This window comes from Burkholderia arboris, assembly GCF_902499125.1.
Taxonomy (GTDB): domain Bacteria; phylum Pseudomonadota; class Gammaproteobacteria; order Burkholderiales; family Burkholderiaceae; genus Burkholderia; species Burkholderia arboris.
The window spans coordinates 1-54,505 of sequence record NZ_CABVPX010000039.1; the positions used below are offsets into that span (position 1 = coordinate 1).

At 67.6% G+C, this 54,505-nt stretch carries 56 protein-coding genes and 1 tRNA gene (1 of these 57 cut by a window edge); 27 read left to right on the top strand and 30 right to left on the bottom strand.

The window, feature by feature from the left end:
• Positions 1–102 precede the first annotated feature (102 nt).
• The 3 genes from trmB to BLA15945_RS32635 all read right to left on the bottom strand — a co-directional run bounded on the left by trmB (position 103) and on the right by BLA15945_RS32635 (position 2,834).
• The gene (trmB, locus tag BLA15945_RS32625) at positions 103–870 is read right to left on the bottom strand and encodes a tRNA (guanosine(46)-N7)-methyltransferase TrmB (protein ID WP_059235706.1); all 768 of its coding nucleotides are present in this window, start codon (positions 868–870) and stop codon (positions 103–105) included.
• 348 nt (positions 871–1,218) lie between these two features.
• On the bottom strand, positions 1,219–1,746 hold the full coding sequence (gene uraD, locus BLA15945_RS32630; protein WP_059235704.1) for a 2-oxo-4-hydroxy-4-carboxy-5-ureidoimidazoline decarboxylase: 528 nt from the start codon (positions 1,744–1,746) through the stop codon (positions 1,219–1,221).
• Between the two features lie 149 nt (positions 1,747–1,895).
• Complete coding sequence (locus tag BLA15945_RS32635; RefSeq protein WP_174994300.1) at positions 1,896–2,834, bottom strand: LysR substrate-binding domain-containing protein; 939 nt, start codon at positions 2,832–2,834, stop codon at positions 1,896–1,898.
• Between the two features lie 377 nt (positions 2,835–3,211).
• Between BLA15945_RS32635 and BLA15945_RS32640 the strand changes: the two genes are divergently transcribed.
• The 5 genes from BLA15945_RS32640 to BLA15945_RS32660 all read left to right on the top strand — a co-directional run bounded on the left by BLA15945_RS32640 (position 3,212) and on the right by BLA15945_RS32660 (position 6,648).
• The gene (locus tag BLA15945_RS32640) at positions 3,212–4,552 is read left to right on the top strand and encodes an MFS transporter (protein ID WP_174994301.1); all 1,341 of its coding nucleotides are present in this window, start codon (positions 3,212–3,214) and stop codon (positions 4,550–4,552) included.
• Between the two features lie 2 nt (positions 4,553–4,554).
• Positions 4,555–5,076: a hydroxyisourate hydrolase gene (gene uraH, locus BLA15945_RS32645; protein WP_174994302.1), complete on the top strand. Its 522-nt coding sequence runs from the start codon at positions 4,555–4,557 to the stop codon at positions 5,074–5,076.
• A gap of 46 nt (positions 5,077–5,122) precedes the next feature.
• Positions 5,123–5,458 carry a hydroxyisourate hydrolase gene (gene uraH / locus BLA15945_RS32650; RefSeq protein WP_059235698.1) on the top strand — a complete coding sequence of 112 codons (336 nt, stop codon included), beginning with the start codon at positions 5,123–5,125 and terminating at the stop codon, positions 5,456–5,458.
• A 23-nt stretch (positions 5,459–5,481) separates the two neighbouring features.
• A complete protein-coding gene (locus tag BLA15945_RS32655) occupies positions 5,482–5,949 on the top strand; it encodes a nucleoside deaminase (protein ID WP_174994303.1) in 468 nt (155 codons plus the stop codon).
• A gap of 366 nt (positions 5,950–6,315) precedes the next feature.
• A complete protein-coding gene (locus tag BLA15945_RS32660) occupies positions 6,316–6,648 on the top strand; it encodes a hypothetical protein (RefSeq protein WP_174994304.1) in 333 nt (110 codons plus the stop codon).
• Between the two features lie 243 nt (positions 6,649–6,891).
• On the opposite strand, the gene BLA15945_RS32665 is transcribed toward BLA15945_RS32660, so the two are convergent.
• Positions 6,892–6,966, bottom strand: a tRNA-Gly gene (locus BLA15945_RS32665).
• 300 nt (positions 6,967–7,266) lie between these two features.
• Between BLA15945_RS32665 and BLA15945_RS32670 the strand changes: the two genes are divergently transcribed.
• Both BLA15945_RS32670 and BLA15945_RS32675 read left to right on the top strand, forming a co-directional pair.
• Complete coding sequence (locus BLA15945_RS32670; RefSeq protein ID WP_059235692.1) at positions 7,267–7,611, top strand: cupin domain-containing protein; 345 nt, start codon at positions 7,267–7,269, stop codon at positions 7,609–7,611.
• Between the two features lie 283 nt (positions 7,612–7,894).
• Positions 7,895–9,061 carry an enolase C-terminal domain-like protein gene (locus BLA15945_RS32675; protein WP_174994305.1) on the top strand — a complete coding sequence of 389 codons (1,167 nt, stop codon included), beginning with the start codon at positions 7,895–7,897 and terminating at the stop codon, positions 9,059–9,061.
• 3 nt (positions 9,062–9,064) lie between these two features.
• Here the strand turns inward: BLA15945_RS32675 and BLA15945_RS32680 are convergent, their stop codons facing one another.
• The 3 genes from BLA15945_RS32680 to BLA15945_RS32690 all read right to left on the bottom strand — a co-directional run bounded on the left by BLA15945_RS32680 (position 9,065) and on the right by BLA15945_RS32690 (position 11,197).
• On the bottom strand, positions 9,065–9,694 hold the full coding sequence (locus tag BLA15945_RS32680; protein WP_174994306.1) for a LysE/ArgO family amino acid transporter: 630 nt from the start codon (positions 9,692–9,694) through the stop codon (positions 9,065–9,067).
• 108 nt (positions 9,695–9,802) lie between these two features.
• Entirely contained in the window at positions 9,803–10,105 is a 303-nt protein-coding gene (locus BLA15945_RS32685) for a DMT family transporter (RefSeq protein ID WP_233464345.1), read from the bottom strand.
• Positions 10,106–10,267: 162 nt separating this feature from the next.
• Positions 10,268–11,197: a LysR substrate-binding domain-containing protein gene (locus tag BLA15945_RS32690; RefSeq protein WP_059235685.1), complete on the bottom strand. Its 930-nt coding sequence runs from the start codon at positions 11,195–11,197 to the stop codon at positions 10,268–10,270.
• A 170-nt stretch (positions 11,198–11,367) separates the two neighbouring features.
• Between BLA15945_RS32690 and BLA15945_RS32695 the strand changes: the two genes are divergently transcribed.
• From BLA15945_RS32695 to scpB, 3 genes are all read left to right on the top strand, one after another.
• On the top strand, positions 11,368–12,690 hold the full coding sequence (locus tag BLA15945_RS32695; RefSeq protein WP_059235683.1) for an MFS transporter: 1,323 nt from the start codon (positions 11,368–11,370) through the stop codon (positions 12,688–12,690).
• Between the two features lie 61 nt (positions 12,691–12,751).
• A complete protein-coding gene (locus BLA15945_RS32700; protein ID WP_174994307.1) occupies positions 12,752–13,975 on the top strand; it encodes a CaiB/BaiF CoA transferase family protein in 1,224 nt (407 codons plus the stop codon).
• Positions 13,972–14,781: a methylmalonyl-CoA decarboxylase gene (gene scpB, locus BLA15945_RS32705; RefSeq protein ID WP_059235679.1), complete on the top strand. Its 810-nt coding sequence runs from the start codon at positions 13,972–13,974 to the stop codon at positions 14,779–14,781. Before BLA15945_RS32700 ends, scpB begins: the two co-directional genes overlap by 4 nt.
• A 32-nt stretch (positions 14,782–14,813) precedes the next feature.
• On the opposite strand, the gene BLA15945_RS32710 is transcribed toward scpB, so the two are convergent.
• The 3 genes from BLA15945_RS32710 to BLA15945_RS32720 form a co-directional block, all read right to left on the bottom strand.
• A complete protein-coding gene (locus BLA15945_RS32710) occupies positions 14,814–15,356 on the bottom strand; it encodes a chromate transporter (protein ID WP_174994308.1) in 543 nt (180 codons plus the stop codon).
• The gene (locus BLA15945_RS32715; RefSeq protein WP_174994309.1) at positions 15,353–15,964 is read right to left on the bottom strand and encodes a chromate transporter; all 612 of its coding nucleotides are present in this window, start codon (positions 15,962–15,964) and stop codon (positions 15,353–15,355) included. The genes BLA15945_RS32710 and BLA15945_RS32715 overlap by 4 nt, the downstream gene beginning before the upstream one ends.
• Before the next feature lie 114 nt (positions 15,965–16,078).
• Positions 16,079–16,834, bottom strand: a complete 756-nt coding sequence (locus BLA15945_RS32720) for a DeoR/GlpR family DNA-binding transcription regulator (RefSeq protein WP_059235674.1) — start codon at positions 16,832–16,834, stop codon at positions 16,079–16,081.
• An 81-nt stretch (positions 16,835–16,915) separates the two neighbouring features.
• On the opposite strand from BLA15945_RS32720, the gene BLA15945_RS32725 reads away from it, so the two are divergent.
• The 3 genes from BLA15945_RS32725 to BLA15945_RS32735 all read left to right on the top strand — a co-directional run bounded on the left by BLA15945_RS32725 (position 16,916) and on the right by BLA15945_RS32735 (position 18,983).
• Positions 16,916–17,515 (top strand): NUDIX domain-containing protein, encoded by a 600-nt coding sequence (locus tag BLA15945_RS32725; protein ID WP_174994310.1) that lies wholly within the window; start codon positions 16,916–16,918, stop codon positions 17,513–17,515.
• Positions 17,512–17,892: a hypothetical protein gene (locus BLA15945_RS32730; RefSeq protein WP_059235669.1), complete on the top strand. Its 381-nt coding sequence runs from the start codon at positions 17,512–17,514 to the stop codon at positions 17,890–17,892. Before BLA15945_RS32725 ends, BLA15945_RS32730 begins: the two co-directional genes overlap by 4 nt.
• A gap of 185 nt (positions 17,893–18,077) precedes the next feature.
• Positions 18,078–18,983 (top strand): SIR2 family NAD-dependent protein deacylase, encoded by a 906-nt coding sequence (locus BLA15945_RS32735; RefSeq protein ID WP_174994311.1) that lies wholly within the window; start codon positions 18,078–18,080, stop codon positions 18,981–18,983.
• 37 nt (positions 18,984–19,020) lie between these two features.
• Here BLA15945_RS32735 and BLA15945_RS32740 read toward each other — a convergent pair whose 3' ends face one another.
• The gene (locus BLA15945_RS32740) at positions 19,021–20,232 is read right to left on the bottom strand and encodes a S53 family peptidase (RefSeq protein ID WP_174994312.1); all 1,212 of its coding nucleotides are present in this window, start codon (positions 20,230–20,232) and stop codon (positions 19,021–19,023) included.
• Between the two features lie 401 nt (positions 20,233–20,633).
• Here BLA15945_RS32740 and crcB point away from each other — a divergent pair, with 401 nt between their 5' ends.
• Entirely contained in the window at positions 20,634–21,020 is a 387-nt protein-coding gene (gene crcB / locus BLA15945_RS32745) for a fluoride efflux transporter CrcB (RefSeq protein ID WP_059235665.1), read from the top strand.
• 23 nt (positions 21,021–21,043) lie between these two features.
• On the top strand, positions 21,044–21,394 hold the full coding sequence (locus BLA15945_RS32750; RefSeq protein WP_059236869.1) for a DUF190 domain-containing protein: 351 nt from the start codon (positions 21,044–21,046) through the stop codon (positions 21,392–21,394).
• Between the two features lie 10 nt (positions 21,395–21,404).
• Here the strand turns inward: BLA15945_RS32750 and BLA15945_RS32755 are convergent, their stop codons facing one another.
• Positions 21,405–21,968, bottom strand: coding sequence for a YggT family protein (locus tag BLA15945_RS32755; protein WP_059235663.1), 564 nt, complete (start codon positions 21,966–21,968; stop codon positions 21,405–21,407).
• Between the two features lie 75 nt (positions 21,969–22,043).
• The gene (locus BLA15945_RS32760) at positions 22,044–22,973 is read right to left on the bottom strand and encodes a Rossmann-like and DUF2520 domain-containing protein (RefSeq protein ID WP_059235661.1); all 930 of its coding nucleotides are present in this window, start codon (positions 22,971–22,973) and stop codon (positions 22,044–22,046) included.
• 514 nt (positions 22,974–23,487) lie between these two features.
• Between BLA15945_RS32760 and BLA15945_RS32765 the strand changes: the two genes are divergently transcribed.
• Positions 23,488–23,796 (top strand): hypothetical protein, encoded by a 309-nt coding sequence (locus BLA15945_RS32765; RefSeq protein ID WP_050011620.1) that lies wholly within the window; start codon positions 23,488–23,490, stop codon positions 23,794–23,796.
• 118 nt (positions 23,797–23,914) lie between these two features.
• On the opposite strand, the gene BLA15945_RS32770 is transcribed toward BLA15945_RS32765, so the two are convergent.
• Together BLA15945_RS32770 and BLA15945_RS32775 are read right to left on the bottom strand one after the other, a co-directional pair.
• On the bottom strand, positions 23,915–24,583 hold the full coding sequence (locus BLA15945_RS32770) for a LysE family translocator (RefSeq protein ID WP_174994313.1): 669 nt from the start codon (positions 24,581–24,583) through the stop codon (positions 23,915–23,917).
• A 58-nt stretch (positions 24,584–24,641) separates the two neighbouring features.
• Positions 24,642–26,198 carry a UbiD family decarboxylase gene (locus BLA15945_RS32775; RefSeq protein WP_174994314.1) on the bottom strand — a complete coding sequence of 519 codons (1,557 nt, stop codon included), beginning with the start codon at positions 26,196–26,198 and terminating at the stop codon, positions 24,642–24,644.
• A 596-nt stretch (positions 26,199–26,794) separates the two neighbouring features.
• On the opposite strand from BLA15945_RS32775, the gene BLA15945_RS32780 reads away from it, so the two are divergent.
• Positions 26,795–27,922 (top strand): transglycosylase SLT domain-containing protein, encoded by a 1,128-nt coding sequence (locus tag BLA15945_RS32780; protein WP_059235653.1) that lies wholly within the window; start codon positions 26,795–26,797, stop codon positions 27,920–27,922.
• 108 nt (positions 27,923–28,030) lie between these two features.
• On the opposite strand, the gene BLA15945_RS32785 is transcribed toward BLA15945_RS32780, so the two are convergent.
• From BLA15945_RS32785 to BLA15945_RS32805, 5 genes are all read right to left on the bottom strand, one after another.
• A complete protein-coding gene (locus BLA15945_RS32785; RefSeq protein ID WP_059235652.1) occupies positions 28,031–29,227 on the bottom strand; it encodes a pyridoxal phosphate-dependent aminotransferase in 1,197 nt (398 codons plus the stop codon).
• A gap of 70 nt (positions 29,228–29,297) precedes the next feature.
• Entirely contained in the window at positions 29,298–29,735 is a 438-nt protein-coding gene (gene nusB, locus BLA15945_RS32790; protein WP_021157083.1) for a transcription antitermination factor NusB, read from the bottom strand.
• On the bottom strand, positions 29,732–30,250 hold the full coding sequence (gene ribH, locus BLA15945_RS32795; protein ID WP_011351235.1) for a 6,7-dimethyl-8-ribityllumazine synthase: 519 nt from the start codon (positions 30,248–30,250) through the stop codon (positions 29,732–29,734). The genes nusB and ribH overlap by 4 nt, the downstream gene beginning before the upstream one ends.
• Positions 30,251–30,303: 53 nt before the next feature.
• The gene (gene ribBA, locus BLA15945_RS32800; RefSeq protein ID WP_059235650.1) at positions 30,304–31,446 is read right to left on the bottom strand and encodes a bifunctional 3,4-dihydroxy-2-butanone-4-phosphate synthase/GTP cyclohydrolase II; all 1,143 of its coding nucleotides are present in this window, start codon (positions 31,444–31,446) and stop codon (positions 30,304–30,306) included.
• Positions 31,447–31,638: 192 nt separating this feature from the next.
• Positions 31,639–32,157, bottom strand: coding sequence for a DUF1993 domain-containing protein (locus tag BLA15945_RS32805; protein ID WP_059235648.1), 519 nt, complete (start codon positions 32,155–32,157; stop codon positions 31,639–31,641).
• 272 nt (positions 32,158–32,429) lie between these two features.
• Here BLA15945_RS32805 and BLA15945_RS32810 point away from each other — a divergent pair, with 272 nt between their 5' ends.
• Both BLA15945_RS32810 and BLA15945_RS32815 read left to right on the top strand, forming a co-directional pair.
• Positions 32,430–33,032 (top strand): O-methyltransferase, encoded by a 603-nt coding sequence (locus BLA15945_RS32810; protein WP_059236867.1) that lies wholly within the window; start codon positions 32,430–32,432, stop codon positions 33,030–33,032.
• Complete coding sequence (locus BLA15945_RS32815; protein ID WP_059235646.1) at positions 33,029–33,712, top strand: GntR family transcriptional regulator; 684 nt, start codon at positions 33,029–33,031, stop codon at positions 33,710–33,712. The genes BLA15945_RS32810 and BLA15945_RS32815 overlap by 4 nt, the downstream gene beginning before the upstream one ends.
• A gap of 92 nt (positions 33,713–33,804) precedes the next feature.
• On the opposite strand, the gene BLA15945_RS32820 is transcribed toward BLA15945_RS32815, so the two are convergent.
• The 4 genes from BLA15945_RS32820 to BLA15945_RS32835 form a co-directional block, all read right to left on the bottom strand.
• Positions 33,805–34,434 (bottom strand): riboflavin synthase, encoded by a 630-nt coding sequence (locus tag BLA15945_RS32820; protein WP_059235644.1) that lies wholly within the window; start codon positions 34,432–34,434, stop codon positions 33,805–33,807.
• A 14-nt stretch (positions 34,435–34,448) separates the two neighbouring features.
• Positions 34,449–35,570, bottom strand: a complete 1,122-nt coding sequence (gene ribD / locus BLA15945_RS32825; protein WP_174994315.1) for a bifunctional diaminohydroxyphosphoribosylaminopyrimidine deaminase/5-amino-6-(5-phosphoribosylamino)uracil reductase RibD — start codon at positions 35,568–35,570, stop codon at positions 34,449–34,451.
• Positions 35,571–35,585: 15 nt separating this feature from the next.
• Positions 35,586–36,869 carry a glutamate-1-semialdehyde 2,1-aminomutase gene (gene hemL, locus BLA15945_RS32830; RefSeq protein ID WP_014897811.1) on the bottom strand — a complete coding sequence of 428 codons (1,284 nt, stop codon included), beginning with the start codon at positions 36,867–36,869 and terminating at the stop codon, positions 35,586–35,588.
• A gap of 185 nt (positions 36,870–37,054) precedes the next feature.
• On the bottom strand, positions 37,055–37,507 hold the full coding sequence (locus BLA15945_RS32835; protein WP_059235639.1) for a hypothetical protein: 453 nt from the start codon (positions 37,505–37,507) through the stop codon (positions 37,055–37,057).
• A 248-nt stretch (positions 37,508–37,755) separates the two neighbouring features.
• Between BLA15945_RS32835 and BLA15945_RS32840 the strand changes: the two genes are divergently transcribed.
• Entirely contained in the window at positions 37,756–38,973 is a 1,218-nt protein-coding gene (locus BLA15945_RS32840; protein ID WP_059235637.1) for a Bcr/CflA family multidrug efflux MFS transporter, read from the top strand.
• A 99-nt stretch (positions 38,974–39,072) separates the two neighbouring features.
• Here the strand turns inward: BLA15945_RS32840 and BLA15945_RS32845 are convergent, their stop codons facing one another.
• From BLA15945_RS32845 to zwf, 3 genes are all read right to left on the bottom strand, one after another.
• Positions 39,073–41,001: a bifunctional transcriptional regulator/glucokinase gene (locus tag BLA15945_RS32845; RefSeq protein WP_059235635.1), complete on the bottom strand. Its 1,929-nt coding sequence runs from the start codon at positions 40,999–41,001 to the stop codon at positions 39,073–39,075.
• Positions 40,979–41,659: a 6-phosphogluconolactonase gene (pgl, locus tag BLA15945_RS32850; RefSeq protein WP_059235633.1), complete on the bottom strand. Its 681-nt coding sequence runs from the start codon at positions 41,657–41,659 to the stop codon at positions 40,979–40,981. The genes BLA15945_RS32845 and pgl overlap by 23 nt, the downstream gene beginning before the upstream one ends.
• 90 nt (positions 41,660–41,749) lie before the next feature.
• Positions 41,750–43,219 (bottom strand): glucose-6-phosphate dehydrogenase, encoded by a 1,470-nt coding sequence (gene zwf, locus BLA15945_RS32855; protein WP_059235631.1) that lies wholly within the window; start codon positions 43,217–43,219, stop codon positions 41,750–41,752.
• A 430-nt stretch (positions 43,220–43,649) separates the two neighbouring features.
• Here zwf and BLA15945_RS32860 point away from each other — a divergent pair, with 430 nt between their 5' ends.
• The 4 genes from BLA15945_RS32860 to BLA15945_RS32875 all read left to right on the top strand — a co-directional run bounded on the left by BLA15945_RS32860 (position 43,650) and on the right by BLA15945_RS32875 (position 48,052).
• Positions 43,650–44,897, top strand: coding sequence for an ABC transporter substrate-binding protein (locus tag BLA15945_RS32860; protein ID WP_059235629.1), 1,248 nt, complete (start codon positions 43,650–43,652; stop codon positions 44,895–44,897).
• 138 nt (positions 44,898–45,035) lie between these two features.
• On the top strand, positions 45,036–45,974 hold the full coding sequence (locus BLA15945_RS32865) for a carbohydrate ABC transporter permease (protein WP_174994316.1): 939 nt from the start codon (positions 45,036–45,038) through the stop codon (positions 45,972–45,974).
• The gene (locus tag BLA15945_RS32870; protein WP_043181722.1) at positions 45,964–46,821 is read left to right on the top strand and encodes a carbohydrate ABC transporter permease; all 858 of its coding nucleotides are present in this window, start codon (positions 45,964–45,966) and stop codon (positions 46,819–46,821) included. Before BLA15945_RS32865 ends, BLA15945_RS32870 begins: the two co-directional genes overlap by 11 nt.
• 112 nt (positions 46,822–46,933) lie before the next feature.
• Positions 46,934–48,052 (top strand): ABC transporter ATP-binding protein, encoded by a 1,119-nt coding sequence (locus BLA15945_RS32875; protein ID WP_059235625.1) that lies wholly within the window; start codon positions 46,934–46,936, stop codon positions 48,050–48,052.
• Positions 48,053–48,147: 95 nt separating this feature from the next.
• Here the strand turns inward: BLA15945_RS32875 and BLA15945_RS32880 are convergent, their stop codons facing one another.
• The 3 genes from BLA15945_RS32880 to trxB form a co-directional block, all read right to left on the bottom strand.
• A complete protein-coding gene (locus BLA15945_RS32880) occupies positions 48,148–48,798 on the bottom strand; it encodes a trimeric intracellular cation channel family protein (protein WP_049030589.1) in 651 nt (216 codons plus the stop codon).
• Positions 48,758–49,537, bottom strand: coding sequence for a Smr/MutS family protein (locus tag BLA15945_RS32885; protein ID WP_059235621.1), 780 nt, complete (start codon positions 49,535–49,537; stop codon positions 48,758–48,760). Before BLA15945_RS32885 ends, BLA15945_RS32880 begins: the two co-directional genes overlap by 41 nt.
• A 135-nt stretch (positions 49,538–49,672) precedes the next feature.
• Positions 49,673–50,635, bottom strand: a complete 963-nt coding sequence (gene trxB, locus BLA15945_RS32890; RefSeq protein ID WP_059235619.1) for a thioredoxin-disulfide reductase — start codon at positions 50,633–50,635, stop codon at positions 49,673–49,675.
• A 439-nt stretch (positions 50,636–51,074) separates the two neighbouring features.
• On the opposite strand from trxB, the gene BLA15945_RS32895 reads away from it, so the two are divergent.
• The 3 genes from BLA15945_RS32895 to BLA15945_RS32905 form a co-directional block, all read left to right on the top strand.
• Complete coding sequence (locus BLA15945_RS32895; RefSeq protein ID WP_059235616.1) at positions 51,075–53,384, top strand: DNA translocase FtsK; 2,310 nt, start codon at positions 51,075–51,077, stop codon at positions 53,382–53,384.
• A gap of 46 nt (positions 53,385–53,430) precedes the next feature.
• A complete protein-coding gene (lolA, locus tag BLA15945_RS32900; protein ID WP_174994317.1) occupies positions 53,431–54,120 on the top strand; it encodes an outer membrane lipoprotein chaperone LolA in 690 nt (229 codons plus the stop codon).
• Positions 54,121–54,296: 176 nt separating this feature from the next.
• A protein-coding gene (locus tag BLA15945_RS32905; RefSeq protein WP_174994318.1) for a replication-associated recombination protein A crosses the window boundary here: on the top strand, positions 54,297–54,505 show its 5' portion. It continues 1,102 nt past the right edge of the window; the window shows 209 of its 1,311 coding nt (coding positions 1–209); the start codon lies at positions 54,297–54,299; its stop codon lies beyond the right edge, outside the window.

The window sequence follows — 54,505 nt, forward strand, 5'->3', positions numbered from 1 at the left end:
CTACGGGTACCGCGACGAGGAATATTTCTTCCTCAAGATCCGCGCCGCGTTCCCCGGTAATCCTCGATGAACCTTTTTTTATCCCGCGCGGGGCGGTGCGATTCAGCCTGCGCGCTTGCGGAACACCAGGTCCCACACACCGTGGCCGAGCCGCAGCCCGCGCCGTTCGAACTTCGTCACCGGACGGTAGTCGGGGCGCGGCGCATAGTCGGCAGCCGTGTTCTCGAGCGTCGGTTCAGCGCCGAGCACTTCCAGCATCTGCTCCGCATAGTTCTGCCAGTCGGTCGCGCAATGCAGGTAGGCGCCCGGCTTCAGGCGCGATGCGAGATGCGCGACGAGCGGCGGCTGGATCAGCCGGCGCTTGTGGTGGCGCGCCTTGTGCCACGGATCGGGGAAGAAGATGTGCACGCCGTCGAGGCTTTCCGGCGCGAGCATGTGCTCGAGCACCTCGACCGCGTCGTGCTGGATGATGCGGATGTTCGGCAGATCCTGCTCGCCGATCAGCTTCAGCAGCGCGCCGACGCCCGGCTCATGCACTTCGACGCCGAGGAAATCGTCGCCCGGACGATGCGCGGCGATTTCCGCGGTCGATGCGCCCATCCCGAAACCGATCTCGAGAATGCGCGGTGCCTTGCGGCCGAATACGGCATCCCAGTCGGGCATCTCCGGCGCATACGGGACGACGAAGCGCGGGCCAAGGTCGTCAAGCGCACGGCGCTGGCCGGTCGACACGCGGCCGGCGCGCGTCACGAAACTGCGGATGCGGCGGTGGTGCAGCGGGTTGACTGCGTCGGCGCCTTCGGCGGCTTCGTCGGGAATGGCGTCGTCGTGCGGCGGCAGGCCGGCTTCGTTCGGATCGTCGTGCATCATCGGTACAGAGAAAGGCTCGGTTGCGGGCGAGGGCATCGGGCGCGCGGGACGCGCCTGCGCGGTACAAAAAAGCCGCCTTCGACGAGGCGGCTGGGCGCGCGGTTGCGGAACGTGGCGACGGGAGCGGCGATACGCCGTCAAGCCGTTGATCCTGAAGGATTTCCCGTTCAGCCAACCGGAAAGAGCCGGATTATGGACTGGTTTGATCCGACTGGCAAGGTTGCGGCGGGCGGCGGCCGCGCTGCCGCTGGCCCCGGGGCCGACGCGCTCCGGGTTGGGGCCATATGGCGAGAGGGCCGACGCGCATGCCGCTTCGGCCCTCGTTTCAGCGAACGGATGCGTTGCGCGTCACGCGACGCGCGCGTCGAGCCGGCGACGCGTGATCGCCTTGATCTGGTTCAGCGCGTAGTCGAGTTCGAATGCGGTTTCGCGCGACACGCGGCTCTCCAGTTCGAAGAAGATGCCGGCCTTCGTGTAGTGGCGCACGCAGATGATGAACGGGAAGCCGTGCTGCTCGCGATACGCGCGGTTCATCCGCTGCAGGCGGATTTCCTCGTCGTCGGTCAGTGCATCGAGGCCGGCGCTCGTTTGTTCGCTGACCGATGCATGCGTCAGCCCGCCGCCGCGCACCGCCTGTGCAGACAGTTCGGGGTGGCGATCGAAGAACGCCTTTTTCGCGTCGATGCCGCGCGCGCGGATGCTGGCCATCATCGCGTCGTGCAGCGCGTCGACCGAAGCGAACGGGCGCGCGGCCCATGCGTCTTCGGCGACGTCCGGCGAGTGCTCGAAGATGTCGCCGAGGGCTTGAACGAACTGATCCTTCGCCATCGCGTTGATCGCGGCGAGCCGGGTGGTGTCGAGTGGAGTCGAGGACATCGTCTGTAGGAACCTTCGAGCGGGAATGGAGGTTCCGAGTATAGGAATCGCACCGGTGCGACCAGAAGTGGGCAAGTCCTATTGGCCGTATACCAGCCGGGGCATCGGCCCCGCACGTCGGCGGTTCCGGGCCCGCGTCGCCGCGCGCGTCATGCGGCGCCGGCAACCGACGTCAGCCGCTCGCCGCTGTCCGACAACAACCCGCGCAGCCACGCATGCGCCTTCGAGCGATGCTTGTTCGGATGCCAAAGCACATAGAAGCGCATCAGCGGAAAGTTGAACGGCGCCGGGCGGATCAGCAGCGGCAGGCGGCGCGCGTAGTACGCCGCGAAATGCCGCGCGGTCGTCAGGATCAGGTCGGACTCGCTGACGAGGTACGGCGCGAGACTGAAGTAAGGGCAGGACATCTGTCGGCCGCGGCTCAGGCGCAATGTCGCGAGCGAACTCTCGACGACGCCGCGCTGCGAGCTCGAGTAGGGCAGCGGCACCAGGTGCGACGCATCGATATAGCTTTCCGCGGTGAGCCTGCCGGGCTTCGCGAGCCGATTGTCCTTCGACATCAGGCACACGATTTCGTCCTCGAGCAGCACGTTCATGTGCAGGTGCTCGGGTGGCGTCGGCCAGTTGCCGATCACGACGTCGACCTGTCCTTCGGCGAGCGCCTTCTCGTAGTCGTATTCGGTGCCCATCGGCAGCGTGACGAGCTTCGAGTTCGGCGCGTGCTGGCGGAACCGCCGCGCCAGGTCGGCAAAGAACGGCGGCGCGAGGTAGTCGGGCATCGCGATCGTGAACGTGCGGTCGGAGCGCTGCGGATCGAAGGCGTCGTCGGCGCTGAACATCTTGTCGAGCGCATTGAGCGCGACCCGCGCGTCCTGCGCGAGCTGCAGCGCGCGTTCGGTCGGCACCATCTCGTTCTTCTCGCGCGTGAGCAGCGGATCGTCGAACAGCTTCCGCAAGCGTTTCAGTGCGCTGCTGAGCGCGGGCTGCGACTGGTTCAGCCGGATCGCCGTGCGCGACACGCTGCGTTCCTCGACGAGCGTACACAGCACGCGAAGCAGGTAGGTGTCCAGCGGATCGTCGTGGCGCATGGTGATTCCGGGTTCGTTGAGCGGCTCCACTTTGCCGTCGAGTGCCGAACGGCGTCAACGGGGCGCGGCGGGGGCGGAGCGTCCGCGCGGCCGTCGCGCGACGGGCGGGCGCGCCGCCGATGCCGCTGAAACGGCCGCCACGCTTGACGGGCGACGCCCCGCGAAGCGATACGGGGCGGCCTGCAGCGCGGTTTGCTATGGGGCCTATAACAACCCGAGCCTGTCTGCTGCCGGACCCCTGCGATATGGTCGGGCTTCACAACAAGATCACGGCCTGGCAAGCCGCCGACGCACGACCGGATTGCTGCGCAGCGTGGCGGCGACACGGGCGGTCGCGTCGCCGGCCCAGGACGGTCGAGTCATTACAGGAGACAACTGTGTCCGTCACGGAACAGCATTCGTCAGTCTATTCGTCGGCCGAGCCGACGCTTGAAGAGCGCGTCTATCGCAAGGTGTCTTGGCGTCTTCTGCCGTTTCTCTGCGCACTGTGGGTGCTCGCGTGGCTGGATCGCGTGAACATCGGTTTCGCGAAGCTGCAGATGCTCGATACGCTCAAGTTCAGCGAGGCCGTCTACGGGCTCGGCGCCGGCATCTTCTTTCTCGGCTACTTCTTCTTCGAAGTGCCGTCGAACGCGCTGTTGCAGAAGATCGGCGCGAAGAAGACCATCATGCGCATCACGATCGGCTGGGGGATCATCTGCATCCTGCAGTCGTTCGTGAAGACGCCGACGCAGTTCTACCTGCTGCGCTTCCTGCTCGGCGCATTCGAAGCCGGCTTCTATCCCGGCATCATCCTGTACTTGACCTACTGGTATCCGAGTTCGCGGCGCGCAAAGGCGTTCGGCACGTTCATGTCGGCGTCGGCGATTGCCGGCGTGCTCGGCGGCCCGCTCGCCGGTAGCATCATGACGTCGCTCGACGGCTCGCACGGCTTCCACGGCTGGCAATGGCTGTTCGTCATCGAGGGCATCCCGTCGGTGCTGGCCGGGGTCGTTGCGTACTTCTACATGACCGACCGGCCCGAGCAGGCGAAGTGGCTGTCCGTCGCCGAGCAGCAGGTCGTGCGCAACGTGCTGGACACGGACAAGCGCGAGCTCGGCGAGCGCGGCCACGACTGGCGCACGCTGTTCCGCAACCCGAAGGTGTGGCTGATGATCGCGATCTTCTTCTGCCTGCTGTGCGCGAATTCGGCGCTGACGTTCTGGATTCCGACGATCATCCGCGACTCGGGTTTCGGTGCCACCGTGGTGATCGGCTGGATCGCCGCGCTGGCCTACGTGTTCGGTGCTGCCGGGATGATCCTGAACGGCGCGCGTTCCGACCGGAGCAAGGAAGTGCGCTGGCACTTCGCGATACCGTCCGGCTGCGGCGCGCTGGCAATGGCAGCGATGGCCGTGCTGCTCGGGATGCCGGGCGTGGCGCCCGCGTTCACGATTGCCGCGATGATCATCGCGCTGGCCGGCACGATGAGCGCGATTCCCGTGTTCTGGCAGTTGCCGAACCTGTATCTGGCCGGCAGCGCCGCGGCGATCGGCGTCGCGCTGATCAATTCGGTGTCGAACCTGGCCGGCTTCGGTGCGCCGTATGTGCTCGGGCTCGTCAAGAGCGCAACCGGCAGCCTTGCACCGGGCCTTTACCTCGTCGCGGCGATCGAGCTGATGGCCGCCGTGCTGGTCGTGACCGGCATCGCGCATGCCCGCAAGTCGAAGGAGTCCTGATCATGAGCGAATTCATCAAGCGAGAGCGCCGGCAGTTCGTGATGGCGTCGATGGCCGCCGCCGGCGGCATGCTGCTGGCCGGCCGCGCACAGGCTGCGACGCCGCTGGCGGCGCAGGGCGATGCGCTGAAACCCGCGCAGGCGGCCGATCCGGTCTCGCAGCATGGCGCGAGCCCGCGCCTGACCATTCACCTGCTCGATACCTACCACGGTGCACCCGCGGCCGGCATGCACGTCGAGTTTTCGCGGATCGAGAAGGGCGAGGCCGTGCCGATCCGCAAGGCCGTCATCAACCCGAACGGGCGGACCGATGAGCCGCTGCTGATCGGCGACACGTACGTGGCGGGCGATTACGAGCTGCTGATGCAGGTCGACGATTACTTCAGGATGAAGGGTGCGCGGCTGCCGTCGCCGTCGTTCCTGACGCAGGTGCCGATCCGCTTCCGCGTCACCGATGCATCGGTGCGGCTGCACCTGCCCGTGCAGTTCGGGCCGTGGAATTACACGTACTACCGCGGCAGCTGAGCGGCAGGTTCATTCCGGATCCCTCGACCCGAATTGGAGCAAGCGAATGGCAGGCATCAGCACCCATGTTCTCGACCTGACGACCGGCAAGCCGATCGGCGGCGTACCGATCGAACTGTACGACCTGGGCGTCACGCCGCCCAGGTTGCTGAACCGGACGGTCAGCAACGCGGACGGGCGCACCGACGCGCCGATGTTGCGCAGCGAAGCGGCGCGCGCCGGGCAGTTCGAGTTGCGTTTCTCGATCGGTGCGCACTTCAAGGACGCGAGCGCGCTGTCCGACGTCGTGCCGGTCCGCTTCACCGTATTCGATCCGGCACAGCACTATCACGTGCCGCTGCTCTGCTCGCCGTGGTCCTTCTCGACGTACCGCGGCAGTTGATCTCACCTGAATGGAGAAGTGCCATGTCTCAAACCGATACCTACCTCGTCGACTCGATCCGCCTCGCGATGGAGAACGTGCGCGAGCGCAAGACCTGGCCGTTCGGCGCCGTGCTCGTCCGTGACGGCAAGGTGCTCGCGCGTTCGGTCAATGAAGTGGATGCGACGTGCGATCCGAGCGCGCATGCCGAGATGCAGGCCGTGCGTGCCGCGAGCAAGGCGCTCGGCAGCACGGATCTGGGCGGCTCGGTGATGTATGCGAGCGGGTATCCGTGCTCGATGTGCCTGTCGGCGATGTATCTGGCGGGCGTCAGCGAGGTGTATTACGCGTACTCGAACGAGGACGGCGAGCCGTACGACCTGTCGGCCGCGCGCGGGTATGTGGAGATCGCGCGTCCGCTGGAAGCGCGCGAGATGAAGCTGGTCCATCACCGTGCGCGCGATGAAGGGCAGGACCTGTACGAGGCCTGGCAAGCCGTGCACGCTGGCTGAACGACGGGCTCGTACCACGCAAGGTTGATCGGTGCTGGCGCTTACGGCGCACTCCCCGGCACCGGTTTTGGGACACGCTTTCCTGGTGAGGGAGGGTGTGTCCTTTTTTCTTTGGGCGGTTCGGAAGTGTTCGGGCGATTGAGTAGAATCGCTGACGCAACCGGTATGACCGGATGCGCGAGACGCGTGCGCAACGTGATGACAATGAACAGTGCGCGTTTCGTTCGATTGCTCGCGGCCAGAATGACAAGAGGCGATGACGGCCGCCATGACGCTTCATGTTCCGCATGTGGTTGCGCTGGCAACGATGGTGAGAGATGACGCGTGGGCATGATCCACGACCAATGGCCTTTGGGGAGAAAAGCCATGAGTGAAACAACTTCCGGACGTCGCAAGATCGGTAGCGGCCCGGCGACGCTCGCGCTCGCCGAGTGTGCGATTGCCGGCATCGTCGGCATTTCGATCTTTAATAATCCGGATGCCTTTGCCGGGGCGTCGGGGTTCGGCGCGATCGGGACTGCGCTGGCTGTTGTCGTCCTGTGCTGCATCGTTTCGCTCGGCGGTCTCGTCTGGGCGATCGGTGCGCTGCTGAATGCCGATCGCGATGCCGGAGCGAGTGCGATGCTGGCGTATTGCGCGATCGTGCTTCATGGCCTGCTGTGCTTGCCCCTCCTCATCGTGATGTTGCGGGCGGCATGAGGTAGGCGTTGCGCTCATGGGCCGGCCTTCGCACGTCGTCGGACGAGGGAGGCTGGAGGTGCGTTGCGGATGGAGCAGCAGGCGCCGGACTTTCCATTGCGGGCTACCGATCCGCAAATCTTGCGACGGGCGCGCGAAGGAGATGCCCCCGTGGCACACATTCAGGATCGGATAGCGCTGGAAGAGGGGCAGTGACTGCCGGAGAACCCTGCAAGCCTTGTGTGGCGAGGGTTTGAGATGGTGTGGAGCGGGCGATGGGAATCGAACCCACGTCATCAGCTTGGGAAGCTGAGGTAATGGCCATTATACGACGCCCGCAGAACGCGTAATTCTACAGGGTTTGGCCGCGGTGTTGCAAGTGAGGCGTGTTGGCGGCTGGCAAACGGCTTCGCGCTCCCCGATGGCGCGCCATCTCGATACGCCGGCTACACGAGGAGGGCGGCACTGAAACGCGAGGCGCCATCGCGACACCCAGGCCGAACGAAACGCACCGCCGGCACGTTAGCACGCAAGCCCGTGTCGAAAATAGACGAGTCGGTGTCGGAAGCATGCAAGTCCCGGCAACGCTTTCGAACTAACGTGACAAGCCTCATTTACGATCGTTAGTCTGGAGCTGATATGTCCGATTTCATCACCGTTCTGCGCGAAACCTGCCCGACGCCGGTCCTTGATGCGACCAAGTGGAAGCGCATCGGCGGCGATCCGCACACCGTGAACCTCAACGCGTACCTCTCCAAGGACGGCAGCAAGATCATGGGCACGTGGATCTGCACGCCGGGCAAGTTCGAGGTGAACTACGAGAAATGGGAGTACTGCCACTTTCTCGATGGCTACTGCATCATCACGCCGGAAGGCGAGGCGTCGGTGCACCTGAAAGCCGGCGACGTGTTCGTCATTGAACCCGGCATGAAAGGGACGTGGGAAGTGGTGGAGACGGTGCGCAAGTACTTCGTCTTCGCGTGAGCGGGCCGGTAGAGTCGATCCACGCTTGTCTTGGTCACCCGACACCCGCCCGGTTCACGGAGCAGGGAGGCAAGCAGGGGATTCCGCCTCAGTAAAACCCGATCCGGTTCGAAAACAGCTCGCCGAGCGTGGTTGCACGCTCGGCCGGTTTCGCCCCCTCTCGCGATCGCGCCCGGTGCCTGCAAGACATCGCGCAAGCGCCTATGATGCGACGATCCGCCCGTCGCACCGGCCGTCGCGTGCATGGCCTGCGAGCACCGCATGTTTTCCCGGAACCCCGACCATGCGCATCACCGCGATCCACGAGCAAGCGATTCCCGTGTCCCGCTATGCCGATCCGGCGATTCCATCCGGGGGCCTGACGACGAGCGTCGTCGCGGTCGTCACCGACGTCGTGCGCGACGGCAGTCCGGTGACGGGTTACGGCTACGCATCGATCGGCCGCTTCGCGCAGGGCGGCCTGATCCGCGAACGGTTCGCGCCGCGCCTGCTGGCTGCGGCCGGCACGCTCGCAGACGAATCCGGCACGAACCTCGACCCGTTCCGCGCCTGGCGCGCGATGATGGCCGGAGAAAAGCCCGGTGGACATGGCGAACGCTGCGTCGCGGTCGGTACGCTCGACATGGCGATCTGGGACGCCGCCGCGAAAATCGCCGACCTGCCGCTCCATCGCTTGCTCGCCGACCGGCTCGAACGCGCCGCCGCACCGCGCGTGCGCGTGTACGCGGGCGGCGGCTACCGTTATCCGCATGACGATCTCGCGCGCCTGTCCGACGAGATGCGCCGTATCGCCGATCTCGGCTACACGCACGCGAAGATCAAGATCGGCGGCGCGGATCTCGACCAGGACCGGCGCCGCATCGAAGTTGCTGCCGCGCACCTTGCAGGGGCTTCGCATCTCGCGGTCGACGCGATGAACACGTACGACGCGATGACTGCCCGCACGGCCGCCGAGAGCCTCGCGCCCTTCGATCTCTGGTGGTTCGAGGACATCTGCGATCCGCTCGACCTGCCGCTTCAGGCGGACATCGCCACGCGATACGCTTCGCCGATCGCGGCCGGCGAAGCGCTGTTCTCGCTGGCGGAAGCAAAGCTGCTTGACCGCTACGGCGGATTGCGTAGCGACCGCGACATGCTCGTGTTCGATCCCGTGCATTGCTACGGGCTGCCGGGCTATCTGCAGATCGTCGATCACTTCGTGTCGCGCGGCTGGCGGCGCGAAGCGTTCTGGCCGCACGGTGGCCATCTGTTTGCGCTGCACGTCGTCGCGGCGCTCGGGCTCGGCGGCGCGGAAGTCAGTCCGTTCGCGTTCCATCCGTTCAGCGGACTGGCCGATGGCGAAGCCGTCGACGCGGGATATGCACGCGTGCCGCAGGCGCCTGGCATCGGTTTCGAACTGCATAGCAATGCACACGACACGTTCCGCACGATGTCGATATCCGGCCGCTGACGCCTAAAGCGCATCGATCGCGAATCGAATCGCGAAGCCGAGCATCATCACGGCAACAAAGCCGTCGAGCACCCGCCACGCGAGCGTGCGAGCGAACCACGCACGGCACGCGCGTGCGCCATAGGCGAGCATCAGGAACCATGCGAGCGACGCGGTCATCGCGCCGATCGCAAACGGCGCGCGCGTGGACGGCGTGTGACTCACGATCACGGTACCGAGCAGCAGCACGGTATCGATCCACGCATACGGATTGAGCAGCGAAACGGCTGCGGTTGCCAGCACCGTGCGTGACAGCGTGGGCTCGCCGCTGCCGGCGCGTGTACCGTCGACATGCCCGGGCTGCCGTCTCACGATCGCCGAGCGCAACGCGAGCAGGCCGTAGCCGGCGAGATACGCGATACCGGCCCACAGCGCGGCCGACACCACGGCGGGATGCCGCGACAGCAACGACGACAATCCCTGCGCGCCGAGCGCGATCAGCAGTGCGTCGCTGCCTGCGCAGACGAGGGCGATGGCGAGTAGATGGGGGCTCGAGATCGAGCGCTTGATGACGAAGGCGTCCTTGGGGCCGACCGACGTGAACAGGCCGGCGCCAAGCAGCAGGCCTTCGATGAAGGCAGAGGTGTCGAGCACGAGCGGGCCGACAACCTCTTAAGCTGAACCGGTGATGGTTACGATGGGAGCAACGTTAAGGAGCGCCGGGGGGCGTTGTCAATGCCCCGCCGGGCGCCTGCGCATCGCTCATCGCGCTGCCGCATCGCCGAGGTTGAGCGTGACGAGCGCGCAGACGGTCAGCGCGATGCCGGCGAGCTTCAGCGACGACACCGATTCGTCGAAGCAGACGATGCCGATCACGGCGGTGGCCGCCGTGCTGGCAGCGGCCCAGCTTGCATAGGCGAGCCCCATTTCGAGCCGCTTCGTCGCGAGCGCCATCAGCCACACGGCGCACGCATAGCAGACGACCGTGATCGCGGACGGCAGCGGGCGGGAAAAGCCGGCCGACAATTTCAGGCCGACGGAGCCCGAGCACTTCGGCGAGAACACTGACGCCCAGCAGAAGCCAGGCAGACTGGAGCGGGGACACGAACGGCCTCCTTCCCCCGACGCTTGTACCGAGCGGCGAAGAGAAGTGGCAGTGTCAGCGGTACCCAGGTGGAAGGAGCTTAGTACGCGCGGCGGGGCCGCACAAGGTACGGGCGGCGCCGGTCACGCGCGATCGCCATTGCCGGCCGCCCATTCGGGCCGCTGCCCGAGCGTGTCGAACAGCCGGACGATCTCGGCCTTCACTTTCTGCACCGCGTTGCTGACGAGCGCGGTGTCGTGCCAGCACAGCGACAGGTCGCGCGCGAACAGGCGGTGCGCGACCGTCGACAGCTTGAGCTTGCGCTCCTCGATCTCGACGTGCGCGGCCGTCCACGGCAGGATCGTCACGCCGAGTTGCGCCATCACGGCCGCGAACAGCAGCCCGGTCGAACTCGCCTCGAAGCTGATTTCGTACGACAGCCCGGCCTCGCGCATCGCCCAGTCGACGCGGTTGCGGATCGTGTTCGGCGCGCTCGGCAGCACGAGCGGCATTCGCGCGATCGCATCGAGCGGCACGGGATCGTCCGGCACCTGGAATCCGGGCCACGTGATCAGGTACAGCGTTTCGGTCAGCAGCCGGTGGATCGCAATGCCGCGCGTGTCGACCGCATCGACGACGATCGCGAGATCGAGCCGCGTGCGTTCGAGCAGCGTGTCGAGATCGGCGCTCGGCGCCTCGATCAGCTCCAGCATGATGCCCGGATAGCGGTCGCGCACGGCGCGGGCGAGCGGAATGGCCAGCACGCGCGCGGTGCTCGACGGCATCCCGACCGTCACGCGGCCTTGCGGCGTTTCGGCGTCGCGGCGCAGCAGCTCGCGCGTGCCGTCGGCCTGGCGCAGCAGTTCGAGCGCGTGCTGATACAGCGTGCGGCCGGCGGCGGTGGGTGCGACGCCGCGCACGCTCCGCTCGAGCAGCTGCATCCCGAGATCCTGTTCGAGATTGCGCATCTGCTGGCTCACCGCCGGCTGCGCGACATGCAGCGCCTCGCTCGCATGCGTGACGTTGCCGCATTCGACGACCTTCACGAAATAGCGCAACTGTCTCAAGTCCATCGCCGCCGTCTCCCGATTCAAGCCATAAGCCAATCCGATCGAGCAAGATGAATATCATATTTTTCCGCGATCGATGGTGTTTCTATACTCGTCTCACAAAAGAGCCCGACTGCCGGCCATCCCGGACCGGACGCGGCGAACGTGCCGGCCCCGCCGGCAAGGAGACGAAGATGTTCAAGGCGATCGACGCGCCGGCGGCCGGCGCGAAGCCGCGGCGTACGCCGCTCACGCGCGAGCAGGTGAAGGGTTTCTGGGCCGTGTACGCGGGCTGGGTGCTCGACGGCGTGGATTCGGTGATCTACGCGCTCGTGCTGATTCCCGCACTGACCGAATTGCTCCCGGCCTCCGGTATCGCGGCGACGCCCGCGAATCTGGGGATGTACGGCTCGATCCTGTTTGCGCTGTTCCTGATCGGCTGGGGCTTGTCGTTCATCTGGGGGCCGCTTGCCGACCGCTTCGGCCGCGTGCGCACGCTTGCCGCGAGCATCCTGATCTACTCGGTGTTCACCGGCGCGGCCGCGTTCGTGCACGACGTATGGGCGCTGGCCGCGTGCCGGCTGATCGCCGGGATCGGCGTCGGCGGCGAGTGGGCGCTCGCGGGCACCTACGTCGCCGAGAGCTGGCCCGAAGACCGTCGCAAGATGGGCGCCGGCTACCTGCAGACGGGCTACTACTTCGGCTTCTTCATCGCCGCCTGCCTGAACTACACGATCGGCGCGACCTACGGCTGGCGCGCGATGTTCCTGTGCGGTCTTGCGCCCGCCCTGCTCGCGGTGTTCACCGTGATGCGCGTGAAGGAGCCGGGGCAGTGGCGCCGGCACGACGCGCGCGATGGCGACGTGGCCGACGCGCGGCGTGCGCATCCGCTGCGCGAGATCTTCGCGCCCGCGTTCCTGCGCCGCACGCTGACGAGCGCGAGCCTCGTCGGCGTCGCGATCGTCGGGCTGTGGGCCGGCTCCGTCTACGAGGCGAGCGCGGTCAGCACGCTGGCGGCGCGGGCGGGCATCGATCACGTCGGCGCGCTGCGGCTCGCGTCCATCGGCGCGGCGATCCTGTCGTGCGCGACGATCGCGGGCTGCCTGGTTGCCCCGTGGCTGTCGGAACGGCTCGGCCGGCGCACCGCGCTCGGCGTGTATTTCGCGGGGATGGCCGCATCGATCGTGTTCGCGTTCGGCTGGGCGTTCTACCAGCCGAACGGGCTCACGGCCTTCATGGTGTCGCTCGCGTTCCTCGGTTTCTTCGGCGGCAACTTCGCGATCTTCTCGCTGTGGCTGCCCGAACAGTACCCGACGCGCGTGCGGGCCACCGCGTTCGCATTCAACGCATCGGTCGGCCGCTTCATCGGTGCAGGCGTGAACTTCCTGCTCGGCGCCGCGATTCACGGCTACGGATCGCTCGGCGTGCCGGTCGCGTGGACCGCGGCCGTGTTCGGGCTCGGCATCCTGATCCTGCCGTTCGCGGTCGAGACGCGGCATCAGACGCTGCCCGAATGAACGGCGCACGTCCCGTGTTCATATCCACGCCATACCCAGTCGTCAATATCAGGAGTCCGGAATGCAGGCATTGAAGGGAATCAAGGTCGTCGATCTGAGTCGCGCGCTGTCGGGGCCGTTCTGCTCGATGGTGCTCGCCGATCTCGGCGCCGACGTGATCAAGGTCGAGTCGGGGCCGCACGGCGACATGAGCCGCACCTGGGGGCCGTTCGATCGCGGCGTGAGTACGTACTACCTGTCCTGCAACCGCAACAAGCGCGGCATCTGCGTGGACTTCCGGCAGCCGGCCGGCCTCGACGTCGTGCGGCGCCTGATCGCACAGGCCGACGTCGTGATCGAGAATTTCAAGGCCGGCACGATGGACGCGATGGGGCTCGGCTATGCCGTGCTGAGCGCGCGCGATCCGCGGCTCGTGATGGGCAGCGTCACCGCATTCGGCCCGCGCGGCCCGCTGCGCGACTGGCCGGGTTTCGACCAGATCGCGCAGGGTTATGCAGGGCTGATGAGCCTGACCGGTTTCCCGGACGGCGAGCCTACCCGCACCGGCACCGCGATCGGCGATCTCAGCTCGGGGATGTGGGTGGCGACCGGCGTGATGGCCGCGCTGTTCGAGCGCGAGCGCACCGGGCGCGGCCAGCATGTCGGCACGTCGTTGCTGGAAAGCCTCGTGTCGCTGCTGAGCGTGCACGGGCAACGCTACCTGAGCCTCGGCGACGTGCCGCGCCGCACCGGCAATGCGCATGCGGTGATCGCGCCGTACGGCGTGTTCGAGACGGCCGACGGCCCGCTCAACCTCGCGCCGATCACGACCGACATGTGGCTGCGACTGTGCCAGTTGCTGGATCTGCCCGAGCTGCCGAACGATCCGCGCTTCGCGACCAACGATGCGCGCGTCGCGCACCGTGACGAACTGAAGGCGTTGCTCGAAAGCCGGCTGCGCACGCGCGGCAAGCGCGAATGGACGCAGCGTTTCGTGGAGGCCGGTTTGCCGGCCGGGCCGATCAATACGCTCGACGAAGTGTTCGACGATCCGCAGCTCGCGCATTGCGGGCTGGTCGAGCCGGTCGCCCATCCGACGCTCGGCACGCTGCGCCAGGTCGTCACGCCGCTCGGCGGGATGGGCGACGACGTGCCGGCGCCCCGCACGCGCCATGCGCCGCCGCTGCTCGGCGAGCATACGGTCGACGTGCTGCGCGAAGCGGGCTACGGCGACGATGCGATCGACGAACTGCTGGCCGCGCGCGCGATCTTCCAGGCGGAAGCCGTGGCGGAGGCCGTGCAATGACCGACATGACGAAACACGACAGCGCGTCGGCCGTGACGGTCGAGATGGTCGGCGAGCGGATTGCGCGCGTGCGGTTCGCGAATCCGGCGCGGCGGCATGCACTCGACGCACCGTTGCTCGATGCGCTGGTCGCGCGCCTCGACGCGCTCGCCGGACACCGTCCGCCGCCCGTCGTGATCCTGTCGAACGACGGCAGCGGCGACGTGTGGAGCGCGGGGCACGACCTGCGCGAACTGGCCGACGATCGCGATCCGCTCGCATATGGCAAGCCGCTTGAGCGCGCGCTGCGGCGTGTACGGACCTATCCGGGGGCAGTGATCGCGGCGGTGGCCGGGTCGGCGTGGGGCGGGGCGGTCGATCTCGTGATGAGCTGCGATCTAGTCGTCGCGGCGCGCGATGCGCGTTTCGCGATGACGCCGGCGAACATCGGCCTGCCGTATTCGACGAGCGGCCTGCTGCGTTTCTACGACAACCTGCCGATTCACGTGCTGAAGGAAATGTTCTTCTGCGCGCAGCCGCTCGACGCGGAGCGCGCCGCGCATCACGGGCTCGTGAACCGGCTGGCCGAGCCGGGCGGTGTCGACGACGCGGCGCTCGACGTCGCGCGCACGATTGCCGCGAAGGCGCCGCTGGCCGTGCATGCGGTGAAAGAGCAGTTGCGCGTGCTGCAGGACGCGCGGCCGCTGCCTGCCGATGCGTTCGAACGCATCGCCGAGTTGCGCCGGCAAGCGTGCGAAGGTGCCGATTTCGACGAAGGGTTGCGTGCGTTCGCGGAGCGTCGCGCGCCGCAGTTTCGCGGCGCCTAGGCGTACCGGTCGCGCTGCGACGGCGGTGTGCGCTACACGCCGCCGAGTGCGTGTACGCCGACGAGCAGCAGCGCGCCGATCGCGATCAGCAGCAGCGCATGAAGGCGCGTGTAGATCACGCACAGCGTCGATGCAACCGCGATCGCGCGCGCGGCCCAGCCGCCGTCGAGCGCCTGCAGCAGCACCCACACCGACGCGAGGATCATGCCGGCCGCGACCGGGCGCAGGCCGGTTTCGAGCGCAATCTGCCAGCGCGCGCCCTGGTGCCGCCGCCACAGGTGCGCGACGCCGTAGATCAGGAAAGCCGTCGGGCCGAACAGCGCGAGCGTCGCGATCACCGCGCCCCAGAAGCCGGCCACCTGCCAGCCGATCAGCGTCGCCAGCAGCGAGCCGGGGCCCGGCGCCATCCGCGCGATCGCGAAGTCGTTCACGAATTGCGTGGCGCTCATCCAGTGATGGACGTCGACGACCTGCCGCTGGATATCGGCAATGATGGCCTGCCCGCCGCCGATCGTCGCGATCGACAGCGGCGCGAATACGCCGAACAGGGCGGCATAGCGTGCAGACGCGTTCATCGTGCGTCGCGCTCGGCCGATGTAGCGGCCGCGCGGCGGTATTCGAGCGCGACGCTCAGCGTGCCGCCGATCAGCACGGTCCACACGAGCGGCCAGTGCAGCACCGCAACCGACACGAACGTGAGCGCCATCACGGCGAACGGCAGCACGCGACGCGGCAGCCGGCGCACGGCGGTGATCGCCATCGAGATCGACAGGCCAATCGCCGCGGCCGCCGCGCCGGCGAGCGCGACGTGCGTGAGCGGAAAGCGCGTGAGGGTCGAGAACGCGACGCCGAACAGCACGATCAGCACGGCCGGCGGCGCGATGATGCCGGTGAAGCCGGCCACCGCGCCGCGCCAGCCGGCGAGGCGGTAGCCGATCCAGATCGCGAGGTTCTTCACGTTGACGCCCGGCAACGCCTGCGACAGTGCGAGGCCGTTGAGGAACGCCTCTTCGTCGAGCCAGCGCCGTTCGTAGACGAAATCGCGCATCATCCGCCCGCTCAGTCCGCCGCCGAAGCTGGTCAGGCCGATTTGCGTGAACGCGATGAACAGCGCGAGGATGCCCGGCGGCGGTGCGTCGCCTGCGGGCGGTGCCGGTGGAGTCGTGGCGGAGGGCGGGGGCATCGGGCGGGGAGCACGTGGCGATCGGGCGATCGCCCATGTTAGCAAGGGCTGCCTGTCAGCACGCTGACATGGGCTGGGCGCCGGCGCGACGACACCCGCAACCGGTTCGACGCGCTAGGCGCGCACGACCGTCACGCCTGCCGCCTCGATCGGCTTCGTCAGCGCGGCTTCGGTTTCCTTCTCGACGACGATCGTCTGCGCGAGCGTGATCTCGCCGATCACGAACTGCGACGCCGCGCGCAGTTTCGATTGCGACGCGAGCACGACCGTCTCGGCCGCGCGTTCGGCCAGCGCGCGCTTGATCGCCGCTTCCTCGAAGTCGCCGGTGCTCAACCCGGCGACCGGATGGACGCCCGTGACGCCCATGAAGTACAGGTCCGCATGAATGCGCGCGATGCCTTCCATCGCCGCCGCGCCGACCGCGACGATCGAATGCTTGTACAGCCGCCCGCCGATCAGGATCACGTCGATCGACGGATGCGCGGCCAGCGCGACCGCGACGCTCGGGCTGTGCGTGACGATCGTCGCGCGCAGGTCGGCCGGCAGCTGGCTGACGAGCAGTGCCGAGGTCGTGCCGCCGTCGACGATCGCCACCTGGCCGGGCGCGATCATCTCCGCCGCGCGCCGCGCGATGCGCCGCTTTTCCGCCGTCTCGAGCGCCTCGCGCTGCGCGAACGGCGCGACGGCCGGCGACGCCGGCAGCGCGCCGCCATGCACGCGCTGCAGCAGACCTTCGGCCGCGAGTTCGCGCAGGTCGCGACGCACCGTGTCCTCGGACACGCCGAATTGCGCGCTCAGCTCGACGGCCAGTACCTGGCCGTCGCGTGCGAGCGCATCGAGGATCGCCTTCTTGCGTTGGGTCGTCAGCATCGTGGTTGCACGAAAATTCTTGAAATTGCACGAATCTGCACGTTACCATGGGCGCCGTCTTTTGTCGAACGGGAGGCTGCAATGGCTGCAACGCGTGACCGGGTGCGCATCGTCGATACGACGGTGCTGTCCGATGACTGGTATGTGCTGAAGAAGGTGACCTTCGATTTCCTGCGCCGCGACGGAACGTGGCAGCGCCTGAGCCGCGAGACCTACGATCGCGGCAACGGCGCGACGATCCTGTTGCGCAATGCCGGCACGGGCGACGTGTTGCTGACGCGGCAGTTCCGGATGCCGGCGTTCGTGAGCGGGCACGACGGCATGCTGCTCGAAGCGGCGGCCGGCCTGCTCGACGATGAGACCCCCGAAGTGCGCATCCGTGCGGAGGCCGAGGAGGAGACCGGCTATCGCGTGCGCGGCGTGCGCAAGGTGTTCGAGGCGTTCATGAGCCCGGGTTCCGTCACGGAGAAGCTGCATTTCTTCGTCGGCGAATACGATGCGTCGCTGCGCACCGGCGACGGCGGCGGCGTCGCGGAAGAGGGCGAGGATCTCGAGGTCGTCGAGATGCCGCTGCGGGCCGCGCTGGATGCGGTCGAGCGCGGCGAGATCGTCGATGCGAAGACGATCATGCTGCTGCAGTACGTCGCGCTGCGGGAAACCGCCGGCGCGCGCGCCGCATGACGCCGCGGCTCGTGCTGGTCGCCGGCCCCTATCGCAGCGGCACCGACGGCGACCCCGCGCGCATCGCCGCGAACCTGCACCGGCTGGAAGCGGCGGCGCTGGCCGTGTATCGGCGCGGGCACGTGCCGATGATCGGCGAGTGGGTGTCGCTGCCGCTCGCGGCCGCGGCCGGGTCGACACAGGTCGGCGACGCGATCGGCGAGGCGTTCCTGTATCCGGCCGCACACCGGTTGCTGCGCCGCTGCGATGCGGTGCTGCGTATCGAGGGCGCGTCGCGCGGGGCCGACATGGACGTCGGTCTGGCGCGGCAGCTCGGCAAACCGGTCTATTTCACGGCCGACGAGATTCCGGTCGCGCAGGACGATCCGGATAGCTGACCAGGAAGGGCGGCGCCGGGCCGGCGCACCGCAGGCCGCGTTGCTGTATCGGCCGCTTGTCTGCATGGCAGATGACCGGACGAGCACGGCGTCGTGCCGCTGCATCGCGCATGCGGCGCGGCGCCCGAACGGGCGTATGATCGCGACGCCACTCGCGCACCGTTCGACGCTACCGCCGCCCCATCATGCCGTTCTCCGATCCCGCCGATCCCGCCGATCCCGCCGATTCCACCGACGCCACCGACGCCACCGACGCCACCGACGTGCCACTGCCCGTCGATCTCGTCGCATCCGCCGTCGACGCGCTCGCGCGCGCCGACGCATTGCTCGTGACGGCCGGCGCGGGTATCGGCGTCGATTCCGGGTTGCCCGATTTTCGCGGGTCCGACGGCTTCTGGCGCGCGTATCCGGCGCTGCGCCACGCGCGTTTCGAATTCCACGAGATTGCGTCGCCGCATGCATTCCGTGCGTGTGCGCCGCTTGCGTGGGGGTTCTATGGGCACCGTCTCGCGCTCTACCGCGCGACGGTGCCGCATGCGGGTTTCGCGATCCTGCGCCGCTGGATCGACGCGATGCCGAACGGCGGCTTCGTGCTGACGAGCAACGTCGACGGCCAGTTCCAGAAAGCCGGCTTCGATCCGGCGCGCATCGTCGAGATCCACGGGTCGATTCATGCGCTGCAGTGCCTGCGGCCGTGCTCGGACGACACGTGGGATGCGGCGCCGTTCGTGCCCGATGTCGATGAAGCCACGTGCCGCCTGGTCGGCGACATGCCGTGCTGCCCGCACTGCGGCGGCCTCGCGCGGCCGAACATCCTGATGTTCGGCGACACCGGCTGGCTCGGCGAGCGCTATGACGCGCAGGAACGCGCGCTGGAAGACTGGATCGCGCAGGCCGGGCGCGTCGCCGTGGTCGAGATCGGCGCGGGCACCGCGATTCCGACCGTACGCCTGCTGAGCGAACGGCTCGGTGCGGACGTGATCCGCATCAACGCACGCGAAGCGCATGCGCGCCGTTCGGACGTGATCGGGCTGAAGGGGAGCGCGCTCGTGACGTTGACCGCGCTCGATCGCGCGTGGCGCGGCGGCTGAGTCCCGCGCCACGGGCCTGCAGGCGGCAAACGCCAGGTTACGGACGGGCGACGAGCGCCTGCACGAGCGCCGACGCGACGGGCGAACCGAGCCCCGTCACGTAGTCGTAGCCGCCCGCAGCGTTGCAGATGCTGCCGCAATTGCCGTTCGACCCGGTCGTCACGTCGTGAAAGTCGCTGCCGTATGCGTTTTTGCCGACCGTATAGAGCGCGTCGTAGGTGCCGCTCAACGACTTCTTGCCGGCCGCCGTGCGCAGCGAGTTCGCGATCGCGACGAGCGCCGACCATTGCGGCGCGCCCGCGCTCGTGCCGCCGACCTGGAACCAGCCGGCCTGCCCCTGATAGGTGACCGAGTCGTACACCGCGAAACCGCTGGACGGACTCGCGTCGTAGCTGACGTCGGGCACGCCGCGCTTGCCGGCCACCGGAATCGGCCAGGCGGTCTGGCCGGCCGGCTCGGCCTCGGTCGTGCTCACGCCGCCGCCGCTGCCGCTCCATGCCGCTTCGCCGACATAGTTGCCGGCCGAATCGGACGACAGCGTTGTGCCGCCGACCGACACCACGTAAGGCGACGCGGCCGGGTACTCGGTCCCGGTGCCGCTGTCGCCGGACGACGCGACGAAGGTGACGCCCGCGACGTTGAAGTGGCTGTCGAAGCCGGTCTCGGTGCTGAATTCGCTGCCGCCGAAACTCATCGACACGACCGACGCGCCGCGCTTGACCGCGACGTCGACCGCGGCCAGCAGGTCGCTGAAGCTGGCCGAAGCGGCCTCGACCAGCACGATCTTCGCCTTCGGCGCGATCGCGTGCACCCATTCGACGTCGAGCGACATCTCGAGCGACCAGCCCGAATCGGTCTTCGGCCGCGCGCCGTGTGCGTACACCTTGGTGAAACAGCCGTTCGACGACGTGCAGGCCGGCAGCGACAATGCGTTGCTGAACACGCCGAGATCGGACTCGATCTTCGGGTCGTCGTACGCGTCGACGATCGCGACGGTCATCCCGTCGCCCTGGTTGGCGATCGAATCGAATCCGTACGCGTGTCGCGTGAGCGCGGGCGTGAGGCCGGCGATCGTGGCCGTGCTCGCGCGCTGCTTCGTGTGGAACGGCGGGCGGGCGAATCCTTTCGGCGCGCGGTTGCCCTCGACGTAGGAGGGTGGCCCGTTGCCGTCGGCGAGCGCGACAGTCGATGCGAGCAACGACGCGCACAGCGCCGGAATCAACATGGATGACGGGCGGATATTGTTCATTTTTCGAGTCTCCATGTCGATGGAATAGCGTGGCGAATCAATTTTACGAAATCGGTGGAGTCGATTGAATCGAATATCGGCCGGATACGGGAATGTCTGATAAGGGAAAGTACGTGTAACCCTTGTGAGAAGGGTGTTTTGCAGGGTTGACCTGTGTCGGGGCGAATCGCATTCTCGATTTTAAAAAACCGATAAATAATCAGCCGATTCAAAATCAATTCGTAATGTCAGATGTAATTATTCGGAAATGATCGACGGCGATGCGCGCGTGGAAATAATGAAACGCATCGCGCGGTTGCCGTTCGATCGAGTGCGTGCCGGCATTGCCGCCGTCGCGCGATTCCGCATACAGTTCAGCGTAAGCCGCGCCCGCCGCGCAGCGGCATCAATGAGGGGTGTCCTTGTTCTATTCGATCGTCGCGATCTTCGTCGGCGCGGGGCTCGGCGCGTTGCTGCGCTGGTTCCTGAGCCTCGCGCTCAACGAATTCTTTCCGGCCGTGCCGCTTGGCACGCTCGCGTCGAACCTGATCGGCGGCTACGTGATCGGCGTGGCCGCCGTCGTGTTCACGGCGCGCGTCGGGTTGCCGCCCGAGTGGCGATTGTTCGTGATCACGGGCTTCCTCGGTGGCCTCACGACGTTCTCGACCTATTCGGTCGAAGTGATGACGCATGCGCTCGAGGGCGAATTCGGATGGGCGTTTGCGGTGGCTGCCCTACACTTGACTGGATCGTTCGCGCTCACGGCGCTCGGCATGTGGACCGCGCGCGCGTGGCTCGCGGCGGCCTGAGCGTGCCGCCACCGGAGGGTGCGATGGACAGGGTCTTCTTGCGCTTCTATGTGCACGAGCAGCACCGGCTGCACTGGAAGCCGCTGTGGGAATGGTTGCTGGAGGAGGCGAGCCGGATGGGCGTCGCGGGCGGGTCCGCGTTTCGCGCGATGGCCGGTTTCGGCCAGCATCGGGTGCTGCACGAGGACCGCTTCTTCGAACTGCAGGGATCGCTCGCGATCGAGGTCGAATTCATCGTCACCGAGGACGAAGCGCGGCGGTTGCTCGAGCGGCTGTCGCACGAGAAGGTGCGCGTGTGCTACGCGATGATGCCGGCGCAGTTCGGCGTGATCGATACGCTCGGCGCACCGCCGGCACCGGGGCCGGCGGCGTAGCGGAGCCGAATCAGATACCGAACATCGTCAGCGACACGGCAGCGCGCGTGACGATCATCAGCAGGACCTGCACGATCACGAACAGCAGGATCGGCGACAGGTCGATGCCGCCGAGGTTCGGGATCACCCGGCGCAGCGGGTTCAGGAACGGTGCGGTGAGCTGGAAGAGGATCGGCATCGCCGGCGAGCGCGGATTGAGCCACGACAGCAGCGCCATCAGGATCGTCATCCAGATGACGAGATTGAGCGCCCACTTCACGACGGTGAGCAGCGCGACCACGACGAGCGTCGCGATCACCGCGGCCGGATCGAAGCCGGCCATCACGACCATCAGCACGACGTACACGAGCGCGGTGAGCAGCGCGGCGGCGACGCTGGCCCAGTCGATGCCGCGTACGCCCGGGATCACGCGGCGCAGCGGCAGCACGAGCCAGTTGGTCGCCTGCAGCACGGCCTGCGTGACGGGGTTGTACGGCGGCACGCGGACGGCCTGCATCCAGACGCGCAGGATCAGCGCGGCGCCGAACAGCGTGAAGACGGTATTGAGCAGAAAACGGGCGATCTCGCCGAACATCGTTGGCATCCTTTTTATACAGTCAGTAGCGCGCGGCCGCCAACGCCGGTTGGCGGCGCATCGGCCGACACCTTATCACGCCTCGTCTTGCGACGGGGAGGGGTGCGCGGCCGCGCGCGCGAGCGACGTTTCGACGGCTTCGGCCAGCGCCGGCAACGACGCCGGCGGCGTGGCGCGCTTCGCCGCGAGCGCGACCGCGCGGCGTGTCAGCAGTGCATACAGCGCCGCGTGATCGCCGCCGCGCGCTTCGAGCAGCGCGAGCTGGCGTTCGACGATGCCCGTATCGCCGCGCGACACCGGGCCGGACAGTGCATTCGCGAGCCCCTTGTCGCGCGCGGTCTCGATCGTGCCGGCGAGCATCGGCAGCAGCGCGCGCAGCGCGGCGTCCTCGTCGAAGCCGAGGCCGCGCCACAGCTCGACCGCTTCCGACAGCCCGCACAGCGCGAAGCTCGCCGCGTAGTGTGCGGCCGCGTGATAGAGCATCCGGCCACCGGCCGGAATCGACAGCGGATGACAGCCGAGCGCGGCAGCAAGTCGCAGCAGCGTCGCGTGCAGTGCACCGTCCGCTTCGATCGTGACCGAGCAGCCGTCGATGCGCGCGAGGTCGGCGTCGGTGCCGCCGAACAGGTACAGCGGATGGAAGCCGCCGGTGGCCGCGCCTTGCTGCTTCGCCGGATCGAGCAGCGCGACCGCCGATGCGCCGCTGCAATGAACGACCGCCTGGCCGGCGGCGCGCGCCGCGTCGAAGCGGAGCGCCGCGGCGGTCGGGGCGAGATGGTCGTCGGGCACCGTCAGGAAGATCAGGTCGGCCGCATCGACAACCTGCTGCGGCGTGTCGACTGCCTGGCAGCCGTCGATGCGCGCGGCAAGGCCGGCGGCCGACGCAGGCGTGCGGCTCGCGATTGCCGCGACGGGGAAGCCGGCCTGCGCGAAGCGCTGCGCGACACAGCGTGCGAGGCGGCCGGCGCCGATGAAGCCGAGGCGGGGTGTGTCGGGAAGGGACATGGCAGCGCACGTAAGCAAAAACGAAGCAACCGCCAGTATCGCAGGAATGTCGGTTGGGTCGTGGAAGGGTGGTCGCCGTACGCCGCAGGTATTCATTACCGACGTGCGGCCCGCTCTCCGTGCGGATCGGTGTCCGGCGTCACGGCCGGATCACGATCGTGGAATCCGACCCCGAAATAGCGCGTGCGCATATCCCGCTTGAAATGTCGGCATCTTGTCTCAAATTTGTAATCGTTCATTACGTACGCGAGCCCGCTGTGCGCGCCGTATCCGGTAAGACTGACCGGCCTTGATGTTGCAACCCGAGTCGTCGGACGGAATCGCGCGACCGGCAAGGGGCGCGGCCGGTTCCGGACGCCGCGCCGCAAGGCGGCTCCAGCCGCGTGCAATTGCAATTTGCAACAAATGCACGATACGCGAGGGGCGGGTTTTCGCTACATTGCTTCCATGCGACGTGCATGCCCGCCGTTGCCGACAGGAGCGCCTAAAATACCGCTCCAGCAGGAGAATCGAAGTGAAAAAGCTCATTCCGTTCATCGCCGCCGCCGCGCTGGGCCTGGGTGCCGCAAGCGCCGCGCAGGCTCACGTGTCGATCGGGGTCGGCATCGGTATCCCGGTCGCACCCGCGTACCCCGTCTATGCACCGCCGCCGCCCGTGTACTACGCGCCGCCGCCTCCGCCCGTCTACTACGCGCCGGCGCCGGCCTACTATGCGCCGCCGCCCGCCGTGGTCGTCGGCGGCTACGGTGGTGGTTACTACGGTCGCCCGTACTGGCGACATGGTTACGGCGGCTGGGGCCATCACGGCTACTGGCGTCGCTGATTCGTCCCGCGCGGCCTGACCGCGCGTGGCAAAACGGCGCATCGTCCCGCGAGGGGCGCTGCGCCGTTTTTCTTTTGGGGCTGCCGCTTGCTGCGCGGCCCGTGCGGGCCGGCTTCGCTTACACCGCGTGCACGATCAGGTCGCGGTAGCCGCCGACGATCACGCTATACGAGAAATACGCGAACAGCAGCGCCGACGCGATATGGCACGCGCGCATCAACCCGGCGCCCGCGCGCTTGCGGCCCTGGCTCGCGAGCGTGCACATGAAGAGCGTCCAGGCGAGGCCGCCGAGAAAGAAGCCCGACAGGAACACCGACGCGGTGACCGGCGTCGTCGCGCCGGCCTTCGCGATCAGTGCGCCGCCGACCGCCGCGAACCACAGGATCGCGCTCGGCGACGACATCGCGAGCAGCATTCCGCGCAGGAAGCTGCGCCGCGCGCTTGCCCGCGGCTGCGGGGCGTCGTCCGCATCGTCGTCGGCCGCGCGGGCCGGCGCCAGCGCTTCGCGCGCCATCTTCCACGTGAGAAACAGCAGCACCGCGCCGCCGCCGATCCACACGATCCAGCGCACCGGCTCGAACTGCAGCAGCACGGCCATCCCCGCGAGCGCGAGGGCCGCGTAGACGAGATCGCCGACGCACGAGCCGACGCCGAGCCAGAAGCCCGGCCGGAAGCCGTGCGACAGCGTCAGCGACAGCATCGCGACGTTCACGAGGCCGATGTCGAGACAGAGCGACAGCGACAGGAAGAAACCGTCGGACAGCATGGAGGCGGGCGGAAAGCTCATCTTCGTCGTGCTTGTGGCAATTGCGCGGCACGGGCCGGCGCGTGCCGGCCGCGTGGCTTCAGAGGCCGATCTCCTGCCAGAGCCGGTCGACGCGCGCCTTCACGGCCGCATCCATCTCGATCGGGCGGCCCCATTCGCGATTCGTCTCGCCGGGCCACTTGTTGGTCGCGTCGAGCCCCATCTTCGAGCCGAGTCCGGCCACCGGCGATGCGAAGTCGAGATAGTCGATCGGCGTGCTGTCGACCATCACCGTGTCGCGCACGGGGTCGACACGCGTCGTGATCGCCCAGATCACTTCCTTCCAGTCGCGGATGTTCACGTCCTCGTCGACGACCACGATGAACTTCGTATACATGAACTGCCGCAGGAAGCTCCACACGCCGAACATCACGCGCTTCGCGTGGCCTGCGTAGCTCTTCTTCATCTGGACGATCGCCATCCGGTAGCTGCAGCCTTCGGGCGGCAGATAGAAGTCGGTGATCTCGGAGAACTGCTTCTGCAGCAGCGGCACGAATACTTCGTTGAGCGCGACGCCGAGCACGGCCGGCTCGTCGGGCGGCTTGCCCGTGTAGGTCGAGTGGTAGATCGCGTCGCGGCGCATCGTGATGCGCTCGACGGTGAACACCGGGAACCACTCCTGCTCGTTGTAGTAGCCGGTGTGGTCGCCGTACGGCCCTTCGAGCGCGTGCTCGTAGGCGGCCGACGCATTGCCGGCCGGCCGCGGCGGGGCGCCGGCCGGAGCGGGGGCAGGCGTGCCTTCCTGCGGGTAAATGAAGCCTTCGAGCACGATCTCCGCGCGCGCGGGCACCTGCAGCGTGTCGACGCCGGGCGTCAGGCACTTCGCGAGCTCCGTGCGGCTGCCGCGCAGCAGGCCGGCGAACTGGTATTCGGACAGCGAATCGGGCACGGGCGTCACCGCGCCGAGCGTCGTGGCGGGATCGGCGCCGAGCACGACCGCGACCGGATACGGCTTGCCGGGGTTCTGCAGCGCGAACTCGCGGAAGTCGAGGGCGCCGCCGCGATGCGCGAGCCAGCGCATGATCAGCTTGTTGCGGCCGATCAGCTGCTGGCGGTAGATGCCGAGATTCTGGCGCGACTTGTTCGGCCCGCGCGTGACCGTCAGGCCCCACGTGACGAGCGGCCCCGCGTCGCCGGGCCAGCAGGTCTGGATCGGCAGCTTGTTCAGGTCGACGTCGTTGCCTTCCCAGACGATCTCCTGGCACGGTGGCGACGACACCGACTTGGGCGCCATGTCCCACACGGCCTTCGCGAGCGACAGCAGCTTGCCGGCGTCCTTCAGGCTCTTCGGCGGATCGGGTTCTTTCAGCGCGGACAGCAGCCGCCCGAGATCGCGCAGCGAATCGAGCGCGGCGTCGTCGCCCGCGTCGACGCCCATCCCGAGCGCGACGCGGCGCGGCGTACCGAACAGGTTGCCGAGCACCGGAAACGCATGGCCGGGCGGCGCGTTGAACAGCAGCGCAGGGCCGCCGGCGCGCAGCATGCGGTCGCACAGCTCGGTCATTTCGAGCACGGGCGACACGGGTTGCGTGACGCGCCGCAGTTCGCCGAGCGCCTCGAGGCGCTGGATGAAATCGCGTAAGTCTTTGTATTTCATGAAGAAGGTCCGGGCCACCCGCGTAGCGGGCAGCGATGGGCGGGCGCAGCGGCCGGCTGCGGCCCCGAATTGACCGACGATTCTACCCGGGCCGCCGTGCGGCCGCCCGGCGGAGAAAAAAGTCGACCGCGCGCAAACCCCCTACGGCACGGGACTTGCGATCTGAAGACCGTTCTTAAATTACTTTTTGTTATAATTTCGTAGTTTTATAGTGTTGACGATCTATAAAACCCTGCTAGAATCCGCTCACATTGGCTGCAGGGTAAAAGGCTTCGAGCCGCCAATCACCGATCTTTGACGCAGCGCGTCACCGTCCGCCGAATCCTGCACGGCGTATCCGACGGCCTTAGTCGTAGTCCTCGCCAGCGCTACCAGACGCTGGTTTTTTGCGTGGGTGCCACCGCGTATGCCCGCCTCGCCCAGTGTGCGAAGGCGCCGGCCCTCTTACACCGTGGCCTCGAACGGTACTTATACCGTTTCCCCGATGCTTGCGCGTCCCAACCAAGGCGTGCGGCGTCGTGATTCCGCGGCGCGTTTTCTGTCTCGCCATCGAGCTGAGCGAGCCGCACGAGTCATGTTCATGGGAGATGATCTGAATGAACGCTTGGTTATCGTGGCGTCCCAATGAGCAGCATGCGCAGATCGTGCGCAACATGCTGCGTCGCGGGACGCGTGTCAGTCACCATCTATTCAGCGTTGTCGGCTGTTTCGCTGTCGCGGTTGCGCTTGCACTGTGGCTGCTGCCAACCGTCCGCGGCACGCTTGCCGCGAAGCTGATGCCGGTCGTATCCGCGGCCGTGCAGGCCGGGCCAGCCCGTTTGCTGTCCGGTCATCCGCTGCCGAACTTCGCGCCTGCCGGTGCGCAGCCGCAGCAGGAAGAGACGCCTGAAACGGACGCGCTTGCGGTCGGCCTCGATGTCGCACCGGAAGCCGCCGCACAGGGTGCCCAAGGCGATGCGTCGGATCCGGCCCGCAACGGCCCGTCGCCGGTCGCACTGGCCAAACTGATTCCGACCCAGCGGGTGGCGGCCGATGCGCGCGACGATCGTGCGCTCGCATCGAACCGCGAACAGGCGCTCGTCGCGACCTATCTGTCGCGCCGTTACCGCGTCGCGCAGGAGCCGCTCGGCCAGCTCGTCAAGGCTGCGTTCCAGACCGGCCGTGATGTCGGACTCGATCCGCTGCTGCTGCTGTCCGTGATGGCGATCGAATCGGGCTTCAATCCGTATGCCGAAAGCGGCGTTGGCGCGAAGGGCCTGATGCAGGTCATGTCGAAGGTCCATTCCGACAAGTTCGAGTATTTCGGCGGCACCGACACCGCGCTGCAACCGCTCGCGAACCTGCAGGTCGGCGCACTCGTGCTGAAAGACTGCATCGCGCGCGGCGGCTCGCTGGCGAACGGCCTGCGCCTGTACAACGGTTCGACGAATCCCGACGACACCGCATACGGCTCGAAGGTGATGGCCGAACGTGGCCGGCTGCGCGACGTGTCGCACGGCCGCAGCGTGCCGGTCAACGCGCCGCAGGCGCCGGCGCAGCCGGCGAAGCCGATCGTCACGGCGGCCGTGACGGGCGCGGCAGGCGGCGCGAAGCGCGTGCATGCGACGCTCGACGGCGCGACGTCGGTCAAGGCGGCAGCGCCGAAGGAAACCGCACCGCAGGACGACGCGAGCGTCGATACCGCGAAGCAGTCGCACGGCGTTCATTCGGAGCTCGGCGCGTAACATTCCGCGTGCCGCCCGGCTCTGGCCGGCAGGCAATGAAAAAGGCACCCGATCCGGGTGCCTTTTCTTTTTGCGGCGTGTGAAACGGCCGGTGTGCCGGCCGCGGCGTCAGTGCTGCCCGAACAGGGTCGCGAGCCGGTCGACCGCCTCTTCGAGCCGCGAGTACGCCGTTGCATACGACAGGCGGATATAGTCGCGCGGCGCATGGACGCCGAAGTCCATGCCGGGCACCAGCACGACGCCGGCGTCATGCAGCATCGCCTGCGTGAGCGCGGCGCTGTCGCCGGCTGCCGGATGGGCGACGCCACCGCAATGCGCATATACATAGAACGCGCCGTCCGGCATCACGGGCACTCTGAAGCCGAGCCGTTCGAGCGCCGGCGCGATGAAATCGCGGCGGCGCTTGAATTCGAGGCGGCGCGCTTCGTAGAGTTCGAGCGTGGCCGGTTCGAAGCACGCGAGTGCTGCGTGCTGCGCGAGCGCGGACGGGCAGATGAACAGGTTCTGCGACAGTTTTTCGAACGTGCCGACCAGCGCGGGCGGCACGACGAGCCAGCCGAGCCGCCAGCCCGTCATGCTGAAATATTTCGAGAAGCTGTTCACGGTGATGACGTCATCGCCGAATGACAGCGCCGATACGGGCGCCGCATCGTAGCTGAGCCCCTGGTAGATCTCGTCGACGATCGTGAAGCCGCCGCGGGCGCGCACCGCTTCGACGATCCGTTTCAGTTCGTCCGGTTCGAGCGACGTGCCGGTCGGGTTCGACGGCGACGCGAGCAGCACGCCGCGCGTGCGGTCGTTCCAGTGCGTGCGGACGTCGTCCTCGGTGAGCTGGAAGCGCGCGTCAGGGCCGCTCGGCACGAGCACCGCGCGGCCTTCGGCCGCCGCGACGAAATGCCGGTTGCACGGGTACGACGGGTCGGGCATCAGCACTTCGTCGTCACGACCGACGAGTGCGAGGCACGCGAGCAGCAGCGCGGCCGACGCGCCGGCCGTCACGACGATCCGCTCCGGGCTGATCGTGAGGCCATACGCGCGTGCATAGTGCGCGGCGATCGCCTCGCGCAGCGGGGCAATGCCGAGTGCGCTCGTGTACTGCGTGACGCCGCGGCGCAGCGCGGCCGCGGCGGCTTCGACGACCGGCTCCGGCGCGGTGAAATCCGGCTCGCCGATGCCCATGTGGATAACATCGCGCCCCAACGACTCGAGCCGCTGTGCCTCCTTCATCAGTTCCATCACATGGAAGGGCTGGATCGCGTCGACGCGTGCGGCGAGCGTGACGAGCGAATCGGCGGTGGTATTCATCGGCGGGCAGGGCGGGGGAGAGGAAGAATGAAAAACGGGCGCTCGCGCGCCCGTGGACAAACAAACGGTGTCAGCCGTTGCGGCGTGCCTGCGTTTCTGCAGGGCGCAGCTTCGCGGCGAGCTTGTCGAGCACGCCGTTCACGTACTTGTAGCCGTCGGAGCCGCCGAACGTTTTCGCGAGTTCGACAGCTTCGTTGATGATCACGCGGTACGGCGTTTCGACATGGTGCGTGAGCTCGAACGTCGCGATCAGCAGCACTGCGCGTTCGACCGGAGACAGCTGGTCGATCGGACGGTCCAGCGACGGTGTCAGCGCTTCGACGAGCGTGGCGTGCTCGCGGATCACGCCGTGCAGGATCGCGTCGAGCAGCTCCTTGTCAGCCTTGTCGTAACCGAGCGCGCCGCGCAGTTGCGCGTCGATCTCGCCGGAGGACGCGTTCGACAGCAGCCACTGGTAGAGGCCTTGCGTCGCCAGCTCGCGCGATTGTCGGCGGGCGCTCTTCTTCATGCGCGCTCCTCTTCGTCGTCTTCGTCTTCCTCTTCGTCCTCGTCGTCATCGCCGAGCTGGTCGAGGGCCATCGTCAGGTTGGCCATCTCGACGGCGACGCGTGCGGCGTCACGACCCTTTTCGGTCATGCGCGCGACGGCCTGCTCGTCGTTTTCGGTCGTGAGGACCGCGTTCGCGATCGGCAGGTTGAAGTCGAGGCCGATGCGGGTGATGCCCGCGCCGCTTTCGTTCGACACGAGTTCGAAGTGGTAGGTCTCGCCGCGGATCACCGCGCCGAGCGCGATCAGCGCGTCGAACTGGCCGCTTTCGGCGAGCTTCTGCAGCGCGAGCGGGATTTCCAGCGCGCCGGGCACCGACACGAGCAGCACGTCTTCACCGGTGACGCCGAGGCGTTCCAGTTCTTCGACGCACGCGTCGGCGAGGCCGTTGCACACGGGCTCGTTGAAACGCGATTGCACGATGCCGATACGCAGGCCGTCGCCTTCGAGATTCGGTTGGTATTGTCCGATTTCCATGATCTGGTCCGTGGTGTGGATGAACGGTTATAGGGCGAAAGCGCCGTGGCGGGTTACGCGTTGGACGCCGGGCAGGACTTGGCTTCGCCGCCGGGCATCGGAATGAAGCCCGTGACTTCGAGGCCGTAGCCGGACATGCTGCCCAGCTTGCGCGGATTCGACAGCACCTGCATCTTGCTGACGCCGACATCGCGCAGGATCTGCGCGCCGATGCCGAACGTCTTGAAATCGACCGGCCGGCGCTTGAGCGCAGCAGCCTTTTCTTCCTCGTCGAACGCCTTGAAGACGTCGATCAGGTGTTCCTTCGTGTCGCCGCAGTTGAGCAGCACGATTACGCCGAGGTCGCGCTCCGCGATCTCGCGCATGGCGGCGTCGAGCGTCCACGAGTGCGTCGACACGCTCGTCTCGAGCAAGTCGAGCACCGACAGCGGCTCGTGCACGCGCACCGGCGTATCGACGTCGGGCGACGGTGCGCCGCGCACCAGCGCGATGTGCGGCGAGCCGCTCGGCTGGTCGCGGTACAGCACCGCGCGGAACGTGCCGTGCGCGGTCTGCATCGTGCGCTCGGCGATCCGCTCGATGATCGATTCGGTGCGGCTGCGGTACTGGATCAGGTCGGCGATCGTGCCGATCTTCAGGTTGTGTTCCTTCGCGAATTCGATCAGGTCCGGCAGGCGCGCCATCGTGCCGTCGTCCTTGATGATCTCGCAGATCACCGCGGCCGGCGTGAGGCCCGCGAGCGCGGTGAAGTCGCAGCCGGCTTCGGTGTGGCCCGCGCGCACGAGCACGCCGCCCGGTTGCGCCATGATCGGGAACACGTGGCCTGGCTGCACGATGTGCTCGGGGCGCACGTCGTGAGCGACCGCCGTGGCGATCGTGTGCGCGCGGTCGGCGGCCGAGATGCCGGTCGTCACGCCTTCGGCCGCTTCGATGCTGACCGTGAACGCGGTGCCGTACTGCGTGCCGTTGCGGTAGGTCATCAGCGGCAGGTGCAACTGCTTGCAGCGCTCCTGCGTCAACGTCAGACAAACCAGGCCGCGGCCGTACTTGGCCATGAAGTTGATCGCTTCCGGCGTGACGAATTCGGCGGCGATCACGAGGTCGCCCTCGTTTTCGCGGTCTTCTTCGTCGACCAGGATCACCATCCGGCCGGCTTTCAGCTCGGCGATGATGTCGAGCGTGGAGGCGAGCGTCATAAGGGGGCGAGAAAGAGGAAAGTGCGTATTTTACGCCAGCCGGGCGGCGTTTCGACTGGCGCGGACCGCGCACGTCGGGCAAGCACGCCGGAAAGCGTTGCGGGCGGCCTGCGCGGCAGGCCCGGCGGCCCGCCGCGCGTGGCCGGCACGCGGGTGCGGACGGTTGCGGGCCGGGCGTTTCCCGGCCGCGCGTCACGCGTGCTGGTCGCGCCCGCCGAGGTAGTCGAGCTTGCCGAGTTCGACGCCGCTGTGGCGCAGGATGTCGTAGGCGGTCGTCACGTGGAAGAAGAAGTTGGGCAGCACGAAATTCAGCAGGTACGACTGGCCCGTGAATTCGATCGGGCCGACGCGCATCTTCAGCACGATCTGGCGCGCCTCGCTGCCGTCGATCTGTGCGGCGTCGAAGCTCTTCAGGTAATCGATCGTCTTCTGGATGCGCGCATGCAGTTCGTCGAAGGTTTGCTCGACGTCCGGGTAGCTCGGGATCTCGGCGCCGGCGAGCCGCGCGGCGCAGCCCTTCGCCGTGTCGGTCGCAATGTAGACCTGCCGGACGAGCGGCAGCATGTCCGGGTAGAGGCGTGCACCGATGAACACCGACGGATCGATCTGCTTCTCGGCCGCGTGCGCTTGCGCCTTGCCGAGGATGTGCTGCAGGTTGGTCAGGCCGCGGATCAGGACGGGCAGCGAAGCCTGGTGCATCGAGATGGACATGGGAACGACTCCTGTGGGAAGAGGGGCGGCCGGTGCGCGGCGCGTCGTGCGTTGTGGCGTTGAAACCGCCGTCGATGCATCTTAGCGCGACGGCATGACCCGTGCGCGTCGTTGGCCATTCGGCCGGGAATCGTTAGAGCAAACGGCCGCCAGCCGGGCCGGAGCGGTTTCAATCACGCCGGAACGGCGGTCCTCCCGGACACCGGGCATCGATCCGAAAATCGTCGTATCATGAAACACGAAACACGAAATATGAAGCAATGGAGACCCGCATGATCGAACTCGACAGCGCCGCGTCGGCCGTCCTTGCCCGGCTGGCGTCCTTCGGCCAGGAAAACGATGCGCAGATGGCCGACCGCAGCCGCAAGATGCTCAATCTCGAGCTGCCCACAGCCGAGCTGCTGTACCTGCTCGTCACCGGCGCGCGGCGACGGCGCGTGCTCGAGATCGGCACGTCCAACGGCTACAGCGCGATCTGGCTTGCGCATGCCCTGCGCGAAACGGACGGGCAGCCGCTCGTCACCGTCGAGTTTTCGCCGGAGAAGGCCGAGCAGGCGAGGGGCAACCTGCGCGCGGCGTCGCTGCAGGACTGGGCGCAGGTGATCGAAGGCGAGGCGACGCAGGTCTGCGCGGCCGTGACGGGCCCGTTCGACTGCGTGTTCTTCGACGCCGATCGCGTGAGCGCGCCGCAGCAACTGGCGCACCTGTTGCCGAAGCTGACCGCCGACGCGCTGCTCGTCGCGGACAACGCGCTGTCCCATCCGGACGAGATCGCCGGCTATCTCGCCGCGGTCGACGCTACGCGCGAGTTCGACACGACGATCGTGCCGGTCGGCAAAGGGCTTCACATTGCGCGTCGCCGGAGGCCGGCATGACGCGCGCCACGCTCGAACGGACGACGCTGGGGCGCGACGCGTACGGTGCGATCCGGGAGATGCTGGTCGACGAAGCGCGCTTCGCGGCGGGCGAGAAGATCAGCATCGAAGCGCTGTCGCGCGATCTCGGCATCAGCCGCTCGCCCGTGTGGGCGGCGGTCTCGCGCCTGGAAGCCGAGGGGCTGCTGCAGGTCGTGCCGCGCCAGGGCGTGTTCGTGATCGCGTTCGATCGCGCGCGGATCGTGGCCATCTTCGAGGCGCGGGAAGCGCTCGAAGGCATGGCGGCGCGTCTGGCGGCGCAACGCCTGACGCCCGACGATCGCGCGATGCTGGACGAAGCGCTGGTGCGGCAGGCGCGCGCGGTCGACGCGCGCGACGGCGATGCCTACCGCGTCGCGAATCTCGACTTCCACCATGGGCTGCTCGCCACCGCGCGCAACGCGACGATCGAGACGTCGCTCAGGGCGCTGTACGCGCAGGTGCAGACGATGTGTGCGGGCGGTGCGAGCCCGATGGACGACTGGACGCGGCTGGGCGGGAATGTCGCCGAACACCGGCAGGCGTTCGACATGATCGCGAAACGCGATGCGGATGGCGCCGAGCGCGCGGCACGCGAGCATGTCCGGCAACTGCTCGACACGATTCTGGCGCGGGCGGGCGGAGAAGGGGCGGATGCCTGATCGCCGGCGGAACACCGCGGGCGATGCGGGCAGGATGAAGAAAAGCGGCGACTGCCGATACCCGGATATCGAGCCGTCAGCCGTCGCTGCGATCAGTCCTGATGCGCGCCCTGCGACGACGACAGCATCCGTTCGACATAGCGCGCGATCATGTCGACTTCGAGATTCACCTTGTCGCCGGCCTTCACGTGGCGCAGCGTCGTGACCTCGACCGTATGCGGAATCAGGTTGATCGAGAATTCGCAGCCGTCCGCGCGATCGTCGATCGTGTTGACGGTCAGGCTCACGCCGTTGACCGTGATCGACCCCTTGTACGCGAGATAGCGGCCAAGCTCGCGCGGCGCGACGATGCGCAGTTCGTGCGATTCGCCGACCGGCGCGAAGCGCGACACGGTGCCGAGGCCGTCGACGTGGCCCGACACGATGTGCCCGCCAAGACGGTCGTGCGCGCGCAGCGCCTTCTCGAGGTTCACTTCGCCGGGCTGCGCGAGGCCGACCGTGCGGTTCAGGCTTTCGCGCGACACGTCGACGTCGAACGCGGTGTCGCGCTTCTCGATCACCGTCATGCACGCGCCCTGGATCGCGATGCTGTCGCCGAGCGCGACATCGGCGAGATCGAGCCCGCCCGCCTGCACGGTCAGGCGCACGCCTGCATCGGCCGACGTGCCGAGCGGCTCGATCGATTCGATGCGGCCGACGGCCGCGACGATTCCGGTGAACATCGTGACGATTCCGTTCAGTGTGGGGTGTCGGGCGGCGTGAACCGCGCGAGGATCCGCAGGTCGTCGCCGATCCGCTCGAACCCGTGGAACGACAGTCGCGTGCGGGCATCGAGATTCGCCGGCGCGGCGAGGTCGAACATGCCGGCCGCATCGGCGCCCAGCAGGCTCGGTGCGAGGTAGACCAGCAATTCGTCGACGCACCGTTCGCGCAGCAGCGAGCCGTTCAGCTTGTGGCCGGCCTCGACGTGCAGCTCGTTGACGCCGCGCGCGCCGAGTGCCGCCAGCATCGCGGGCAGGTCGACCTTGCCGTGCGCATTCGCGAGCGGCACGATTTCCGCGCCGCGCGACTTCAGCACGTTCGCACGCATTTCACCGCCGGCGTCGAGCCGTCCGCAGAAGATCAGCAGCGGGGCACCTTCGAGCAGCCGCGCGTCAAGCGGCAGGTCGAGGCGGCTGTCCACCAGGATGCGTTGCGGCTGGCGCGGCGTGTCGATGCCGCGCACCGTCAGCAACGGATTGTCCTCGCGCACGGTGCCGATGCCGGTGAGGATCGCGCACGCGCGGGCGCGCCACGCATGCCCGTCGAGGCGCGCGGCCTCGCCGGTGATCCACTGGCTTTCGCCGGACGGCAGCGCGGTGCGGCCGTCGAGCGATGCGGCCGTCTTCATCCGCACCCACGGGCGGCCGCGCGTCATCCGCGACACGAAACCGATGTTCAGCTCGCCGGCTTCATGCGCGAGCAGCCCGCAGCGCACGTCGATGCCCGCGTCGCGCAGCATCCCGAGGCCGCGCCCCGACACCTGCGGGTTCGGGTCTTCCATCGCGGCGACGACCTTCGCGACGCGCGCTTCGATCAGCGCGTTCGCGCACGGCGGCGTGCGGCCGAAATGGCTGCACGGCTCGAGCGTCACGTAGACGGTCGAACCCGCGACGTCGTAGCCGCGCGAGCGTGCATCCTTCAGCGCCTGCACTTCCGCGTGATCCTGGCCGGCCGGCTGCGTGAAGCCTTCGCCGATCACGTCGCCGTCCTTGACGATCACGCAGCCGACGCGCGGATTCGGCGCCGTCGTGTACATGCCGCGCGCCGCGAGCGCAAGCGCGCGCTCCATGTGGGCGAAATCGATATCCGAGAACATGCGCGCGGCCCCGGATCAGGCGGCGAGTGCCGCGAACGCGCGGCGCGCGGCCGCGAGCGTCGCGTCGATCACCGCGTCGTCGTGCGTGCTCGACACGAAACCGGCCTCGTAGGCCGACGGTGCGAAGTACACGCCCTCGTCGAGCATCAGGTGGAAGAAGCGGTTGAAGCGCTCGGTGTCGCTCTTCGTGACTTCGGCGAAGCTGGTCGGCACGCGCTCGGCGAAGTAGAGGCCGAACATCGCGCCGATCGAGTCGGCCGCGAACGGCACGCCGGCCGCGCGCGCTTCCGCCGCGAGGCCGTCGGCGAGCCGCTTCGTCTGCGCGGTGAGCGCGTCGTAGAAGCCCGGCGCCTGGATCAGCTGCAGCGTCTTCAGGCCCGCGGCGACCGCGATCGGGTTGCCCGACAGCGTGCCGGCCTGATACACGCCGCCGAGCGGCGCGAGGTGGGCCATGATGTCGCGGCGGCCGCCGAATGCAGCGGCCGGCATCCCGCCGCCGATCACCTTGCCGAGGCAGGTGAGGTCGGCCGTGATCCCGTAGTACGCCTGCGCGCCGCCGAGCGCGACGCGGAAACCGCACATCACTTCGTCGAAGATCAGCACGGCGCCGTGCTTCGTGCACAGCGCGCGCAGCGCGTTCAGGAATTCGGGCGTGCCGCGCACGAGGTTCATGTTGCCCGCGACGGGCTCGACGATCACCGCGGCAATCTCGTCGCCGAACGCGCCGAAGGCTTCCTCGAGCGCGGCGACGTTGTTGTACTCGAGGACGGTCGTGTGTTTCGCGATGTCGGCGGGCACGCCGGCCGACGTCGGGTTGCCGAACGTCAGCAGGCCCGAGCCGGCCTTGACCAGCAGGCTGTCCGCGTGGCCGTGGTAGCAGCCCTCGAACTTGACGATGCGGCTGCGGCCCGTGAAGCCGCGCGCGAGACGCAGCGCGCTCATCGTGGCCTCGGTGCCGCTCGACACCATCCGCACCTGCTCGATCGACGGCACGAGCTTGCAGATTTCCTCGGCGATCTCGATCTCGGCTTCGGTCGGCGCGCCGAACGAGAAGCCGTCGGCGAGCACGTTCTGCACGGCCGACAGCACTTCCGGATGGACGTGGCCGACGATCATCGGGCCCCACGAGCCGATGTAGTCGATGTACTGCTTGCCGTCGGCATCCCAGAAATACGGGCCTTGCGCGCGTGCGACGAAGCGCGGCGTGCCGCCGACCGAACGGAATGCGCGCACCGGCGAGTTGACGCCGCCGGGAATGGTCTTCTGGGCGCGTTCGAAGAGGATCTGATTGTTGGACATGAGCGAAACCTGCGAGAGAAGGGCGCGGGGGCCTGTGCACGGGCCGCGGCGCCTGGGCGGAACGATCGTCTGATTGTACCGGAGACGCGCGCGGCGGGCCCGTCAGCGCTTGTGCGGCCTTTCGGCGCGTGGGGAGCGGCATCGACCGGAAACGAGGGCCGGATTCGGTCCGGCACCCGGCCCGGCTAGCGCGGCGGCTTGCGCTTGCCGGTCAGCTCGGCCCAGCGTTTCTCGAGCGGACCTTCGACCATCGGCTTGATCGACGTGCCGGACGTCTGCGCATCCCAGGTCTGTACCGAATACGGGTGGACGCGCAGCGCGTCGCGCGCGATCACGACCTCCTGGTGCGCGTCGACCAGCCAGTCGTAGACGAAGTCGATGCACAGCCGGTAGCCGCGCTTCGTCGACGGATCGGGCACCTCGTACGGCGCGCGCGTCACGTAGCCGGAGCCGAACACGCCCTTGGGCTCCTTCGCGACGCGGTGCAGGAACACGCGGTCGCCCGGCAGGATGCTGCGCGCGAAGCCGCAGCCCCACACGTCATGCACGGCCTCGCCCGCCTTCACGCGCGCGGCGACGTCGGGCAGCTCGGGCCACGGCCATTTCTTGGGGCTCCAGATCAGCAGGAAGGCGGTCATCGGTTCGGTCGTACGTCGAATTGATCAGACGAGAAGGGCGGGAAGCCGCAAGCTTAATCGAATCCGCCCGCAATCCCGCGCGGCACATGCGTTGCGCCGGAGTTTCGCGGCGTGCCGCCGCACGCGGCCCAAGGCGCGCAAACAAGTTGCGCGTACAATCATGGGCCTGAACGCACCGCTTGCGGCGCGGCCTCCCGTCTTCACCGCCACGCGCGCCCCGATGCGCGCGGGCTCCATTCCGGATACCCATGTCTCACGTCGTCCGGCGCCGGCCCGATGCCCGGCTGATCCTGTTGCTCGGCGCGCTCGCGGCCTGCGGGCCGATCGCCACCGACATGTACCTGCCGAGCCTGCCGTCGATCGCCGACGGTTTTTCCGTCAGCCCCGGCGCCGCGCAGCGCACGCTGACGAGCTTCATGGCCGGCTTCTCGGTCGGCATGCTGCTGTACGGCCCGCTGTCCGATACGTGGGGCCGCCGCCCCGTGCTGCTCGGCGGCATCGCGCTGTTCACGCTCGCGAGCATCGGCTGCTTCGTGTCGGGCTCGATCGACATGCTGATCGTCGTGCGTTTCCTGCAGGCGCTCGGCGCCGGCGCCGCGTCGGTGCTCGCGCGCGCGATCGCACGCGACGCGCATGAGCCGAGCGACGCGGCGAAGGTGCTGTCGATGGTCGCGATCGTCACCGCGGTCGGGCCGCTGCTCGCGCCGCTGATCGGCGGCCAGATCCTGCGCTTTTCGGGCTGGCGCGGCGTGTTCGTCGTGCTGGCCGTGTTCGGCGCGATCTGCGCGGCGACTGCCTACCTGCGCGTGCCCGAAACCTGGCCGAAGGAGCGGCGCAAGAGCACGGCCGTGCTCGCGTCGTTCGCGTCGTACGGGCGCATCCTGTCGGACCCCGTCGCGTGGGGGCACATGCTGTGCGGCGGGATGGCGTTCGCGGCCATGTTCTCGTACATCACGGCGACGCCGTTCGTGTACATCGAGTATTTCCACGTATCGCCGCAGCACTACGGGCTGCTGTTCGGCCTGAACGTCGTCGGGATCATGATCGGCAACTTCGCGAACACGCGCCTCGTCGGCCGCATCGGCTCGCTGCGCATCATCGCGGCCGCATCGCTCGTGAGCGCCATCGCGTCGCTCGCGGTGGCGTTCGTCGCGCTGACCGGGTGGGGCGGGCTGTGGTCGATCGTCGTGTGCCTGTTCTTCGTCGTCGGCGTGGTTGGGATCCTGTCCGCGAACTGCACGACCGACCTCATGCACCGCTATCCGCACAACGCGGGCGCGTCGGCCGCCGTGTTCGGCGCGATGCAGCTCGCGCTCGGCGCGCTCGCGAGCGTCGCGATCGGCGCACTCGCGGACGGCACGCCGTTCGCGATGGGCGTGACGATCGGCGTGTCGGGCGTGCTGTGTTTCGGTGGCCGCTACCTCGTGCTGCGCTGGCACGGCCGGCCGGTGAAAGCGGGGGCTTGAAACGCCAGCCTCGCCACTCAAAGAAAAACGCCACCGGCGCATCGCGCGCGGTGGCGTTTTTCTTTGAGGCGCAGGAAGCGGCTGACGCCGCACCGCGCCTCAGTCCCGCGCGACGTCCTTCGCCGCCGGCGAGGCGCCGTGGCTCAGCCAGTCGAGCACGTCGGCCGTTTCGTCGTCGCTTGCGCGCGCCTTCGCTTGCGCAACCGCCTCGGGCACCTCGCCGTTCGTCGATGCGCGACGGATCGCGACGCCAACCGCGAGGATGTCGATCATCAGCAGATGCAGGATCCGCGAGATCATCGACAGTTGCGACTCGCGCATCTCGATGTGGTCGGTTTCGAGCGCGACGGTTGCGCGCTTCGCGAGCGGCGTGTTGCTCGACGTGATCGCGATCACCTTCGCGCCGGCCTGCATCGCGACGTCGAGCACGCGCAGCAGCTCGGGCGCGCGCCCCGACTTCGACACCGCGACGATCACGTCACCCTTGCCGAGCAGCGCGGCCGATGCGGCCTGCATGTACAGGTCGCCGTACGCGATCGTCGGGATGCCGAAGCGGAAGAACTTGTAGTGCGCGTCCTGCGCGACAATGTTCGAGTTGCCGAGACCGTAAAACTCGATGCGCCGCGCGCCGTTCAGGATCTCGATCGCGTTCTCGACGTGCTCGAAATTCAGGTGCTCGCGCAACTGCAGGATCGCGGACACCGTGTTGTCGAGCACCTTTGCGCCGAAGTCGGTGGCCGTGTCGCCGAGATGCACCTGGCTGTGGCTCATCGGGATCGTGCCGGTCAGGCCGGTGGCGAGCTTCAGCTTGAAGTCCGACAGCCCCTGGCAGCCGAGCGAACGGCAGAAGCGGATCACGGTCGGCTGGCTCACGTCGGCCTTGCGCGCGATATCGACGATCGGGTCGTTGATGATCGAGCGCGGATGGTTCAGCGCGAGATCGGCCACGCGGCGCTCGGCCGGCGTCAGCGCGTCGCGCATCTGGCGGATCCGTTCGAACACGGCCGACGACGCCCCGCCCGAGCGGTTCGACAACTGCTCGGCGAGAATCGCCGACACGCCGAGGAACGCCGGGTATTCGGCGGTGATCAGGTAGGTCGGGATGTTCTCGAGGTAGTGCGTGAAGCGGCCCTTCGCCTCGAAGCGCGCGCGGAACGACGAGCGCGTGAACAGTTCGCCGAGCTTCAGCGCGACGCCGCCGCCGATGTACACGCCGCCGAGCGAGCCGAGCGTCAGCGCGACGCTGCCCGCGAACGCGCCGAGAATCCCGCAGAAGCATTCGACCGTCTCGAGCGCGAGGGCGTCGCCCGCATGCGCGCGCTCGACGATCTCGACCGTGTCGACGGTCGCGGCGACACGCTTCTTGTCGCGCGCGGCGAGCGCACGATAGATGATCTCCATGCCGGGGCCCGCGCACACGCGTTCGAACGACACGTGCGGAAACTTCTTGCGCGCGTACTGCAGCACCAGGTCCTCGCGCTCGTCCTGCGGCGCGAACGACGCGTGGCCGCCTTCGCTGCCGAGCGCGATCCAGCGGTCGTCGGCCGGAATCAGCCCCGATACGCCGAGGCCGGTGCCGGGCCCGAGCAGCCCGATCACGCTGTTCTGGCGGCGCGTGCCGCCGCCGACCTGCACGCGCTGTGCGTCGGTCAGGCCCGGCAGCGCCATCGCGAGCGCGGTGAAATCGTTGACGACGAGCAGCGTGTCGAAGCCGAGCGCACGGCGCGTCGCCTCGATCGAAAAGCTCCAGTCGTGGTTGGTCATCGTGACCTGGTCGCCGTCGACCGGATTGGCGATTGCGATCGCCGCGTGGTTCACGCGGCTGATCTTCACGTCCTTCAGGTACTTGCGGATCGCGTCGGTGAGCGTCGGATAGTCGGCGCCGGGATACACGCGAATCTGCGTGATTTCGCCCGGGCCGGTTTCCAGCGCGAAGCGCGCGTTGGTGCCGCCGACGTCCGCGAGCAGGCGCGGACCGTCGGCATGCTGACCCGCGACGACCGCCTTACTTTGCGCACCAGTAGACATCGAGCTGGGTCCCCTTGTCGTTGGCCAGTTGGGAAATCGCGTTCTTCTGCAGCGACGCGGCCGCGGCGTCGAGCACCTCGCGCTTGCGAGCGCCCGCGATCAGCAGGAACAACCGGTCGACGCGCTTCAGCGCATCGAGCGAATAGCTCACGCGCGCATGCGGCGCGGCGCCCGGATGGACGGCGACGAAACGTGCTTGTGTCGCGATCGCGTGGTCCCATTCGGGCGCGTCGGCGAAGATCGACGCGGTGTGGCCGTCTTCGCCCATGCCGAGCACGGCGATGGTCGGCACGCGGTAGTCGGCGTTCGCGTTCAGCGCGGCGACATGCGCGTCGAGCGTGCTGCGCGTGTCGACGAGCGGCAGGAAGCGGGCAGGGGCCGCCGCGTGTTGCAGCAGCGTGTCGCGCACGAGCTGCGCGTTGCTGGCCGCGTCGTCCTCCGGCACCCAGCGGTCGTCGACCAGCGTGACGTCGACGCCGGCCCAGTCGAGCGCCGCGTGCGACAGCGTGTGCAGGAACGGGCGCGGGCTCGTGCCGCCGGACACCGCGAGCGTCGGGCGCGCGGGGCCGGCGAGCGCGGCGCGCAGCGCCTCGCCGACGGCGCGCGCGAGCGCTTCGCTTTGCGCTTCCTGGGTGTCGAAAGCGTGAATCTCGATCACATCTCCTCCGGACTGCTTTGTCTGTTCAAATCGTACGAATCGTGGGGCACGTTGCCGCGGACGGTGGCGCGCGCGGCAACGGTTTTTGCATCAGTTTTCTTCTTCGAGCCAGCAGGTGTCGTGCTGCGCGAGCATCGCGCTCGCCGCGGCCGGCCCCCAGGTGCCCGCCGCGTACGGCTTCGGCGGCTTCAGCGTGCGCGCCCATTCGTTCAGGATAGGCTCGACCCAGCGCCATGCGGCTTCCTGTTCGTCGCGTCGCACGAAGAGGGCGAGCCGGCCGTTGATCACGTCGAGCAGCAGGCGCTGGTACGCCTCCATCTGCCCTTCCTTGAAGAACTGGTCGAACGCGAGGTCGAGGTGCACGCTCGCGAGGTTCATCCCTTCGCCGGGCTGCTTCGCGAGGCAGTACAGGCGGATCGTCTCGTTCGGCTGCAGCCGGATCACGAGGCGGTTCGAGCCGGGGCGCAGCGCAGTGGGGCCCAGCGCCGAGTGCGGCACCGGGCGGAAATTGACGACGATCTCCGCGACGCGGTCGGCGAGACGCTTGCCGGTGCGCAGGAAGAACGGCACGCCGGCCCAGCGCCAGTTCTCGATCTCGACCTTCAGTGCGACGAAGGTTTCGGTCTGGCTGTCGGGCTTCACGCCCGGCTCGGTCGCGTAGGCCGGCACCTGCGCGCCCTTGATCACGCCCGCATGATACTGGCCGCGCACGGCCACCTTGCCGATATCGCGCGGATCGACGGGTTTCAGCGCGCGCAGCACGCGCAGCTTCTCGTCGCGCACCGAGTCGGAATCCATCGAATGCGGCGGCTCCATCGCGACGATCGACAGCAGTTGCAACAGGTGGTTCTGCACCATGTCGCGCAGCGCGCCGGTATTGTCGTAGAAATCGCCGCGCGCCTCGACGCCGAGCTCCTCGGCAATCGTGATCTGGATGCTCTCGACCCATTCGCGGCGCCACAGCGGCTCGAACAGCGCGTTGCCGAAGCGCAGCGCGAGCAGGTTCTGCACCGGCTCCTTGCCGAGGTAGTGGTCGATCCGGTAGATCTGGCCTTCCGCGAAGATCTCGCCCACCGCATCGTTGATCGCGTTCGACGATTTCAGGTCATAGCCGAGCGGCTTCTCGAGCACGATGCGCGCGCCTTCGTTCAGGCCGACCGACGCGAGTGCCTTGCAGATCGGCACGAACAGCGACGGGCCCGTCGCCAGATAGAACACGCGGATGCCGGGCAGCGCCGCGATCGCGTCGCGCAGCACGACGTAGTCTTCCGCGCGGCCGAGGTCGAGCTTCACGTATTCGATGCGATCGAGGAAGGACTTCCACGCGGCGTCGTCGAACGCCTTACCGGAGGCCTTCGCCGCATGCGGCTTCACGTGCGTATCGACCCATTCGAGATAGGCCGCCCGATCCGATTCGTGCCGCGCCACGGCCACGATCCGGCCGCTCGACGCGAGCATGTTCGCGCGGTGCGCTTCGAATAGCGCGGGCAGGATCTTGCGCATCGACAGATCGCCGGTGCCGCCGAAAAGTACGAAGGTAAAGCTGGAATCGGTATGCATGTGTCTCCGCCGTGTTGGGGGTGCTGGGAAGCGATCCGTAGTGCGATAAAAATATTTTTGACACTGAATTGTAGTTTAACTACAATCCGCCGCAAGGGGTAGCACCTGGGCGAAGAAAAAAAGATGTGCGGCCGATGAGCTGCGCGAGCTTCGCCTTCGGGAGCGCCTTGTGCCGAATGTTATCGGACATTGGCGGCGCGCATCGTCAGCGCGCCGTCGGCCCCGGGCTCGCGTCGCAGCATCGCGGCGGGCCAGAAACACAAAGAGGAGACACGCCGTTGAATCTCGATTCACGCTTTCTGTAAGAGCCCGGCCGGTCATCGGCCCGTACGCTGCATGCGTCCCGCGGCTCGATTTCCCCGTCGTTATCAAGAAGCCGGTTCCCGGTCAGGGAACCTCACGAGTTGATTCAGTCTGGAGGAGATAAGTAATGAAAGTTCGCTCGATCATGGGTGCGCTCTGCGCCGCGGGTCTGATGGCTGGCGCCGTGGCGGCGCAGGCAGCCGAGAATGTAACCGTGCTGCACTGGTGGACCTCGGGTGGCGAGTCGAAGGCCGTCGGCGTGCTGAAGGACGACGTGCAGAAGCAGGGCTACGTGTGGAAGGATTTCGCGGTCGCGGGCGGCGCCGGCGCCGCGGCGATGACGGCACTGAAGACCAAGGTGATCAGCGGCGACGCACCGTCGGCCGCGCAGATCAAGGGCCCGCTGATCCAGGACTGGGCCGACCAGGGCGTGCTCGTCAACATCGATTCCGCCGCCGGCGACTGGAAGCAGAACCTGCCGCCGGAAATCGACAAGATCATCAAGTACAAGGGCCATACCGTCGCCGCACCGTTCTCGGTGCACCGCGTGAACTGGCTGTACATCAACAAGGCCGCGCTCGACAAGGTCGGCGCGAAGGTGCCGACCACCTGGCCCGAATTCTTCGCGGTGGCCGACAAGCTGAAGGCCGCGGGCATCCAGCCGGTCGCGATGGGCGGCCAGCCGTGGCAGGACCTGACGCTGTGGGAAGACGTCGTGCTGTCGCAGGGCCCGGCGTTCTACAAGAAGGCGCTGGTCGACCTCGACCAGGCGACGCTGACGTCGCCGCAGATGCTGTCGGTGTTCGACACGGTGCGCAAGATCCAGGGCTACTTCGACACGGGCCGTAACGGCCGCGACTGGAACCTCGCGACCGCGATGGTCATCAACGGCAAGGCCGGCATGCAGTTCATGGGCGACTGGGCGAAGGGCGAGTTCGAGAACGCCGGCAAGAAGTCGGGCAAGGACTACATCTGCGCACCGGTGCCGGGCACGGCGAATGCGTACACGTTCAACGTCGATTCGTTCGTGTTCTTCCAGCAGAAGGGCGAGAAGGCGGCGACGCCGGGCCAGCTCGCGCTCGCGAAGACGATCATGACGCCGGACTTCCAGGAGCAGTTCAGCCTGCTGAAGGGTTCGGTGCCGGTGCGTCTCGGCGTGAAGATGGACAAGTTCGACGACTGCGCGAAGAAGTCGTATGCCGACGAGCAGACCGCGATCAAGTCGGGCGGCTTCGTCCCGTCGCTCGCGCACGGGATGGCGCAAAGCGACGCGACCGCCGGCGCGATCACGGACGTCGTGACGAAGTTCATGAACTCGCAGCAGGATTCGAAGAGCGCGGTCGCCGCGCTCGCGAAGGCCGCGAAGGTCAAGTAACGCGCGACAGGCGCCCGGCCGGAAGCGCTTCATCGGCCGGGCGTTTTTGCATGTGCAGCAAACGGGCTCGCCCGCGGGCCCGTGCCGTACCTGGCGCCGGCCCGGCCTGCGTCGCCCTCGTTCCAGGAGTCGAATCAAGTGGCTGCCCCTCTTAGCGGAAACGGATCCGGCGCTGCCGCCGCACGGCGTACGTCGCCGATGTCGGCCTTCGCCGATCGCTGGATCCCGAAGCTCGTGCTTGCGCCGAGCGTCGCGATCGCCGTGGTGTTCATCTACGGCTTCATCCTGATTACCGGCTATCTGTCGCTGACCAACTCGCGACTGTTGCCGAACTACGAATTCGACGGCTTCGGCCGTTACTCGGACCTGTTCCAGAACGACGTGTGGTGGACCTCCGCCGCGAACCTCGGCTGGTTCGGGATCCCGTTCATCGTGGTCTGCGTCTCGCTCGGGCTGTTCCTCGCGATCCTGCTCGACCAGCGGATCCGCAACGAAGGCGCGCTGCGCGCGATCTTCCTGTACCCGATGGCGCTGTCGTTCATCGTGACCGGCACCGCGTGGCAGTGGATCCTGAACCCGGGCCTCGGCCTCGAGAAGGTGATGCACGACTGGGGCTGGACGAGTTTCTCGTTCGGCTGGCTCGACGATCCGGACAAGGCGATCTTCTGCGTGGTGATCGCGGCCGTGTGGCAGTCGACCGGCTTCGTGATGGCGCTGTTCCTCGCGGGGTTGCGCGGTGTCGATGCGGAAATCTTCAAGGCCGCGCAGGTGGACGGCGCGACGCTGCCGACCATCTACCGCAAGATCGTGATCCCGAGCATGCGCCCGGTGTTCTTCTCGGTGCTGCTGATCCTCTGCCACATCACGATCAAGACCTTCGACCTCGTCGTTGCACTGACGGCAGGCGGCCCCGGCACGTCGTCGTCGCTGCCGGCCATGTTCATGTACACGTTTTCGTTCAACCGCGGCCAGCTCGGGCTCGGCGCGGCGTCCTCGGTGATGATGCTCGCGACCGTGGTCGCGGTGCTGGTGCCGCTGATGTATATGGAATCGAGGAGCACCCGCAATGCAGCCTAAGATGACGATCAGCCGGGCAGTGATCTATGCGGCACTGATCCTGTTCGCGCTGTATTTCCTGTTCCCGATCTACGTGATGCTGTCGACGTCGTTCAAGGATCTCGACCAGCTGCGCACCGGCAACCTGCTGACGCCGCCCACCACGTGGACCATCGACCCGTGGGTGAAGGCGTGGAGCGGCGCCTGTACCGGCGTGCGCTGCGACGGGATGAAGCCGTTCTTCCTGAACTCGCTGCAGATGGTGATCCCGGCCGTGCTGATCTCGTCGCTGATCGGCGCGTTCAACGGCTACGTGCTCACGCACTGGCGCTTTCGCGGCGCGGACGCGCTGTTCACGATGATGCTGGTCGGCTGCTTCATCCCGTTCCAGGTGATCCTGCTGCCGATGGCGCGCCTGCAGGGGATGCTGGGCCTCGCCAACACGATTCCGGGCCTCGTGTTCGTGCACGTCGTGTACGGGATCGCGTTCACGACGATGTTCTTCCGCAACTTCTACGTGAGCGTGCCGGCCGAACTCGTGAAGGCCGCGCGCATCGACGGCGCGGGCTTCTTCACGATCTTCACGAAGATCCTGCTGCCGGTGTCGCTGCCGATCTTCATGGTGTGCCTGATCTGGCAATTCACGCAGATCTGGAACGACTTCCTGTTCGGGATCGTGTTCTCCGGCGTCGATTCGATGCCGATCACGGTGGCGCTGAACAACCTCGTCAACACGTCGACGGGCGTGAAGGAGTACAACGTCGACATGGCCGGCGCGATCATCGCCGCACTGCCGACGCTGCTCGTCTACATCGTCGCCGGCCGCTACTTCGTGCGCGGGCTGACGGCGGGCGCGGTGAAGGGGTAAGCGCGGCTTTATCCGATACGACGAACCGGCCGCGCACGACGCGCGGCGCATCGAAACGAACCCGACGCGGCGCCCGAGTGCGCCGCGCGAGACGAGACAGAGGATTCACAGCATGGCAAGCCTTTCCATCCGTGACGTGTACAAGACCTACCCGAACGGGGTGCCGGTCCTGAAGGGTGTCGACATCGAGATCGAGGACGGACAGTTCCTGATCCTGGTCGGCGGGTCGGGCTGCGGGAAATCGACGCTGCTCAACATGATCGCCGGGCTCGAGACGGTCACGAGCGGCGAGATCTGCATCGACGGCAAGGTCGTCAACGACCTGTCGCCGAAGGATCGCGACATCGCGATGGTGTTCCAGTCGTACGCGCTGTATCCGTCGATGACGGTGCGCGAGAACATCTCGTTCGGCCTGAACATCCGCAAGGTGCCGAAGAACGAGCAGCAGCAGATCGTCGACCGCGTGTCGCAGATGCTGCAGATCCAGCACCTGCTCGACCGCAAGCCGGGCCAGCTGTCCGGCGGCCAGCGCCAGCGCGTCGCGATGGGCCGTGCGCTCGCGCGCGATCCGTCGCTGTTCCTGTTCGACGAGCCGCTGTCGAACCTCGACGCGAAGCTGCGCATCGAGATGCGCGCGGAAATCAAGCTGCTGCACCAGCGCCTCGGCACGACGATCGTCTACGTGACGCACGACCAGATCGAGGCGATGACGCTCGGCGACCGGATCGCGGTGATGAAGGACGGCGTAGTCCAGCAGTTCGGCGCGCCGCAGGAGATCTACGATTCGCCGTCGAACCTGTTCGTCGCGGGCTTCATCGGCGCGCCGCCGATGAACTTCATCAACGGCAAGCTGGTCGAGCAGGGCAGCGGGATCGCGCTCGAGATCGACACGGGCCTCGCGCGCAGCGCGCTGAACCTGCCGTTCGACGCGAAACGGATGAACGGCCACGTCGGCCGCGAGGTGATCCTCGGGCTGCGCCCGGAGCGCATCACCGACGCGCGCAACGCGCACCACGGCGAGGCGTCGAAGCTGCAGCCGATCGACGTGCGCGTCGACGTGACCGAGCCGACCGGGCCGGACACGCACGTGTTCGCACAGGTGAACGGCAAGCGGATCGTGAGCCGCGTGCATCCGGCCGCGAACCCGCAGCCGGGGCAGACGCAGTCGCTGTTGTTCGACGTGTCGAAGGCCGTGCTGTTCGATCCGGCGTCGGAAGAGCGGATCGCGTAAAGCGGCGGTTACGCCGAGCGTTGGAGAAAGGGGCCGTGTCGAACGGCCCCTTTTTTGTTTCGGCGATGCGGCTGACGTGGCCGCGGTCATGGCGATCAGTGCGGCAGCCGCACGTCGAACTTGAACGTCGCGAGCCGCGCGACGAGGATGAAGCCGGTCGCGAGCAGCACGCTGTATACCGAGTCGAACTGCAGCCACACGAGCAGCAGGTAGAACCAGCAGCCGACGAATGCGCAGGTCGCGTACGGCCGCGAATCGCGCAGGATCAGCGGGATGTCGTTGCACAGCACGTCGCGGACGATTCCGCCGACCACACCGGTGATCACGCCCATCATCACCGCGATGAAGCGCGGCATCTCGGCGTCGAGCGCGATGGCCGTGCCGGAGATGCTGAAGATGCCGAGCCCGATCGCATCGGCGATCAGCAGCAGCCGTTCGGCCGACAGCCGCGACAGCATTCGCAGCACGAACGGCGCGAACAGCGCGAGCACGAAGATCGCGATCACGTAGTCGTCGTGCACGACCCAGTAGAATGGCCGGCGCTCGAGCAGGATGTCGCGCAGCGTGCCGCCGCCGAACGCGGTCGCGAGCGCGACGACGAACGTGCCGACCGAATCGAGGCGGTTCTTGCGCGCCTCGATGAAACCCGAAATCGCGAAGGCCAGCGTGGCGATCGCCTCCAATACCGCGATCGCGAGCGTCAGCCTAGGATGCGGCACGCGGCCCCCGCTCGGCCGGCGCCGCATGCGGCTGCAGCAGCACGAGCACCGCGCCGGCACCGCCGTCGTTGCCGCGCGCTTCGCAGAACGCGATCACTTCTTCCTTCTGCACGAGCCACGCGCGCACCTTGCCTTTCAGCACGGGCTCCTTGCCGATCGAGCCGAGCCCCTTGCCGTGGATCACGCGCAGGCAGCGCAGCCCCTTCTTGCCGGCTTCGCGGATGAATTCGGCGAGCGCATCGCGTGCCTCGTCGCGCCGCATTCCGTGCAAGTCGATCTGCGCCTGCACGATCCACGCGCCGCTGCGCAGCTTGCGCACGACGTCGCGGCTGATGCCGGGGCGGTGGTAGTACAGCGAGTCGTCGCTGTCGAGCAGCGTCTCGGGATCGAATTCGTCGGACAGCGTCGCGTTCAGCACGGCTTCCTCGTCGCGCTGCGTCTGCTTCGGCACCGGGTCCGGCGGCGTGCGGCCCGCCGACGCGCGCGGCGGAGCGTTCAGCGGCCGGATCGAGCCGATTTCGTTGCGGAACAGGTTCGCGTCGGCTTCCGCCTTGCGCTCGGCTTTCGCGGTTTCGACGCGCGCGCGTTCGCGGCGGTCGGCTTCGCCTTGCAGCGACTTGCGCAACGCGCCGAGGCCCGCGAGGCCCTGGCCGCGCAACGCGGCCGGATCGGGCGCGGGCGGCGGAGCGGCCGGCGCGGGGTTCGCGGGACGGGCAGCGATCTTCCGCTTCGCGGGATCGCTCGGATGGGGCTGGTTCTTCGCCATGATTCGGTAGCAGGGCAGGCGCGTTCGGGCGCGCGGGCAAAAAAAAGCCGCTGCACGGCGGCAGCGGCTTTCCGGTCGAGCCCGCTTCGCGGCAGCGGACGCCATTGTAGCGCCCGGCGCGGCAAGGCTCGCGGCTTACTTCTTGTCGTGCAGGCTTTCGAGGTAGCGTTGCGCGTCGAGTGCGGCCATGCAGCCCGTGCCCGCGCTCGTGATCGCCTGGCGATACACGTTGTCCTGCACGTCGCCTGCAGCGAACACGCCGGCGACGCTCGTCGACGTCGCGTTGCCGTGCAGGCCGCTCTTCGTCAGGATGTAGCCGTCCTTCATCTCGAGCTGGCCCTGGAACAGGTCGGTGTTCGGCTTGTGGCCGATCGCGACGAACACGCCCTGCACCGCGAGGTCTTCCGTCGCGCCGGTCTTCACGTTCTTGATGCGCAGGCCCGTGACGCCCGAATCCTCGCCCGTCACTTCGTCGAGCACGTGATCCCACTTGATGTCGACGACGCCTTCCTTTTCCTTCTCCAGCAGGCGGTCGATCAGGATCGGCTCCGCGCGGAACTTGTCGCGGCGATGGATCACCGTGACCTTCTTCGCGATGCCCGTCAGGTAGAGCGCTTCCTCGACGGCCGTGTTGCCGCCGCCGATCACCGCGACTTCCTGGCCGCGATAGAAGAAGCCGTCGCAGGTCGCGCAGGCCGACACGCCCTTGCCCATGAACAGTTCTTCGGACGGCAGGCCGAGATACTGGGCCGACGCGCCGGTCGCGATGATCAGCGAGTCGCACGTGTATTCGCCCGAGTCGCCGATCAGGCGGATCGGCTGCTCGTGCAGCTTCGCCGTGTGGATATGGTCGAAGACGATTTCGGTGTTGAAGCGCTCGGCGTGCTCGAGGAAGCGTGCCATCAGCTCCGGACCCTGCACGCCTTTTGCGTCAGCCGGCCAGTTTTCGACATCGGTCGTGGTCATCAGCTGGCCGCCCTGTGCGATGCCGGTGATCAGCACCGGGGACAGGTTGGCGCGTGCTGCATAGACGGCAGCCGTGTAGCCGGCGGGGCCGGAACCGAGAATCAGGACTTTGGCGTGTTTGGGCGTGGACATGTGCGAATCCGTAAAAGGCGGCCGCGGCGGGCGGGGTAGGGCTCGCCGTACGATCCGGAGTGACCGGGATGCCGTCATAGATGGGTATCAGACGCGCATTATAAAGGTCCCGTTGCTGCGTTGCCGAACGAGAGTTTCAATCGCGGCGATAGTGTCGCGCGGTGCAACGGCCGCGCATGCTGGGCGAGCAGGGCGCGCGGCGGCGCGTTGCCGCACGTGCACGGCGGGGCGCGGCGCCGAATCGCGGTGGCGGACCGGCGGCGCCCGACGGCCGGTCGGACCGGAGCGAAAGGGCGGCTGCGAAGCGCATCCGGCGCGCCGGCCTGACCCCGGCCCCGTTATGTAACCGTCATTTACACTTGGCGGCCCGGTGCAGCGCTTACAATATGCGGGATCGAACGACAGGCGGGCCCGCAGCCCGTCCTCTTTATACGGATTCATGGCAAAAGCTCCTTATTCCGCCCAGGCACAGGCGTTGCCGCACCGGATGTCGAAGCTCCTTACGGAGATCCGCTGGATTCTCCAGGTTGCGCTCTGTGCGTTTCTGGTGATGGCCCTGCTGAGCTACAGCCGGCGCGATCCGAGCTGGACGCACGCCGCCCAGGTCGATCACATCTCGAACTGGGCCGGCCGCGTCGGCGCGTGGACGGCCGACATCATCCTGCTGCTGTTCGGCCTGTCGGCCTACTGGCTGATCGTGCCGCTCGGGCGGCGCATCGCCGCGAACTACCGTCGCATCACGCGCCACGAGGCGATTCCCGACGAACCCGAGCGGCCGATCGGCTGGCTCACCGAAATCTTTGCGTTCGTGCTGGTCGTGCTCGCGTGCGACGGCATCGAGGCGCTGCGCATGTGGTCGCTGAAGGTGCAGTTGCCGCGCGCGCCGGGCGGCGTCGTCGGCGAGGCCGTCGCGGGCGCGATGTCGCATGCGTTCGGCTTCACGGGCGGCACGCTGCTGCTGCTGATCGCGCTCGCGATCGGCCTGTCGCTGTATTTCCGCTTCTCGTGGCTGTCGGTCGCCGAGCGCGTCGGCGGCGCGATCCTGTCCGCCGTCAACGTCGCGAAGCTGCGCCGCGAGGCCGAGCGCGACCGCAAGCTCGGCGAGGCCGCGGCCGTGCGCCGCGAAGGCAAGGTCGAAGAGGAGCGCGTGCGCATCGAGGATCACGAGCCGGTGACGATCGTGCCGCCGGTCGTCACGCCGGCGAAATCCGAGCGCGTCGAGCGCGAGCGCCAGGTGCCGCTGTTCACCGACCTGCCGGGCGATTCGACGCTGCCGCCGGTGTCGCTGCTCGACCCCGCGCCGAAGACGCAGGAAGCGATTTCCGCCGATACGCTCGAATTCACGTCGCGCCTGATCGAGAAGAAGCTGAAGGACTTCGGCGTCGAGGCGAGCGTCGTCGCCGCGTATCCGGGCCCGGTCGTCACGCGCTACGAGATCGAGCCGGCTACCGGCGTGAAGGGCAGCCAGATCGTCAACCTCGCGAAGGATCTCGCGCGCTCGCTGTCGCTCGTGTCGATCCGCGTCGTCGAGACGATCCCCGGCAAGAACTACATGGCGCTCGAGCTGCCGAACCAGCGCCGCCAGACCGTGCACCTGTCCGAGATCATCGGTTCCGAGGTGTACGCGGCCGCGTCGTCGGCGCTGACGCTGAGCCTCGGCAAGGACATCGGCGGCAAGCCGGTGTGCGCGGATCTCGCGAAGATGCCGCACCTGCTGGTGGCCGGCACGACCGGTTCGGGCAAGTCGGTCGGGATCAACGCGATGATCCTGTCGCTGCTGTACAAGGCCACCGCCGAACAGGTGCGCCTGATCCTGATCGATCCGAAGATGCTCGAAATGAGCGTCTACGAAGGCATTCCGCACCTGCTGTGCCCGGTCGTCACCGACATGCGCCAGGCCGGCCATGCGCTGAACTGGACGGTCGCGGAGATGGAGCGCCGCTACAAGCTGATGAGCAAGCTCGGCGTGCGTAACCTCGCCGGCTACAACAACAAGATCGACGACGCGGCGAAGCGCGAGGAGAAGATCCCGAATCCGTTCAGCCTGACGCCCGAGGATCCGGAGCCGCTCGGCCGCCTGCCGAACATCGTCGTCGTGATCGACGAGCTGGCCGACCTGATGATGGTCGTCGGCAAGAAGGTCGAGGAACTGATCGCGCGGATCGCGCAGAAGGCGCGCGCGGCCGGCATCCACCTGATCCTCGCGACGCAGCGTCCGTCCGTCGACGTGATCACGGGCCTGATCAAGGCGAACGTGCCGACGCGGATCGCGTTCCAGGTGTCGTCGAAGATCGACTCGCGCACGATTCTCGACCAGATGGGCGCCGAATCGCTGCTCGGGATGGGCGACATGCTGTATCTGGCGCCCGGCACCGGGCTGCCGGTGCGCGTGCACGGCGCGTTCGTCGCCGACGACGAAGTGCATCGCGTCGTCGAGAAGCTCAAGGAGCACGGCGAACCGAACTACGTCGAGGGCCTGCTCGAAGGCGGCACCGCCGACGGCGACGAGGGCTCGGCCGGCGCGGGAACCGGTGAAGGCGGCGACGAGTCTGATCCGCTGTACGACCAGGCGGTCGAGATCGTCATCAAGAACCGCCGCGCGTCGATCTCGCTCGTGCAGCGTCATCTGCGGATCGGCTACAACCGCGCGGCGCGGCTGCTCGAGCAGATGGAACAGTCGGGGCTCGTGTCGGCGATGTCGTCGAGCGGCAACCGCGAAATTCTTGTGCCGGCGCGCGACGCGGAATGAGTCCGCGGCGCCCGCAGCGCCGGCCACCCAGGGAGAAAACCGCATCATGCAGCAACTTTCGTTCGCCCCTTCCCTTCGTTCGACGCGGCGCTGGCTCGGCGCGGCGCTCGCCGGCGCATCGCTGATGCTCGCGGCGACGCACGCGTTCGCGGGCGGTACCGAGCAGCTGAAGGCCTTCGTGTCGCAGGTGCGTTCGGCGAAGGGCGATTTCACGCAGCAGATCGTCAAGGCGCCGGCCAAGGGCGCGAGCGCCGCGCAGGCCGCACCGAAGCCCACCGACAATTCGAGCGGCACGTTCGTGTTCGCGCGTCCCGGCAAGTTCATCTGGACGTACCAGAAGCCGTACCAGCAGGTGCTGCAGGCCGACGGCGACAAGCTCTACGTGTACGACCGCGACCTGAACCAGGTCACCGAGCGCAAGCTGAACGGCGCGCTGGGCGCGAGCCCCGCCGCGATCCTGTTCGGCAGCAACGATCTCGACAAGAACTACACGCTGCGCGATGCCGGCGAGAAGGGCGGCATCGAGTGGCTCGAGATGTTGCCGAAGGCGCAGGACACGCAGTTCCAGCGGATCGGCATCGGTTTCCGGAACGGCACGCTCGCCGCGATGGAACTGCACGACGTGTTCGGCAACGTCACGCTGCTGACCTTCACGAACATCCAGACGAACCCGCCGCTGAAGGGCGATACGTTCAAGTTCGTGGTGCCGAAGGGCGCCGACGTGATCACCGGCTGACCGGCGCCGCGCGCCGCTCTTGCGCAACGGGCCTGCCGGTGACGGCAGGCCCGTGTTGTTTCCGGGCGCGGGCACCGGGCGCGGGCACCGGGCGCGGCAGTGCCGTCGCGCGGCTGTCATAATGTCGGGTCCGGCGGCCGGTTCGGCCGCCATCGTTTGATGTGGAGCGAGGGTTCATGTCCGACCTGTTTCAAGTCGAGCCGCGCCGCCCGCTCGCCGAGGCGCTGCGGCCGAAGACGCTCGCCGAGGTGATCGGCCAGACGCATTTGCTGGGCGAAGGCAAGCCGCTGCGGCTCGCGTTCGAGTCGGGCAAGCCGCATTCGATGATCCTGTGGGGGCCGCCCGGCGTCGGCAAGACGACGCTCGCCCGGCTCACCGCGCTTGC

Excerpts from the sequence above, each read along its gene's own strand:
- trmB (WP_059235706.1), bottom strand. The coding sequence starts at position 870 with ATGATGCACGACGATCCGAACGAAGCCGGCCTGCCGCCGCACGACGAC.
- uraD (WP_059235704.1), bottom strand. The coding sequence starts at position 1,746 with ATGTCCTCGACTCCACTCGACACCACCCGGCTCGCCGCGATCAACGCG.
- BLA15945_RS32635 (WP_174994300.1), bottom strand. The coding sequence starts at position 2,834 with ATGCGCCACGACGATCCGCTGGACACCTACCTGCTTCGCGTGCTGTGT.
- uraH (WP_174994302.1), top strand. The coding sequence starts at position 4,555 with ATGAGCGAATTCATCAAGCGAGAGCGCCGGCAGTTCGTGATGGCGTCG.
- uraH (WP_059235698.1), top strand. The coding sequence starts at position 5,123 with ATGGCAGGCATCAGCACCCATGTTCTCGACCTGACGACCGGCAAGCCG.
- BLA15945_RS32655 (WP_174994303.1), top strand. The coding sequence starts at position 5,482 with ATGTCTCAAACCGATACCTACCTCGTCGACTCGATCCGCCTCGCGATG.
- BLA15945_RS32660 (WP_174994304.1), top strand. The coding sequence starts at position 6,316 with ATGAGTGAAACAACTTCCGGACGTCGCAAGATCGGTAGCGGCCCGGCG.
- BLA15945_RS32670 (WP_059235692.1), top strand. The coding sequence starts at position 7,267 with ATGTCCGATTTCATCACCGTTCTGCGCGAAACCTGCCCGACGCCGGTC.
- BLA15945_RS32675 (WP_174994305.1), top strand. The coding sequence starts at position 7,895 with ATGCGCATCACCGCGATCCACGAGCAAGCGATTCCCGTGTCCCGCTAT.
- BLA15945_RS32690 (WP_059235685.1), bottom strand. The coding sequence starts at position 11,197 with ATGGACTTGAGACAGTTGCGCTATTTCGTGAAGGTCGTCGAATGCGGC.
- BLA15945_RS32695 (WP_059235683.1), top strand. The coding sequence starts at position 11,368 with ATGTTCAAGGCGATCGACGCGCCGGCGGCCGGCGCGAAGCCGCGGCGT.
- BLA15945_RS32700 (WP_174994307.1), top strand. The coding sequence starts at position 12,752 with ATGCAGGCATTGAAGGGAATCAAGGTCGTCGATCTGAGTCGCGCGCTG.
- scpB (WP_059235679.1), top strand. The coding sequence starts at position 13,972 with ATGACCGACATGACGAAACACGACAGCGCGTCGGCCGTGACGGTCGAG.
- BLA15945_RS32710 (WP_174994308.1), bottom strand. The coding sequence starts at position 15,356 with ATGAACGCGTCTGCACGCTATGCCGCCCTGTTCGGCGTATTCGCGCCG.
- BLA15945_RS32715 (WP_174994309.1), bottom strand. The coding sequence starts at position 15,964 with ATGCCCCCGCCCTCCGCCACGACTCCACCGGCACCGCCCGCAGGCGAC.
- BLA15945_RS32720 (WP_059235674.1), bottom strand. The coding sequence starts at position 16,834 with ATGCTGACGACCCAACGCAAGAAGGCGATCCTCGATGCGCTCGCACGC.
- BLA15945_RS32725 (WP_174994310.1), top strand. The coding sequence starts at position 16,916 with ATGGCTGCAACGCGTGACCGGGTGCGCATCGTCGATACGACGGTGCTG.
- BLA15945_RS32730 (WP_059235669.1), top strand. The coding sequence starts at position 17,512 with ATGACGCCGCGGCTCGTGCTGGTCGCCGGCCCCTATCGCAGCGGCACC.
- BLA15945_RS32735 (WP_174994311.1), top strand. The coding sequence starts at position 18,078 with ATGCCGTTCTCCGATCCCGCCGATCCCGCCGATCCCGCCGATTCCACC.
- BLA15945_RS32740 (WP_174994312.1), bottom strand. The coding sequence starts at position 20,232 with ATGAACAATATCCGCCCGTCATCCATGTTGATTCCGGCGCTGTGCGCG.
- BLA15945_RS32750 (WP_059236869.1), top strand. The coding sequence starts at position 21,044 with ATGGACAGGGTCTTCTTGCGCTTCTATGTGCACGAGCAGCACCGGCTG.
- BLA15945_RS32755 (WP_059235663.1), bottom strand. The coding sequence starts at position 21,968 with ATGTTCGGCGAGATCGCCCGTTTTCTGCTCAATACCGTCTTCACGCTG.
- BLA15945_RS32760 (WP_059235661.1), bottom strand. The coding sequence starts at position 22,973 with ATGTCCCTTCCCGACACACCCCGCCTCGGCTTCATCGGCGCCGGCCGC.
- BLA15945_RS32770 (WP_174994313.1), bottom strand. The coding sequence starts at position 24,583 with ATGAGCTTTCCGCCCGCCTCCATGCTGTCCGACGGTTTCTTCCTGTCG.
- BLA15945_RS32775 (WP_174994314.1), bottom strand. The coding sequence starts at position 26,198 with ATGAAATACAAAGACTTACGCGATTTCATCCAGCGCCTCGAGGCGCTC.
- BLA15945_RS32780 (WP_059235653.1), top strand. The coding sequence starts at position 26,795 with ATGAACGCTTGGTTATCGTGGCGTCCCAATGAGCAGCATGCGCAGATC.
- BLA15945_RS32785 (WP_059235652.1), bottom strand. The coding sequence starts at position 29,227 with ATGAATACCACCGCCGATTCGCTCGTCACGCTCGCCGCACGCGTCGAC.
- nusB (WP_021157083.1), bottom strand. The coding sequence starts at position 29,735 with ATGAAGAAGAGCGCCCGCCGACAATCGCGCGAGCTGGCGACGCAAGGC.
- ribH (WP_011351235.1), bottom strand. The coding sequence starts at position 30,250 with ATGGAAATCGGACAATACCAACCGAATCTCGAAGGCGACGGCCTGCGT.
- ribBA (WP_059235650.1), bottom strand. The coding sequence starts at position 31,446 with ATGACGCTCGCCTCCACGCTCGACATCATCGCCGAGCTGAAAGCCGGC.
- BLA15945_RS32805 (WP_059235648.1), bottom strand. The coding sequence starts at position 32,157 with ATGTCCATCTCGATGCACCAGGCTTCGCTGCCCGTCCTGATCCGCGGC.
- BLA15945_RS32810 (WP_059236867.1), top strand. The coding sequence starts at position 32,430 with ATGATCGAACTCGACAGCGCCGCGTCGGCCGTCCTTGCCCGGCTGGCG.
- BLA15945_RS32815 (WP_059235646.1), top strand. The coding sequence starts at position 33,029 with ATGACGCGCGCCACGCTCGAACGGACGACGCTGGGGCGCGACGCGTAC.
- BLA15945_RS32820 (WP_059235644.1), bottom strand. The coding sequence starts at position 34,434 with ATGTTCACCGGAATCGTCGCGGCCGTCGGCCGCATCGAATCGATCGAG.
- ribD (WP_174994315.1), bottom strand. The coding sequence starts at position 35,570 with ATGTTCTCGGATATCGATTTCGCCCACATGGAGCGCGCGCTTGCGCTC.
- hemL (WP_014897811.1), bottom strand. The coding sequence starts at position 36,869 with ATGTCCAACAATCAGATCCTCTTCGAACGCGCCCAGAAGACCATTCCC.
- BLA15945_RS32835 (WP_059235639.1), bottom strand. The coding sequence starts at position 37,507 with ATGACCGCCTTCCTGCTGATCTGGAGCCCCAAGAAATGGCCGTGGCCC.
- BLA15945_RS32840 (WP_059235637.1), top strand. The coding sequence starts at position 37,756 with ATGTCTCACGTCGTCCGGCGCCGGCCCGATGCCCGGCTGATCCTGTTG.
- BLA15945_RS32845 (WP_059235635.1), bottom strand. The coding sequence starts at position 41,001 with ATGTCTACTGGTGCGCAAAGTAAGGCGGTCGTCGCGGGTCAGCATGCC.
- zwf (WP_059235631.1), bottom strand. The coding sequence starts at position 43,219 with ATGCATACCGATTCCAGCTTTACCTTCGTACTTTTCGGCGGCACCGGC.
- BLA15945_RS32860 (WP_059235629.1), top strand. The coding sequence starts at position 43,650 with ATGAAAGTTCGCTCGATCATGGGTGCGCTCTGCGCCGCGGGTCTGATG.
- BLA15945_RS32870 (WP_043181722.1), top strand. The coding sequence starts at position 45,964 with ATGCAGCCTAAGATGACGATCAGCCGGGCAGTGATCTATGCGGCACTG.
- BLA15945_RS32875 (WP_059235625.1), top strand. The coding sequence starts at position 46,934 with ATGGCAAGCCTTTCCATCCGTGACGTGTACAAGACCTACCCGAACGGG.
- BLA15945_RS32880 (WP_049030589.1), bottom strand. The coding sequence starts at position 48,798 with ATGCGGCGCCGGCCGAGCGGGGGCCGCGTGCCGCATCCTAGGCTGACG.
- BLA15945_RS32885 (WP_059235621.1), bottom strand. The coding sequence starts at position 49,537 with ATGGCGAAGAACCAGCCCCATCCGAGCGATCCCGCGAAGCGGAAGATC.
- trxB (WP_059235619.1), bottom strand. The coding sequence starts at position 50,635 with ATGTCCACGCCCAAACACGCCAAAGTCCTGATTCTCGGTTCCGGCCCC.
- BLA15945_RS32895 (WP_059235616.1), top strand. The coding sequence starts at position 51,075 with ATGGCAAAAGCTCCTTATTCCGCCCAGGCACAGGCGTTGCCGCACCGG.
- lolA (WP_174994317.1), top strand. The coding sequence starts at position 53,431 with ATGCAGCAACTTTCGTTCGCCCCTTCCCTTCGTTCGACGCGGCGCTGG.